Here is a 55,555-nt window from a genome sequence, read left to right on the forward strand (position 1 = left end):
CTGCCGGTTGCGCCGAGAGAACGCGTTCGACCGTGTGAAGCACCTGGTCCATGCGCGACCGGCTCGCCACGGAATGCACGGCCTGATGGTCGAGCGTCGCTTCGCTGACGAAACCGGCATTGAACGAAGCCGCGTCGTCACCTGCAGGTAGGGGAGCAAGCAGCGCGTCGAGACGGCTGAGCGCTTCCGCATAGGCGTTGTTGACGAGCACCGCTTCGACCGCACGGTCGGGGCGGTCGCCATAGAGCTCGCCAAGGATCTCCGGCACGGTCGGAAGCGTGAATTCCCGTGCGACCTTCCAGTTGCCGTTCTGATGTTCGCAAAGACCGGCATCCTCCAGCGTCAGGAGGCAGCTCGTCAGGAAGCACTGGAAAGCGAAGTCCCCGGGCAGCGCGTCGGCTCGCACTGTGGCGGTCCCCTTGCCGAGCTTCAGGGCAATTTCCTGGCAGGCGCGATAGATGGCCGCGTTGAAGAGCAGGGTCGCGTTGTCGACGCCATCGCCGTCTATCGGCTCGGCCAGCGTCGCAGGCATGGCCGTCGCAACTTTCGTGCCGGGCACGGCCGCGTTGGACAGAACTGCCTCATAATGGAAGGACAGGCCTTCAAGCGTCTTGTGCTTGCGCAGATAGGTACGGCGGAAGCGGCAATCCTCGAAATGTGCGATCGCGACGCCGGTCTCGTCGAAGAAATGGAACCGTGCCTTGATCGAGTTGGCGCTGACCCGCTCGATCTCGATCGTCGCGCGAGTGATCGCCCGGCCGGCATTGACCACGCGTACGGAGCCGAAACGGACAGGAATATAGGGGGCGCCGCCCCTGTCGCCGGTGAAACGGTCGAAGAGTGCGACCAGGCCGTGGAAGGTCGCGTCGACCGAGATCGGATGAAGGGCGTAGGTGACGTGGGGGTGCCCCGACGCCTGAGGATGCTTCAACTCGACGTCGATGAGCCGGTCGCCATAGGCCACGGCTTTGGAGAGAAGCTGGAAGTGCGGGCCGTAGTCCAGCCCGAACTGCTTCGCCGTTTCATAGGCCTTGGCCGCCGTCACGGTCGCCGTCTTCGCCAGGCCTTTGGTGGACGGACAGCCGTTGCTCGTCGTCGGCAAGGGTTTGCGGCTTCGCGCGACGGCATGCACCGTCCAGTCGTCCTCCGAGAGACGCTCGCGCGACCGGATCTCGATGTCGCCGGTTTCCGGCGACAGGATGGTCGAGAGTTCCATGATGCGGTTGTCGCTCAGTTCGAGCGGGCGGACGATCTCCAGATTGGTGATCTCGACTTCGTCGCTGCCGTGAAATTGCTGTGCGGCGGAAACGGCGATTTCGATGAAACCGCTGCCCGGGAGGATCGCCTTGCCGTCGACCACGTGTTCGGCGAGATCGGGAAAGAGATGCGCGTCGACGTGGTTTTTCCAGCTTCCCGCATTGGGGTCGCCGCGCCAGCCGTTGAGGCGATAGGGCTTTGCGGAGCGTCCGAAGAGATCCGTCGCATCGGTCGTGACTGCCGGTCGCAGCTCTACCGGCTCGAAAGGCAGCGCGGGCAGTTCGATGAATGCGTCCCGCTTGCCATAGACACGCGACCGGTCGACGGCGGCACCGTGGGCGACGGCGCGCGCCATCGATGCCGAGATCGGATCGTGGCCGTTCTCGCCGGCATCGCGCAGCAATGTCGCCACCACCGAAGCCGGCACCGCCGCCTGCTTGATCGTCTCCTTGACGTAAGATCCGAGGATGGGACGCGGCGAGATCTCGATGAACAGCGTGCAGCCGAGATCGAGCGCGGCCTCGGCAGCGGCCTGGAAACGCACCGGCTCGCGAACGTTCTTCCACCAGTAGTCGGGATCGAGCGCAGTCCCGTCGAGCGCGGCACCCGTGACGGTCGACAGATAGGCCAGCTCCGTCCGGCGGGGGGCGATATCAGGGATGTCGGCGAGAAACGCCTCTTTCGCCCGATCGATGATCGGATGATGGAACGGATAATTGATGTCGAGGATCTGAACCGGGATTTTAGCCTTGCGCGCAGCGTCGCGGAACGCCGAAATCTCGTTCGCCGGGCCGGAAATCGTCACCGAATTGTGAGCGTTGATGGCTGCGACGCAGACATCGTCGAGCCCGCGCTCCGCCGCGAAGGCCTTGGCTGCCTGCTCGCCCAGCATAACGGCAGCCATCGTGCCCTGGCCGGCCAGAAGGTCCTGGTGCAGCGATCGTTTGGCGACGATCGACACGGCGTCGACGAGGGACAGCGCCCCTGCCGCATAAGCGGCAGCGATTTCGCCGACCGAATGACCGAAGACGGCGGTCGGCTTGATGCCCATGGCCACGAGCGAGTCGGAGAGCGCGGCCTGTATCGCGAAAAGCAGCGGCTGGGCCACCTTCGTGTCCGCGAGCTTCCTGTCGAGTCCAGGGTCGGTCAGGAGATCGGTGAGAACGATATCCGAATGGAACCTGAAAAGGGCGCTGACCGAGGTGAACGACTGACGGAAGTGCAGATTCTCGCGGAACGCCTCGACACCCATGCCGGCCCATTGCGAGCCGTTGCCGGAGAAGACGAAGGCGACCTTTGCTTCCTTCGCTGACGCTTCGCCCGTCTCTCCGATATCGGAGCCGGGCTTTTCCAGGTGGTTGGCAATCGCCCGGACGATATCTTCGGGATGATCGCTGCGTGCCGCGAACCGATGGCGCATATGCGTCCGGTTGGCGCCGGAGGCGGCGACGATCGCGCGCGTCTCTTCCTTCGTCGCGCCCGCAAAGGCGGCCTTATAGTCTCTGAGCAGGTTTTCGAGGCTCGACGCGGTATGGGCGCTTGCGAGAAACACGTGGCCCGCCGGAGAGGTCGCAGTCTTTTCCGCCTGTGCCGGATCCGGATCGCTGATGACGACATGGGCGTTGGCGCCGCCGAAGCCGAAGGAATTGATGCCGGCGAGCCGCGCCCGCTTGCCCTTCAGCAGCTCGATCGGATTGGCCGTCACGCGGACATTGAGTCCGTCGAAGTCGATCTGTTCGTTCGGCGTCTCGAAATGCAGCGAGGCCGGCAGATAATTGTTCTCCAGAGCCAGAACCGCTTTCAGCATCCCGAACAGGCCTGAGGCCGGCTCGGTATGGCCGATATTGGACTTTATCGAGCCGATCGGCACCGGAGCCCGGCGCTTCGCGCCGATGACCGTGCCGATGGACCATACCTCAGCCGGGTCGCCGACCTTCGTGCCGGTACCGTGGCCTTCTACGAAGGCGACCTGGTTGGCGTCGATGCCGTTGCCTTCGTAGATCATCCTCAGCAGATTGGCCTGCGCCTCGCGCGAGGGCAGCGAGATGCCGTTGGTGCGGCCGGCCGAATTGACGCCGGTGGCGACGATCCGCGCATAGCTCCGGTCGCGCTCGCGTTGCGCCCGGTCCGTGCGGCGCAGGACGAAGACGACGCCGCCCTCGGCGCGCACATAGCCGGCGCCGTCGTTGTCATAGGCGCGGCAGAGCCCTTCGGGCGAGAGCATGCGCGCCTGGGCGAAGCCGACGAAGGGAAGCGGGTGGGCGAGGATATTGACGCCGCCGACGATGGCCGTGTCGATCTCTCCGGCGTTCAGCGCCCGCATCGCCTGATCGAGGGCCACGAGCGAAGAGGAACAGGCCGTGTCGACGGTCATGCTCGGACCGCTCAGGCCGAAGACGTGGGAAATACGGTTGGAGACGATCGACAGCGTGTTGCCCGTCATGAAATAGGGGCCGGCGGCAGCCGGATCGTCGACCGTGAGATTGGCGTGATCGAGGCTGGAGGCCCCGACATAGACGCCGACGTTTTCACCGTGCAGCGAGGCGACGGAAATATTGGCGTCCTCGAGCGCACGCCAGGCGAGCTGCAACAGAACCCGCTGCTGAGGGTCCATATACATGGCCTCGCGCTGCGACATCCCGAAAACGGCGGAATCGAAATCGTAGATCTGGTCGAGGACGCCGGCGGCAAACGAATAGGTCTTGCCGGGCGTGCCCATGACCGGATGCCAGAATCGCGCAAGGTCCCAGCGGTCCGAAGGGACGCGGGTCACGGTGCACTTGCCCTGACGAAGGATTTTGAACAGCGCCTGCGGAGATTTCGCTCCCGGGGCAAGGCATGCACGCCCTATGATTTCAACCGTCATGTAAGATCGAACGCTCTGAACTGCCGTTAAAATTGTCTTAGCCCATTGCAAGGTCAAACGTAAATTGCAATCGGCGACATTCCTGCTCTGTGGGTATCCCCGGGTTTATCCCCTGCGCTGTATTAGTGAGCTTTTAACTCATAGTGCCTAGCTTTCAACCCCGAAGGGCTAGATATACGTCTCCTGCGATCCGTCCAATACAATTACCGCGACGGTTCGTAACCAAGATCGAGGCGGTATGGCCGGAAGAGCGCAGTCGCGATTATTTTGCCGGCTGTCGCGGCGAGGTGGCTTGTTGTGGGACGGCCTTTGTGCTTTTCAGAGACCGGCGGATTCCCTGCCGGGAAAATGCGGCGCAGATATCTGTATGGAATCATTGCTGCGCCGAACACGGAGTGTCGTAGTGAAACGAGTGACTGCCCTTCTGCTTTGTACCGCGCTTGCGGGATGCCAGGCCGTGCCGGGCGAGGGCCCTCTGACAACCGATATCGTTTCGGATGCCGGCCAGTCCGGCTCGGAGATCGGCAGGAGGAACGCGACGGTATTTGATATTGTAGATGTCGATGGCCAGTCGGCGCGGCTCGTTTCCGAATATGTTTCCACAACCCTCAGCCGCCGCTTCGGCATTGGCGGCGGCGTCGGTCAGGTGGTCATCGGCATTGGCGACCAGTTGAAGGTGACGATCTTCGAGGCGGGCAGCGACGGGCTGTTTTCCACAACTGAATCGAAGCAGACGAGCATCGATCTCGTCGTCCAGCCCGATGGCAAGGCGGCAATTCCTTATGTCGGATCGGTCCGTTTTGCCGGCCTGACGCTCGAGCAGGCGCGCCAGGCGATCCTCGATGCCTTGAAACAGAAGGCCGTCGAGCCGGATGTGATCGTGACGTCGACGTCGACGGCGTCGCGCATCGTCACGGTCTCCGGCGCCGTCGGCCGTCCTTCGGTCGTGCCTCTCAATCTCGTCAGCGAGACGATCAACGAGGTCATCGCGAAGGCGGGCGGCCCATCGGCGCAGCCCTACGAGACCTATGTGACCCTGGTGCGCGGCAAGAAGACCGGCACGGTCCTGCTGAAATCGATCATCGAGAGCCCGTCGGAAAACATTCACGTAAAGCCGGGCGACCAGATCTTCGTGACGCGCGATCCGCGGACCTTCACCGTGCTCGGCCAGGTCCGCGCAAATCAGCGCGTCGAATTCGGCGCCAACGATCTCAACCTGCTCGAGGCCGTGGCGCTCGCGGGCGGCGGCTCGGACCGGACGGTGGATGCCAAGGGTTACTTCGTCTTCCGCTACGAGGAGCCGGACATCGTCATGAGCCTGCTTGGACAGGAGCGGTTTCACAAGCTGTTGAGCAAGGGCATGAAGGCCGACCGCGTCGGGCGCTATCCGGTCGTCTACCGGTTCGATATGACGAAACCGGACAGCCTCATCGTCGGTCAGACCTTCCCGGTCAAGAATCGCGACGTCATCTATGCCTCGCGCCATCCTTCTGTCGACATCACGAAATTCCTCGATTTCGTCGCAAGGCCGATCGGTATCGTCAATTCCGGCGTGAACGTCGCCGACAATCTCAGCGATTTGAACAACTGACCTTGGGGCGCGCGACACCGGGCGTTGGCCGGTGTCGACGCGCCTGCCGCTGAACGCTTTCGGCCGGCATGCATTAAGATCTTATAATCAATCACCTTTATAAGGTTCACCCGTTCGCCGCGAGATTCACGTCACGAGCGCCGAACGTGCTTGCCGCGGTGCGCGTTCTATGGTTGATCTGGTTTAGAGCGGGATGAGGAAAGGTGTATGCGATCTTCCGCCCGCATCCCGCTCTAACTTGGAGCGGGATGAGGAAAAGTGTATGCGGTTTTCCGCCCGCATCCCGCTCTAACTTATTAGAATCGATCACGTTCATCACTTAGGTCGATCCGACCTGAACCATCGTGATCCAGATCGATTTGTTGATGGCCGATGCGGCTCGGCCGGATTGCGAGAGGCAATGCCTGACGACGCCCTGATCGTTATCGACTTGCAGAACGACTTCTGCCCCGGCGGTGCTCTCGCGGTCGAGGGCGGCGATGAGATCGTGCCTGCCGTCAATCGCCTCATCGACGCGTCGCCGCATGTCGTCCTGACCCAGGACTGGCACCCGGCCGACCATTCGAGTTTCGCCTCGACGCATCCGGGCAAGGCTCCGTTTCAGACCGTGGCGATGCCTTATGGAGAGCAGACGCTCTGGCCCGAGCATTGCGTCCAGGGGAGCCTCGGTGCCGATTTTCATCCGTCCCTGCGATGGACCTCGGCGGAACTGGTCATACGCAAGGGCTTCCGCCGCGAGATCGACAGTTATTCCGCCTTTTTCGAAAACGACCACCGGACCCCGACCGGACTTGCCGGTTACCTTCGCGAGCGCGGCATAAAGAGCGTGACGCTTTGCGGCCTGGCTACCGATTTCTGCGTTGGCTTCTCGGCACTCGATGCGGTCGCTCAGGGCTTTTCGACGTCGGTGGTGCTCGGTGCCTGCCGCGGCATCGATCTGAACGGCTCTCTCGCGGCCATGACCCTGCGCATGCGCGATGCCGGCGTCCGGCTGATCTAGGCGCCCCGGGACGGGGAAGCACGGCATCGGCCGCATCCCCGCCCGGACTTAGGATATCGACCACGATCGCCTCGCCACAGAGCGGGTCATGACGGTCCAAGAGGAGCGTATTGCAGATGCCAAAGACCGATATCGCGCGACGGGTCTATAACCATACCTGGAAGCTCGATCCGATCGTCCGCAGCCTGCTGGATACGGATTTCTACAAGCTTTTGATGCTGCAGATGATCTGGCAGCTCTATCCGGGCGTGGACGCGACCTTTTCGCTGATCAACCGCACGAAGACGGTACGCCTTGCCGACGAGATCGACGAGCAGGAACTGCGCGACCAGCTCGACCACGCGCGCGGCCTGCGCTTCACCAAGAAAGAAATGATATGGCTCGCGGGTAACAGCTTCTATGGCCGCACGCAGATCTTCTCGCCGGAATTTCTGGCCTGGCTCGCAAAATTCCGCCTTCCGGAATACGAGTTGTCGCGTCGTGACGGCCAGTTCGAACTGACGTTCCGTGGCCGCTGGGCCGAGACGACGATGTGGGAAATCCCCGCGCTCGCGATCATCAACGAGTTGCGCTCGCGCGCGGCGATGAAAGGGCTCGGCCCGTTCACGCTGGACGTCCTCTATGCCCGCGCCAAGGCCAAGATGTGGTCGAAGGTCGAGCAGCTGCGCGAGCATCCGAACCTGCGCATCTCCGACTTCGGCACGCGCCGGCGGCACAGCTTCCTATGGCAGCGCTGGTGTGTCGAGGCGCTCAAGGAAGGCATCGGCCCGTCCTTCACGGGATCCAGTAACGTGCTGCTGGCAATGGACAACGATCTGGAGGCGGTCGGCACCAATGCGCACGAGCTGCCGATGGTGGCCGCGGCGCTTGCCCGCAACGACCGCGAGCTTGCGGCCGCGCCCTACAAGGTTCTGCAGGACTGGAACCAGCTCTATGGCGGCAACCTCCTGATCGTGCTCCCGGACGCGTTCGGGACGGCCGCGTTTCTCAGGGATGCGCCCGACTGGGTGGCGGACTGGACCGGCTTCCGGCCGGACAGCGCCCCGCCCATCGAGGGAGGCGAGAAGATCATCGCCTGGTGGAAGAAGATGGGCCGAGACCCACGGGAGAAGCTCCTGATCTTCTCCGACGGCCTCGACGTCGACACGATCATCAAGACCTACTGCCACTTCGAAGGGCGCGTGCGCATGAGCTTCGGCTGGGGAACCAACCTCACAAATGATTTCGCCGGCTGCGCTCCGACCGAAATCAAGGGCCTCAACCCGATCTCCATCGTATGCAAGGTCAGTGAGGCCAATGGCCGCCCGGCCGTCAAGCTCTCGGACAACCCGCGCAAGGCGACGGGAGATCCGGCCGAAGTCTCGCGCTATCTGAAATTCTTCGGCAGCGAGGATTTCGTGGAGCAATCCGTACGGGTGTGACGCGGGAAGAAGCCGGCGTCTGCGGCTTCCAATCCCTCAATCATATGACTTATTGCGGTACCTCACTATTTCCTTGAATTTCCCCCCGATTGCCCCATGATGAGGTCGTTGAGGTACACCTTGGGAGGGGTTCGTGCGTCAGGCCTATTCTCCGGATGACGTGGACGTCATGCGCGGAGCGCTCGATATCTGGTGCGCTCTGCACAATGTCGGCAGGGATGGTGTGGAGGCCAACAGGGCCGCCAAGCGCATTCTCGACCTGATGGACACGAAGAAGTGTTCCTGCGACGAACTTCTGGCTCAGCTGGGAGATTTCGGCCCGGAGCAACGTCGCCGCGTTTCATGACGCATGTCCCCAGGCGATCTTTGCGCCTGACAAGGCGGCCGCTTTCATCGTGGTATCGATGAGGTGATTTCGTGCGACACGGCGGCATTCGCCTCCGGGCGATAGCTGGACAGCGCAAAATGCAGGATGCCGCTGACTGTGATGGACAGCGCGAGAACCGCGACAGTGACGCCGAGACCCGATTTGATCATGTCCACCTTCTCCGACCGTTGCTTGGTTGCACGTGCGAAAGACCGCGGAATAGAGTTATTCCTGTGGCGCCGGTCGGACTGTTCCCCGAGGAACGGAGAATATGGTTAACAATCTCCTGACCGTGGCGGGCATGCCACGCCACCTGAGGCTTTCAATTGCTTCTCTTCCCTGAAATTTTTCCGATTGACCTTGCCATCGTTGTAAGCCCTAGAACTTGAAAATCGGGTTGCAGCGGCGAAGTTCGCCCGTTGTGGCCGCGCCACACTCGATGCGCCTTGCGCGTCAACGTGAGCTGAAGATTGAAAATTTTGGGCCCGATGATAGGCATTGAACATGGGCATGCTTCGAATCACGACGCAGAAGCTTTTGATTCTGTTCCGCCTGGTGATTTTCGTGTCACTGGCGGCATATGCATTGCCGAGTTCCTCCGCAGCCATGCACGGCGACTGGTCCCAGTCTGAAATCGCGCAGCCGGGCGATCATTCCGATATGGCGAGCGGCGCGCATTCGCACGGCGATCAGGACTCCTCTGCCGCAGGCGACGAAAAGCCCGCGAAGCAGCAATGCTGTAAAGACGTTTGTGCCGGCATGGCGATTCTGGCGGCGACCGACACTATTGGCAGACCCCGCATATCCCCCGTCCGGGAATTCGTCGACGAGGCCGGGACCACGGGCGCATTGCCGCTGCTGCACCGCCCCCCAAGCGCCTGAATAGGATGCGCCCGTCCGCTTGACGGGTCGAACGCGTGTTCGCGAGCAAGCCTTGCTCTCGAGCGCTGCCGCAATCTCCTATTCGGATAAATCCATGAAACATCTGCTTTTCGTGGCCGTCCTGCCGCTTTTTGCGAGCGGTTGCGCCGCCACCTTGCCTCCCGATGTGATCGCCTCGGGCGAACTCCCGGCCAGCGATACGGGCGTGCGGCCCGCTGCCTATTCGGGTGTGGTCTCGGCTTACACCAACCGGAATCCGGTCGATCCCAAGCCGTGGCGCCAGCTGAACGACGCGCAAGCCCCAAAGGGGGGCGCGTCATGACCATAGTAAAGATGAAGCTGGCGGCGACGCTCTCACTGCCGCTGGTGTTCGGCGGCTGCGTTACGGCTGGCGAGTACGCAGTCAAGAATGCCGGATTTTCCCTCGTCGCGGCGACAACGGCCGAAGCGGCCGGCAAGCAGACCGTGTGGGTGCAGAACCAGGAACAGGCTCGATCCGTCTCCAAGCGGGTGAAGGCGCTGATGGCGAAGAAGTCGATCGACGTCGAGACGGCAGTCCAGGTCGCGCTGCTCAACAACAAGGGGCTGCAGGCGGCCTATGCCGATCTCGGCGATTCGGCGTCCGACGCCTGGCAGGCGACGATGCTCGTCAACCCGACCGTGGGTGTCGGGCTGACGGGCATCGGCACGCCGGGGCTTATGGCATTCCGGACGGTCGAGGGCGCGATCGTCTCCAATATTCTTGCGCTCGTCACGCGCGACAGGAATATCGCGCTCGCCGACACCGAGTTCCGGAAGGCGCAGCTGGATGCCGCTTCGCGCACCTTGCAGCTTGCTTCCGAGACGCGGCGCGCCTGGATCAATGCCGTAGCGGCTTTGGAAACGGTGGGCCAGCTCAACCGGGCGCAGGCGGCGGCCGACGCAGCGTCCGCGCTTGCCGAAAAGCTCGGCGAGAGCGGGGCCATGACAAAGGGGGCGCAGGCCCGCGAGCATGTCTTCTACGCCGAACTGGCGGGAGAGGGGGCCAAGGCGCGGCTCCAGGCGCGTCTGGCCAAGGAGGAACTGACGCGGCTGATGGGCCTCTGGGGTTCGGACGTCAAGTTCCAGGTGCCGAACCGGCTGGCTTCCCTGCCGAAGGGTCGGATGAAGCGCGACCAGGTCGAGGCGGAAGCTCTGCGGCGGCGGGTCGATCTCCAGATTGCGAAGCTCGACCTGGAGGCGACGGCCAGATCCTACAATCTGACCGAGGCCACCCGCTACGTCACCGACCTCAACCTCCTCGCCGGCTTTGAGACCGAGCGGGCAAAGGAGGACGGCGACATCTCGTCGGAGACGACGGGCCGGGCCGATCTCCAATTCGTCATTCCCATCTTCGACAGCGGCAAAGCGCGCATGCGCAAGGCCGAGCTCGCCTATATGCGGGCGGCGAACCTTCTTGCCGAGAAGGCCGTCAATGTCCGCTCGGAAGCACGCTCGGCCTATCAGGCCTACCGCGCCAACTACGACATCGCCCGGCACTACCGCAGCAGCGTCGTGCCGCTGCGCACCGAAATCGAGGAACAGTCACTCCTCACCTACAACGGGATGATCACCAGCCCCTTCGAACTGCTCGCCCACAGCCGCGAGAAGGTCAATGCGATCCTGCTCGCGATCGATGCCAAGCGCGACTTCTGGCTGGCCGAGGCGGATCTGGCTCCGGCGATCTACGGCGGGGGCGCGGCTTCCCGCGAAACCGAGGTCGCGGCGGCCGCCGAAAACGGCGAATGAGAAAGGCACGCAAAATGTTCAACAGACGACAGTTACTCGGCGCGAGCGCCGCACTGGTATCCACCGCCGCCTGGGCGAAAACGTCGAATATGGGCCTGCCGGAGGCGGCATTCATGGAGACGGCGGATACGCAAGGCCCCGTCCGGCCTTCCTCCGGGCCCGACTACAACCCGGTGGTGACCATCAACGGCTGGACCGCACCCCACCGGATGAACAGCGGCGTCAAGGAGTTCCATCTCGTCGCCGAGCCGGTAGAGCGCGAAATGGCGGAGGGCATGACCGCCTATCTCTGGGGCTATAACGGCCAGTCGCCGGGTCCGACGATCGAGGCGGTCGAAGGCGATCGGGTCCGCATCTTCGTCACCAACAAGCTGCCGGAGCCGACGACGATCCACTGGCACGGCATGATCCTGCCATCCGGCATGGACGGCGTCGGCGGGCTGTCGCAGCCGCACATCCCGCCCGGCAAGACTTTCGTCTACGAGTTCGATCTCGTGAAGTCGGGCACCTTCATGTACCACCCGCATTCCGACGAGATGGTGCAGATGGCCATGGGGATGATGGGCTTCTTCGTGATCCACCCCAAGGACCCGAAATTCATGCCGGTCGACCGGGATTTCGTGTTCCTGCTCAACGCCTACGACATCGAGCCGGGCTCCTACGTGCCGCGTGTCATGGAAATGACCGACTTCAATATGTGGTGCTGGAACAGCCGCATCTTCCCGGGCATCAGCCCGCTGGTCGTTTCCAGGAACGACCGCGTGCGCGTGCGGGTCGGCAATCTCACCATGACCAACCACCCGATCCACATGCACGGCTACGACTTCGAGGTCACATGTACCGACGGCGGCTGGGTCCGACCGGAGGCGCGCTGGCCGGAGGTCAGCATCGACATTCCGGTCGGCGCCATGCGCGCCTACGAATTCGACGCCAAATACGCGGGCGATTGGGCGATCCACTGCCACAAGTCGCACCACACGATGAACGCCATGGGACACGACATCCCGACCTTCATCGGCGTCGACAAGAAGGAGGTCGCGGAAAAGATCCGGAAGCTCCACCCGGAATACATGCCGATGGGTACGGCCGGCATGTCCGACATGGGCAAGATGGAAATGGAGCTTCCCGAAAACACCATACCCATGATGACCGGCTGGGGTCCGCACGGGCCGATCGAGATGGGCGGCATGTTCTCCGTCGTCAAGGTGCGCGAGGGCATCTCGGCGGACGATTACTCCGATCCCGGCTGGTACGAAAACCCGCCCGGAACGCAGGCCTGGGAATGGACGGGCGGGCTTCCGGACTGGACCAGGGCCGATGACGCAAAGACCCGGATCACGCCGAAGCACTCCAAACACGGATGATGGCGCATGACGATCTTCAACCAACCGATCCGTCTCGCCCCCGGAAGGTCGGGCGAGATCGTCTGGAAATTCACCAATGCCGGCGCTTTCAAGATCGCGTGCCTGGTGCCGGGTCACTACGACGCGGGCATGCACCGCGACGTGACTGCCGCACGGAAATAAATCCTCAGGAAAGGGTCTCACATGAAAACGACTGTCAAGTTCACGCTCGCCTTCGCCCTCGCTCTCGGCACGGCCTACGGCGCCATCGCCGGCGACTTCACCAAAGGTACCGTCAAGAAGGTCGATGCCAAAGCGAAGAAGGTCACGCTGAAGCATGAGGACCTGAAGGCTCTCGAGATGCCTGCCATGACGATGGTCTTCAGGGTCAAGGACGAAGCCCTGCTGTCGAAGCTGAAGGAAGGCGACCAGATCGAATTCGTTGCCGAACGCGTCGACGGCAAGCTGACCGTCACCGAGGTGAAGTAGCTCCGATGGGGACGCGGCGGGATGCCGCTGCGTTCCCATCCCGGCTTCGCCGGCTAGCCTTAAAGCTCAAAAAAAGAGTGTTTTCCGGGGGAAATGATGGTGCTGCTAGAGAGATTTGAACTCTCGGCCTCTCCCTTACCAAGGGAGTGCTCTACCCCTGAGCTATAGCAGCATCCGGCGGCGCTTCGTGACAAGCCGCATCAGGCGAGGGGCCTATTGCCATAGCTTGAGGGAGAGCGCAAGCCGCATTTCGAAGTTTTTGGGCGGGCTGCGCCGGGAAGGTGGCGGGCTCACGCGGTCCTGGGCGCTCAAGCTCTTCCATTGCGGCCTGTTGCGGCACGGACCGGCTCGGAAGCAGCTTCGCGGTTTTCCCCGATTTCGCTCTCCTCCGGCCGGCTTGCCGCTTCCGAAGGTCCTGGTTTTGCGGTAATGGATGGCCATGCAGAGCGACGATAACAATAAGCATGTGCCGGGGCGGGCAAAGGGCGCAGGGCATTCGAGCGAGGCCGAGGCGAGGCGGCTGCGTCTGGCGAAGAACCTGCGCGACAATCTCCAGCGGCGCAAGCAGCAGATGCGTGCGCGCCGGGCGGGTGCTGCGGACGAGACATCCGGACTGCCTGCCGCAAAAACGGACGAATCGGAAGATTAGGTCCTGCAACCGGCGGCAGGCGGGGCCGTCCGGGTCCACGCTTTCCCTGCACCCCCGCCTTTCAAGGCACTTCTAATTTCACCGCATCTCCACTAAAGAGACGCCCTTCAACAATGCCGGATCGGCATCGATTTTCCAGAAAGGCGGGCAGCGCCCGTTCGAGAGGTCTCATGGATCGCATCAGGATTGTAGGCGGAAACGAACTCCACGGGGTGATCCCCATCTCCGGCGCGAAGAACGCCGCCTTGCCGCTGATGATCGCGTCGCTCCTGACCGACGACACGCTGACGCTCGAAAACGTCCCGCATCTGGCCGATGTCGAGCAATTGATCCGCATCCTGGGCAATCATGGTGCCGACATTTCCGTCAATGGCCGGCGCGAGCGCCAGGGCGAGAGCTATGCCCGCACGGTTCATTTCACCAGCCGCAACATCGTTTCGACGACGGCGCCTTATGAACTCGTCTCGAAAATGCGCGCGAGCTTCTGGGTCATCGGGCCGCTGCTGGCCCGCGAAGGCAAGGCGCGGGTGTCTCTGCCGGGCGGCTGCGCCATCGGAACGCGTCCGGTCGATCTCTTCATCGAGGGGCTGGCAGCACTTGGCGCCAATATCGAGATCGATGGCGGCTACGTCAACGCCACCGCACCGGCAGGCGGGCTCATCGGTGCGCGCTACGTGTTCCCGAAGGTTTCCGTCGGCGCGACGCATGTGCTGATGATGGCGGCAACGCTGGCCAACGGCACGACCGTGCTCGGCAATGCCGCACGCGAGCCCGAAGTCGTCGACCTTGCCAAATGCCTGAACGCCATGGGCGCGAAGATTAGCGGGCAGGGGACGAGCACCGTCACCATCGAGGGCGTGCGCTCGCTCTCGGGCGCCCGTCACCGCGTGCTGCCCGATCGCATCGAGACGGGAACCTATGCCATGGCCGTCGCCATGGCGGGCGGCGACGTCATTCTCGAGGACACCGAGGCGAGCCTCCTGGACACGGCGCTCGAGGCGATCCGTCGCGCCGGCGCCGAGATCAGCGAGACGAACAACGGCATCCGCATCGTCCGCAACGGCGCCGGCATCAAGCCGGTCGACATCGTCACCGATCCGTTCCCCGGCTTCCCCACCGACCTCCAGGCGCAGTTCATGGGACTGATGACCCGGTCGAGCGGCGTTTCCCACATTACCGAGACGATCTTCGAAAACCGTTTCATGCATGTGCAGGAGCTGGCGCGGCTCGGCGCCAAGATCTCGCTCTCCGGCCAGACGGCCAAGGTCGAGGGCGTGTCGCGGCTGAAGGGTGCACCGGTGATGGCGACGGATCTCAGGGCCTCAGTTTCGCTCGTCATCGCGGGCCTGGCGGCCGAGGGCGAGACCATGGTCTCGCGCGTTTACCATCTCGACCGCGGCTTCGAGCGCCTCGAAGAGAAGCTCACGCGCTGCGGCGCCCATGTCGAGCGCGTCAGCGACTGATCCGGCTCGGCGCGTCCGATCAGGTGCGCAAAGCCGCTGTGGCGCTTTCGGTCACTTCCCGCGCTCGAGCCGTTGCGGTTTCGGGCGCAACGTCCTATGTCCTTGACGATCACCCGCTAAAATGCGGGGCATAAAACGGACGGGATGAATCGCATGGATGCTTTGAAACTGCTGGCACTCGACGAGGAAGACCTTGGCGTCGTCTCCGCCCATGTGCAGGACGCAGTCTTCAAGGTCGCGGGCATCGCCTACGACGCCCGGCGCCGGCAGTTCACCCTGGTGGTCAACCGCTTCGCCTGGGAAAAGGCGGAGGGCAAGCGCCGCGGCTTCGAGCGGCGCCGTGCCGTCCTTCTGTTCAAATGCGTCAGTGCCGTGCGGTCGCTCGGCTTCGATCGCACCGACATGGAAGCGGTGCTCGACCTTCTCGCCCTGCGCTTCGACGTCAAGGGGGAGGGGCCGGAAGGCACGATCGAACTCGTGCTCGCGGGCGAGGCGTCGATCGCGCTCGATGTGGAGTGCATCGAGGTGCAGCTTGCCGATACCGGCGGCGCCTGGGAGACGGCGTTCAAGCCGCGCCACCCCGAGGGCGCCTGAGGACGCCGGTTTGAGAACTCCCGCTTGAGCGTCCCCGCCGGCAACCACCAAAAGGATCATCGCATTGGCAATCAGGCTGAACTATCTCGATACGAGCTTCGAGCGCGATTTCGCCGCGTTCCTCACGACGAAACGGGAAGTTTCCGAAGACGTCAACGCCGTCGTGCGCACCATCATCGACGATGTCCGCGCCCGCGGAGATGCGGCGCTCGCCGATTATTCCACGCGTTTTGACGGGATCGACTTCACGGTCACGGGCATGGCGGTGACGTCGGCGGAAATAGATGCGGCGATCCACGCGGTTGCTCCGGAAGTGCTCGGTGCTTTGAAAGTCGCGGCGACCCGCATCGAGGCGCATCACCGGCGGCAATTGCCGAAGGACGACATTTACGAAGACCAGATGGGCGTCGGCCTCGGTTCGCGCTGGACGCCGATCGACGCAGTCGGTCTCTATGTGCCCGGCGGCACGGCGAGCTATCCGAGCTCGGTTCTGATGAACGCTCTGCCGGCCAAGGTCGCAGGCGTGCCGCGCATCGTCATGGTCGTGCCGGCCAGCGGCGGGGCGATCAACCCGGCGGTGCTCGCAGCCGCCCGCCTTGCCGGTGTGGAGGAGATCTACCGCATTGGCGGCGCGCAGGCCGTGGCCGCGCTCGCCTACGGCACCGAGACGATCGAACCGGTTGCGAAGATCGTCGGCCCTGGGAATGCCTATGTTGCGGCCGCCAAGCGGCAGGTTTTCGGCACGGTCGGCATCGACATGATCGCCGGGCCGTCGGAAGTGCTGGTGATCGCGGACCGCGACAACGATCCGGATTGGATCGCCGCGGACCTGCTCGCCCAGGCCGAGCACGACGCCGGCGCGCAGGCGATCCTGATCACCGACGATGCGGCCTTCGGCGATGCGGTCGAAAAGGCGGTGGAGCGTCAGTTGAAGACGCTGCCGCGCGCCGACACGGCGGCAGCCAGCTGGCGCGATTTCGGCGCCGTGATCCTGGTTCCGGATTTCGACAAGGCCGTGCCGCTCGCCAACCGCATCGCCCCGGAGCATCTCGAACTGGCGACGGCCGATCCGGACGCGATGGTTCCCGCGATCCGCAATGCCGGTGCGATCTTCATCGGCAGGCATACGCCCGAAGTCATCGGCGACTATGTGGGCGGTTCCAACCACGTGCTGCCGACGGCGCGTTCGGCGCGGTTCTCCTCGGGCCTCGGCGTGCTCGACTATGTGAAGCGAACCTCGATCCTGCGGCTCGGCCCGGATCAGTTACGCATTCTCGGGCCCGCCGCGATCGCGCTGGCAAGATCGGAAGGCCTCGAGGCCCATGCCCGATCGGTTGCCATCCGCCTCAACCTCGGGGAAGAGGGATGAAGGCCGATCGCAACCTGCGGCTCTGCGATGTCGTGCTGGACGAGACGATCGGCCGCTCGACGCCGGATGTGGAGCATGAGCGCGCGGTTGCGATCTTCGACCTGCTCGAAGACAACCTGTTCGAACCCGTCGGGCATTCCGGCGGCCCCTATCGGCTCAACCTGTCGCTGGTCGACGCGAAGCTGGTCTTCCGGATTTCGACGGATGGCGGTACCGAGGTCGCCACCCACATCCTCTCGCTCACGCCCTTTCGCCGTATCGTGAAGGACTACTTCATGATCTGCGAAAGCTATTACCAGGCGATCCGGTCGGCGACGCCGAGCCAGATCGAGGCGATCGACATGGGGCGGCGCGGCATCCACAACGAGGGTTCTCAGACTCTGATGGACCGGCTGTCGGGCAAGATCAGGCTGGATTTCGATACGGCGCGCCGGCTCTTCACGCTCGTCTGCGTGCTGTACTGGCGCGGCTGACGGGGAGGCGGAGATGATCGCGACCGTCACGCCGCAATCGAAAGCGCCCCGCTCGGTTCTTTTCATGTGCGGCATGAACGCCATCCGTTCGCCGATGGCCGAGGCGCTCGCCCGCGTGGCGCTTCCGAAGGGGACCTACGTCGCCTCCGCCGGCGTCCGGCAGGGCGAGCGGGATCCCTTCGTAGACGTGGTCCTCGAAGAGGTCGGGCTGACGATCGGCCGGCATCAGCCGCGCACGCTCGAAGAGCTCGAAGACGATTACTTCGACCTCATCGTGACGCTGGCGCCCGAAGCCCACCACATGGCCCTTGAATTGACCCGATCCATGGCCGTGGATGTGGTATACTGGCCGACACCCGACCCGACCGTTGCGACCGGCACACGGGAGCAGATCGTGGCCGCCTACCGGGCGGTGCGCGATCATCTGGCGACGCTGATCGCAAGCCGTCTCGCCGTGGAAAGCCCCCAGAAAGGCAGTCCTCCGGCGGCATGATTCCGATCCTCGCGCCGCAATTCGATGCGCGAGGATCGGGTACCCGAAAAAGCCTGATCAAAGCGGTTCACAAAGCCGCGGCGATTGTGTAGTTTCCGGCAACTTTTCGAGGATGCCTGTTGCGTCCGCTATTGAGCACGAGAAAGAACAGTCCTGCATGGCGAAAGAAGAAGTCCTAGAATTTCCGGGCGTGGTCACCGAATTGCTTCCCAACGCGACGTTTCGCGTGAAGCTTGAAAACGAGCACGAGATCATCGCCCACACGGCGGGCCGCATGCGCAAGAACCGTATCCGCGTTCTGGCCGGCGACAAGGTCCTCGTCGAGATGACGCCCTATGACCTGACGAAGGGTCGCATCACCTACCGCTTCAAGTAGGCCCCGGCCGAATGCACGTCGCCCAAAAGTGCTGAGCGATTTTGGGCAGCGACATGCACGAGCATGGCGCAAACTCCGGGAATAACGGCTCGCATCGATGGCAGTGACCAAGAAACTGATACTGGCGTCCGGATCGCCGCGTCGTGTCGAGCTCCTGGCGCAGGCGGGAATCGAGCCCGCGCGCCTCATGCCGATGGACCTGGACGAAACGCCGAAGCGTTCGGAACACCCTCGCTCGCTTGCGCGGCGGCTCTCGGCTGAAAAGGCGAAGGCGGCGCTTTCTGCGATTACCGGCGACGCGGCCTGGGACGGCAGCTACATTCTCGCAGCCGACACCGTCGTTTGCGTCGGCCGCCGTATCCTGCCGAAGCCGGAACTGGTGAGCGAGGCGTCGAGCGCATTGCATCTTCTGTCGGGCCGCAGCCACCGCGTCTATACGGGCATCTGCCTCGTCACGCCCGACCGCACGCTTCGCCAGAAGGTGATCGACACCAAGGTGCGCTTCAAGCGCCTTTCCACGCTCGACATCGAGAGCTATCTCGCTTCCGGCCAGTGGCGCGGCAAGGCCGGCGGATATGGTATCCAGGGAATTGCCGGAGGTTTCGTCGTGAAGCTGGTCGGCTCCTACACCAATGTGGTAGGCTTGCCGCTCTATGAGACCGTCAATCTCCTCGTCGGCGAAGGGTACGACGTGCACGATCGTTGGCTGGAAGGCTGAGAGGATGCGCGGCGAAGGCAAGAAAAACGGGTCGAACGTAGAACCCCTGCGCGCAACGCGTCCCTGCGCGGAGTGCGGACGTCCGTCCGTGCGCGAGCATTATCCCTTCTGTTCCGAGCGGTGCCGTAACGTCGATCTCAATCGCTGGCTGTCCGGTTCCTATGCGATCCCGGTCGCCGACGACGAGTCGAAGGCCGACGACGGCGACGAACGGTAATTCTTCGCTCCACCCGAACATCGGTTATTTCGGAGCGGGCCCCGGGGAATTCGCGGACGCCGGCGATCTCTCTGAATTCCTTCGACTTTCTCCACCTTTCCGCAGCCAGCTAAATTCCTTCGAAAAAGAGTCATTTGGTGCTGGACACGGCCGAACAAGATGTTATAACCCCGCTCGCTTCCGGGGCGAACGACACGCCCCAGCGGTTTCCCGAAGGAGACTGCCGCCGTCAAGGCAGGATGCCCGGATAGCTCAGTTGGTAGAGCAGCGGATTGAAAATCCGCGTGTCGGTGGTTCAAATCCGCCTCCGGGCACCATTTTTCTCTTAAAATCATTGAGTTTTTAAAAGCTCTTTGAGCCTTCTTGCGCCGCCGGTTGCGGGACGGACAGCGCGGAGGTTCTGGCAGCGCTCTTTGCGCCGGCGGAAGAGCTGGCTCACATGAACGCCCGCCGAGTGCGCGATCTCCGAAACGCTTGCGCCTGACTCAAGCGCCGCGACCAGCCGCTCCTCCTCCCGAGACCAGCGCCGACGCCGCTCGACCGACATAATCACCTCAATCTGATGCTTCGTCACAGGACTAATCCGAGTGTTACGTGAAGCTATTCAGCAGCCTCAGCAGCCGTGTTTCCGCGCACTTGCGGCTTGATATCAATCATAAATGTAGTTACATTAATTCATGAGAATTGTATGGGACGAGCCCAAACGGCAAGCCAACCTTGAAAAGCATGGTTTCGATTTTGCCGATGTAAGCGACATCGATTGGGCGAGTGCCATCATTGAGGACAGTAAGCCAGATGCTTCGGGCGGAAAGCGCTTGAAGGCTATCGGTTATTTTCGTGATGGGACAGCAGCGGTCATTTTCGCGACACTCGGAACGGAAGCTATATCGATCATCGGTTTTCGTCCTGCTAGCGACAGAGAAAGAAGGAGGCTTCCATGGCCACCAAGACCCAAAAGCTGAAAATGTTTGAGCCAGGTCACGGTTACACGAAAGAAGACTGGGACGCTGTCGATTTTCCCGAGTTGACCGACGAAGAGCTTGCCAACATGCGCCCGGCAAAAGAGGTGCTACCGCCTGAGTTTTTCAGAGCTATCGAAGAGCATCGCAGATCGCGTGGGCGCCCACCGCTGGAGCATCCGAAAAAGCAAATCACCCTCCGGTTGGACGAAGATGTGATTGCTAAGTTTCGAGCAAGCGGCAAAGGCTGGCAGGGCCGGATGAATGAGGCGTTACGAAAAGCTGCAGGCATATAGCCGGCGCGAAAATTCACGCATTTCCAGCACATGCGCATAGAGGCGGCCTATAAACCGCCAGCTTAGCGGATCTTTCGGCCAGTTGAAAATCCGCGTGTCGCCAGGTGTCCGGCTTCCATCGAGATATTGGCCTTTACCGGGCGACGACTCGACGATGGCGGGAACGACAACGAAGGCCGCACCATCCGCGAGCTGTTCGGCGACCTCGGATACTGACGCAGTTCGTCAATGTTTCGCGGCTCCGGGACCTCGCCGTCATCGTTCCGCGGCCGCATCAGCGCGCAATACCTCATCACAGTCTGGCCCATCGCAGTCGCGCCGGGTGCAGCAGGAAGGCGACACCGTAAGCCCCATCGTGTTCGTCGCCGCCGATATTGTGCCAGCATCACCTCCAAGCGGGCCACGGCACTCATCCGCGGCCTTAACTCGAGCTGCTTATTTTCGCTGCCGAACGATGTATCTTTAGCAGTATCCCATTGAATCCTCTGCCGTGGACGCCGCGTCGGGGCTGGCGGGATTGCGAATTTTCGACCACAAATACGAAAACATGCCGAGGCACGCGGCAGCGCGAGGGGGTTGGAATGAAATTCCGCGTCTCCGACGGGGCACGATTTTTTCTGCTCGGACAGCGCAAGACGATTTTCGTCGAAGCGTCGCAGCAGATTTTTGAGGTTGACGACCTTACCGCGTATCTCACCTGCCTTCTCGCCGAACCCATGTCGCAGCGCCGGCTGGAGGCCGATCTCGTGGCACGCGGCGCCGGCCGGGCCGAAGCGCGCAAATCGGTGCGGGATTATCTTCTTTATATGTCCCGCGAGGGTCTGCTGGAGATTGCCTTCGACGCCGAGGACGGGGCGCCGATACACACGCATGTGCTGGATTTGCATGGAGCCGCCGTCTCGATAGCATATCACGATAGAGGCCTCCTCGATCTCATCCTGCCCGTATTCGATCATCAGGCGTCAGAGGGCCTGAAGCCGTCGGTCTCCTATGCGGTGGCGAAGTTCGGCAAGCGCGTGTGCGTCAGCCGCAACCGTTCCCCCGGCATGATCGTCGCGGTCAACGAAGCGGTGCCGGCGCTGAAAGCGTTGCTGACGGAGGATGTGCTTGCAAGCCTCGGTACCAAGGTCGCGCTTCATGCCGCGCTCCTGGTGAAGAACGGGAAGGGGCTTCTGATTTGCGGCGCGCCGGGCGCGGGCAAGTCGACACTCGCGCTCGCGCTCCTCGAAGCAGGCTTTGCCTGCGGCGGCGACGATATCGCGCTGATGACGCCGGACGGTCTGCTGCGGGGCGTTCCCTTCGCCCCTGCTCTGAAGCGCGGCTCATGGGGTCTCCTCGAAAGCATGCGCGGCACGATCGAAGCGGCGCCGGTTCATCGCCGCCTCGACAATCGATATGTCCGCTACCTGGCGTCGATCCCCTTTGCGTCCGACGATGCAGTGCCGCTTGGCACCATCGTGCTGCTGCGCCGGCGCAAAGGCCGGACGGAGCTTGCCGCGGTCGAACCGGCGCGGGTTTTGTCGGAACTCTTTCTCGGCGCCTTTACGCCGACACGGCGCCTCGATCTGTCGCAGTTCGACGCCCTGCTGAACGCCATTCGCGGCGCCAGTGCCGTCGAGCTTTCCTATATGCGGCTGGACGAGGCCGTAGAAATGCTGAGCAGGCACCATGACGGGACGTAGCTACCGAAACCTTCTCGCGCTCACATCCTGCCTCAACGGCAACCCTCCGGCTGACGTGGACTGGGAGCACGTCATCGCGCTTGCGAATGATAGCCTAACGGTATCCTCGCTCGCTCTCGCGGCGAGGAAATATGCGGTTGACGTGCCCGAGGATGTCCGTCGCTACCTCTCTCTGATTTACGACAGGAACGCGGAGCGCAACAGGAGACTGTTGGCGCAACTGACCGAGGCGGTCCAATGCCTCGCCCGCATCGGCGTGGAGCCGGTCCTCATGAAGGGTGCGGCAATCCTGGTTGCACAGAAGCCGGACGAGATCGGCGCGCGGATGCTGACCGACCTCGACATTCTCGTCCGCCCCGCCGACATGGCTTCATCGATTGCAGCACTGCAGGACATCGGTTACGAGATCCGCCTTGCCGCCGGCAGCGGCTCATGGCCGGGAAACCCCAAATTCCATCTGCCCGCAGTCCTGGAGCGGCCGACGGATGCAGGGAGCATCGATCTTCAATGCCGGCCTAAAGGGCCGGCCTCCTTCAGCGACATCGAATGGCTGTATGGGCACAGCCGCAGGATCGCCCTCGATGGGGGAGACGTTCGCATTCCGTCGCCCTTTGCCCAGATCGTCTTCCTGATCTTGCATGATCAGTTCCAGGATGGCGACTACTGGCGCGGCCTGATCGATCTACGGCACCTTCTCGATCTGTCGAAGCTCGCAACCTCGGACAGCGTCGACTGGGCGCAGCTGATGTCGCTTTTCGCCAGGGGGTACGAAAGACATGCGGTCGAGACGCAGATTCTGACAGCCGACATGCTGTTCGGGATAGGTGGGGCGTCCGGTTTGTCCGCCGGGAAGCTGCCGCGGCTTCAATTGCAACGCAGACGCGTCCAGCTTGGAAGGGATTATCTCTTCGTCCCCTTCACCGTTTTCACGCTCCTGACCGAGATCGCCCACTACCCGTCCTGGGACCGGTACGGCGGTGAGTCATACCCGTCGCGGCGCCAGGAGGCCGAGCGGAAAATCCGCGAGCTCCGACGTATCTTTCGGTCGAGACCGCCGGGAAAGATCTAGAGTAGATATTGATGACTGAAGGGTGCCGATTTCCTGTAACGTTATTGAGTGTATACCAAAATAAATGTTTGTAGCTATTTATGGCTAATTATAATTGATTATATAGTATTCTATATGGCGGAAAGCACCCAAATGTAACACTATTTTCCAGCGCAATTTTACTGTAAATTCGGCGAAATAGTCAACGCACAGGGGGAGGCGTCCATGAGTTCCGAAATGCCAAACGGACTGCCGTCGCGCAGCGACGAAGACCGGCGTGAATTTCTGAAGAATTGTGGGCGCTTCGCGGTGGTGACGCCCCCCGCCGTCACCATGCTGCTTTCGACCAGCCTTACATCGAATGCAATTGCCAAGTCGGGTGGTGGCGGCGGCGGTGGCGGCCCGAAGGGCAACAATGGCTACGGCAACGGTCCGGACGGAACAAATCCCGGTAGCGCGCATGGCGGCGGCGTGTCGCAGGGCGGCCCGGGAGCCGGGCAGTCGCAGGGCGGTTCGAAGTCAGGCGGGGTCTTGCGGTAATCGCTCGCCAATGCGGGTCGTGGGCCGGAGCAAGCCGGATCACGCCAATGAAGGTGATTTGTTAACCAATTTCTTACAAAATTCTTGACGCCGATGATCACGGGCCGGCTGGCCCGTCGATCCGGCGCAGGTGCGGCATTCGTCTTCCTGAGGAGCTGGGTAGGATGTACGAAATGACGGAACACATGATGAAAGTGCTGATGAGCATCATCGCCGCACTGTCGCTCGGGTCCCTGGTGTTCCTGATGGCGATCGTCTAGATCCCGATGACTGTGCGGCTCTCCTAGGGATAAAGATAGAGCTGGTCCCAGTTCTCCCGCGGCACACGTTCTCCGATCTTGTATTCGAAGGACAGCACCTCAAGGTGCTCGGAATCCGTTTTGCACCTGAATGCCAGTTTGTACCAGTCGCCCTTGCTTCGGAATACCGCGCCCGTCGCCTTCATCCTGTCGCCTTTCATGACGGGATCGGCGAAGGTATAGGCGATGACCTTGTCCGGTTTGAACCGGTTCTTGTCGGCGCCGATCCGCTCCATCGCTTCCGTATCGCAACGCTGCTCCAGCCGCGTCTGGGGATCGAGCTTCTCGAATTGCCGGACGAGGGACCGGTCCATCGCTTGCGTTGGGCATGCCGCCAATGTGGCGAGGGCGAGGGCGCATGCGCGTGATTTCATTCTCCGTACCGCTCCAGATCTACAGCGCGGTGCATTCCGACTCATCGGCCTGCTTCGCGGGGTGGGGGAGTTATCAGCATTCAGTTAAACTATGTGGCCATTCCAAGGCCGCTGCCCAAGACCACTGCGTGCCGCGGCATGTAGACGCTACACCGCCGAGACGTCGATCCATTTCGCACCGGTCAGCTCGGCCATCCGCTCCGGGCTGATATGGACGGCGGCGTTGGTCGCACCAGCTGCGGGCACGACCACGTCGAAAGCCTTGAGAGACTCGTCACAATAGATGCTGTGGGGCTTGGGGAGCCCGAAGGGGCAGACCCCGCCGACCGGATGGCCCGTTTCCGCCTCGACCTCGTCGAAGCCGAGCATGCGCGCCTTGGTTCCAAACCGCGCCTTGTATTTCTTGTTGTCGAGGCGCGCATCGCCGCGCGTGACGATCAGGATGATTTCGTCGCCGACCCGGAGCGCGAGCGTCTTGGCTATCTGCGCCGGTTCGACGCCATGGCCTTCTGCCGCGAGCGCCACGGTGGCGGTGCTCTGCTCCAGCTCGATGACGTCGATGTCCGGTGCGTGCCGGGAAAAGAACTGTTTGACGGAAGCGAGGCTCATTTCGGCAATCTGTAGTTTGGATCAAATTTGCGTCGACGCGGCACAGGGCTAAAAACCGCCGTTCAGGCGCGGCACAATTCAGTCGTCGTTCGAAGCATCGAGATCTTCGGGACGCATCCCTTCCTGCTGCGACGGCAGGTAGCCGTTGCTGGCGAACCAGGTTTCGAGGATGGTGGAGATCGCCTGCTCGCGCGTCAGGGTACCGGGGTGGTCCGCGATGTAGGACTTGAGCGCGTCCTCGATCTTTTCCGCGTAGAGTTCGGTCATTTTCGCCTCCGCTCGTTGGCTTGCGATGGCCGGTCCGCGTTTGGCGCGGACCGTATGGGGGTAACGCGGATCAGGCCTGTTTGACGACGCGAATCAGCACCAAAAGGATCACGGCCCCGATCGTCGAGTGAATAATGGCAGAAAAGATGCCGGTGCCGATGCTGATCCCGATGGCCGGGAAGAGAAGGCCGGCGATGAAGGCGCCGACGATGCCGATCACGATATTCCCGAGCAGACCGAAGCCGCCTCCGCTGACGATCAAACCGGCAAGCCAGCCTGCAACCGCGCCGACGATCAGGAATACCAGAATGCTTTCAATGCCCATGAATCACCCTCTCGTTGTATCTGAGGAGAGGATAAACCATGTTTTCGAATGCGATAGAAGTCGCGCGTCGTATTTTTGACGGCGGGGAATGCCTTCTTCGCCGCCGCCGCGACTTTCTCCCCTTCTGGCAGGAAGAAGTCGCTGCCGGCGCGGTTCAGACGATGCCGCCGCCGCCGCCGGCGACTGCAGGACGCTCGGCTGCCACCCTGGCGCGGTAGCCGCTTGCCCGGTAGGCGGAAACCGGCGCAATGGCGCCGCCATTTTCCAGACGGGCCATGGCGAGGATGGGCTCGACGTCGGTCCGGAAGGCAGTCTTCAGTGTTTCTGATGCCATCAGCGCATCGTTCTCCTCCTGATAGCCTGCAAGTGCGTTACGATCGACGATCAGCGCCTGGGCATAGGCACGGCCGACCTCCATGGCGCTCGTCATCAGGCTTTCGATCGGATCCGTCACGTTATGGCTCTGGTCGAGCATATGGGCCGGATCGAAACCGTCCGCGGCGCGTGTCTCCGCATCGACGAGCTCGTTGAAAACGAGGAACAGGCGGTAGGGGTCGATCGATCCGGTGTCGAGATCGTCGTCGCCGTATTTCGAATCGTTGAAATGGAAGCCCCCGAGCTTCTTGAACTGGATCAGCCGGGCGACGATCATCTCGATGTTGACGTTCGGTGCGTGGTGCCCGAGGTCGACGAGGCAGAAGGCCTTGGGCCCGAGCTCCTGTGCGATCAGGTAGTTCGTGCCCCAATCCTGCACGACGGTCGAATAGAAGGCCGGTTCGAACATCTTGTGCTCGGTGAAGATGCGCCAATCATCCGGAAGCGCCGCGTAAACCGTCTTCATCGAGTCGAGATAGCGTTCGAACGCCCGGGTGAAATTGCTCTGGCCGGGGAAGTTGGAGCCGTCGCCGATCCAGACGGTCAGTGCCTTGGAGTCGAGCGCCTTGCCGATCTCGACGCATTCGAGATTATGCTCGATCGCCTGGCGTCGTGTCGCGGGATCGGTGTGGGAGAGGGAGCCGAACTTGTAGGAATGCGCCTGGCCGGGCGCGTCCGAGAAGGTGTTCGAGTTCATCGCGTCGAAGCTCAAGCCGAGCGCCGTGCCCTTCTCCTTCAAGGCCCCAAGATCGGAGACCTTGTCCCAGGGGATATGGAGCGACACGGCCGGCGTCGCCCGCGTCAATTGCTGGATGACGGCGCAGTCTTCAAGCTTGTCGAAGATATTGCGCGGCTCGCCGGGGCCCGGGAAGCGGGCAAAGCGCGTCCCGCCGGTGCCGACGCCCCAGGAGGGGACGGCAACGCCGTAGGCCGCGACCTTGGCCTTCACCACATCGATATCGATGCCGCGGCGGGCGAGCCGCTCGCCCAGGCTTTCGTAGTCGCGCGTGAGAGCGTCCCGGCGGCCTGCATTCTCTAAATCGAGGACGGATGGGCTGATCATCAGGGTCATCGGAGCCTCCCGGTCAGCGGGTGAAGGACTGGGCATTGCCCGCGTCGACATTGACGATATTGCCGGTGGATTTCGCCGACATGTCGGAAGCCAGGAAGTAGATCGCCTCGGCGATATCTTCCGGGAAGACGCTGAGCTTCAGCATCGAGCGTTCGCGGTAATGCGCCTCCAGCTCGTCGACGTCCATCTTGTAGGCAGCTGCGCGCTGCTCCTTCCATTCGCCGGTCCAGATCTTGGAGCCGCGCAGAACCGCGTCGGGATTGACCACGTTCACGCGGATCTGCGCCGACGCTCCCTCGAGCGCCAGGCAGCGGGCGAGATGGATCTCGGCCGCCTTGGCCGTGCAATAGGCCGACGCCCCGGGCGAGGCCGCAAGCCCGTTCTTGGAGGCGACGAAAACGACATTGCCGCCGGCCTTCTGGTTGCGGAAGATGCGGAAAGCCTCGCGCGAGACCAGGAAGTAGCCGGTCGTGAGAATGTCCATGTTCTTGTTCCAGAGCGCCAGCGTCGTGTCCTCCACCGCCGCCGAAGTGGCGAGGCCGGCATTGGAAACGAGAATATCGAGGCCGCCGAAGGCGAGGAGCGCGTCGCCGAAGCCCGATTCGACGGCCGCCTCGCTCGTGACGTTCATGTTGACGGAGCGGACGAAGTCCTTGCCGTAGCGGGTGGAAAGCTCGGTCTGAGCCGCTTCGAGCGCCGTCTCGTCGATATCGGCAAGCACCACGCAGGCGCCCTCCTGCATCAGCCGGTTGGCCGTCGCCTTGCCGATGCCGCCGGCGCCTCCGGTGACGAGCGCGATGCGCCCGGCCAGGCTCTTCGGCTTCGGCATGCGCTGCAGCTTGGCTTCTTCGAGCAGCCAGTATTCGATATCGAAAGCTTCCTGCTCCGGCAGCCCGACATAGGTCGACACGCCGGACGCGCCGCGCATCACATTGATCGCATTGACGTAAAACTCGGCCGAGATGCGCGCCGTCGCCTTGTCCTTGGCGAAGGTGATCATGCCGACGCCGGGCACCAGATAGACGACCGCATTCGGATCGCGCATGGCCGGGCTGTCGGCGCGCTTGCAGCGCTCGTAATAGGCTGCGTAGTCGGCGCGATAGGTGGCGATCGCCTCGGGCAGGCCCGCAAGGGTTTTTCCGGCATCCGGCTGCGTCGGGTCGAAATCGACGACCAGCGGTCGGATCTTGGTGCGAAGAAAGTGGTCGGGGCAGCTTGTGCCAAGCGCCGCCAGCGGCTCGAGGCTGGTCGAGGTCACGAAATCGAGCACCGCCTGACTGTCGTCGAAATGACCGACCTTGCTTTCCCCCGCGCTGATGAGACCGCGGATCACCGGCATCAGCTTCTTGGCGATCGCGGCGCGATCGGCGGCGGCGAGCACCGGTTTGGACTGACCGCCGAAGGCGGGACCCGTGTTCTCGGTCTCGAACCAGGCGATGGCGCGGTTGATGATCTCGATCGTCGTCTCGTAGGCCTCCTTCGCCGTGTCGCCCCAGGTGAAGAGGCCGTGGCTTTCGAGCACGACGCCGCGCGCATCCGGGTTTTCCTGGCAGAACTTTTCAAGCCAGAGCCCGAGCTCGTAGCCGGGCCGTTTCCACGGCAGCCAGCCGATCTCGTCGCCGAAGATCCTGCTCGTCAGTTCCCTGCTGTTCTTCGAGGCGGCGATGGCGATGATCGCATCCGGATGCATGTGATCGACATGCGGCTTCGGAACATAGGCGTGCAGCGGCGTGTCGATCGAGGCGGCGCGGGGGTTGAGGTTGAAAGTGCAGTGCGGCAGGTAGCCGACCATCTCGTCTTCGAATTCGACGCCGCGATAAATGCCCTTCAGCGCGCGGAGCTTGTCCATGTAGAGGGTGGAGAAGCCGTCCATCTTGATCGTGCCGACGTCGCCGCCGGAGCCCTTGACCCAGAGGACCTCGACCATTTCGCCGGTCAGCGGGTCTTTTTCCATGACCTTGGCGGAGGTATTGCCGCCGCCGTAATTGGTGATCCGCTTGTCCGATCCGAGGAGGTTCGAGCGGTAGAGGAGCTTTTCCGGCTCGGTCATTCCTGCCGCCTTGCCCTCGTCCCAAAGATTGGCAAGGCGCGCGCCCTGGTGCTTGTCGAGCATGTCGAACTCCTCCCGCTGATCTGGCTGCCGCAACGTGGAACCGCGGCCCTATGATTGGCACCAGATCACACGGTGATTACCCCGGTGTCAATCAAAAACGATCAAAAACTTTCATGATGCGCCGCACAATGAAAAAACATGATTGATTGTGATTGACAATGCTCGGAAGGGATGGAAGCATGCGGAGCATCGGAGGAGCGCATGCACGAGAAAGAGAGACACAGGATCATCCTGTCGGCGGTGCAGGAAAAGCCGGTCGCAACCGTGCCTGAACTGGTCGATCTCACCGGCAGTTCGGAGGCGACGATCCGCCGCGACATCGCGGCACTGCATGTGCAAAAGCGGCTGCGCCGTGTCAGGGGCGGTGCCGAAGCGATCAACCCTCCGCAGTTCGTAGGCCTTGCCGGCCGCCCCTTCCGGGTGAACGAAGGCCTGCATGCGCGGGAGAAGCAGGCGATCGCCCGGGAAGCGGTGGCGCTCTGTCAGGACGGCGAACCGATCATCATCAATGGCGGCACCACGACCTTTCAGATGGTGCATTTCCTCGCCAATCGCCGAATGCAGGTCTTCACCAATTCCTTCCCGATCGCCGAGCACCTGCTCAAGCATTCCAAGAACACCGTCATGCTGTCGGGCGGGACGATCTATCGCGAGCAGAACATCATATTGAGCCCCTTCGAGAACGACGTGACGCGCAACTTCTATGCGCGGCGCATGTTCATGGGGGCGCAGGGGCTGGGGCCTCTCGGGCTGATGGAGGCCGATCCGCTGCTGATCCAGGCTGAGCAGAAGCTGATCGACCAGGCCGACGACCTCGTCGTGCTCGTCGATTCCTCGAAATTTCACAGGCGCTCGAGTCTCATTCTGTGCGGTCTCAAGCGCATCGCCACCGTCATTACCGATTCGGGTATCGAGGACAGACATGCCTCGATGCTTGAAAATGCCGGCGTCAGCCTGATCGTCGCCGCTCAGAGCGCCAAGGCCGACGCCGAAAAGGCTTCGACACCCGCATGAAGCATGGGGAGAGGAGCTGATGTCCCGAGCTTCCGGGTGAAGATCGGGAAACAATTGTTCGGGCAGGAAGACGCAGCCACTCCGGATGCGGGCCCATGGGAGGAGAGAAAAACGATGAAAGTCCTAAAATCATTGATGGTGACGGCCGCCGTCGCCGTGGCGCTGATGGCAAATGCCGCTCATGCGGAGAACAAGAAGATCGCCCTTGTCGTCAAGGCGTTGGGCATCGGCTTCTTCGAAGCGGCCAACAAGGGCGCTCAGGAAGCGGCCAAGGAACTCGGCGACGTCGAGATCATCTATACCGGCCCGACCTCGACGACGGCCGAAGGCCAGATCGAAGTGATCAACTCGCTGATCGCCCAGAAAGTCGATGCGATCGCGGTTTCTGCCAACGACACGGACGCGCTCGTCCCTGCGCTGAAGAAGGCGATGGACCGCGGCATCAAAGTCATCTCCTGGGATTCGGGTGTGGCCAAGGAAGGCCGCCTGATGCATCTCAACCCGTCCTCGAGCCCGCTGATCGGCAACATGATCATCAAGCTCGCCGCCGACAACCTGCCCGAAGGCGGCGACGTCGCAGTGCTCTCGGCCTCCGCAACGGCGACCAACCAGAATACGTGGATCGCCGAAATGAAGAAGGTCCAGGGCAACTACAAGGGCATCAATGTGGTCGCCACCGTCTATGGCGACGACCTGGCCGACAAGTCCTATCGCGAGACGCAAGGGCTCATCCAGTCCCATCCGAACCTGAAGGCCATCATAGCGCCGACCTCCGTCGGCATCGTCGCCGCGGCGCAGGCCGTGACCGACGCCGGCAAGATCGGCCAGATCAACGTCACCGGTCTGGGCCTTCCCTCCGAAATGGCCGGACACGTGAAGTCCGGCGCCTCGAAGTCCTTCGCCATCTGGAACCCGATCGACCTCGGCTATTCGGCAACGATGATCGCCTACGACCTCATCAACGGTGCCGAAGCCAAGCCCGGCGCGGAACTCAAGATGGGCCGCATGGGCACGGTCAAGCTCGACGAGAACAACGAAGGCGCCATGGCCGACCCGTTCGTCTATGATGCCTCGAATGTCGAGGAATTCGCGAAGATCTTCTGATCGTCACGAGTAGGCGGCGTCCGCCCCTCATCCGGCCTGCCGGCCACCTTCTCCCCGTTCTGACGGGGAGAAGCGACGTGCGGCGATCTTCTCCTATCCCTCTCCGAACGGGGAGAGGGATAGGGACAGGATGAGGGGCAGCCTCATGCGATCGAGGACCTGGCCGCCATCCAATTGAAACGACCGAACTGGTGGATCCACTCTTGTTGCAGGACACAACCACATCGCGGATGAAGCCCGCCATTGCGCTTGAGGGCATATCGAAGTCCTTTCCGGGCGTGCGCGCTCTTTCCGATGTATCGCTCGCTCTCTATCCCGGTTCGGTGACGGCGCTGGTCGGCGAGAACGGCGCCGGCAAGTCGACGCTCGTCAAGATACTGACCGGCATCTATCAGCCCGATGCGGGCAGCATCCGGCTCGGCGATACGGAGACCACCTTTCCGACCGCCCTTGCGGCGTCCCGCGCCGGGGTCACGGCGATTCATCAGGAGACGGTGCTCTTCGACGAGCTCTCCGTCGCGGAAAACATCTTTCTCGGCCACGCTCCACGCAACCGGTTCGGTCTCATCGACTGGAAGAAGCTCAACGCCGACGCTCAGGCCCTGTTGCGCCGCGCGGGCGCCGATTTCGACCCGACCATCCGCCTGCGCGATCTCGGCATCGCCAAGAAGCATCTGGTCGCGATCGCCCGGGCGCTCTCGGTCGATGCGCGCGTCGTCATCATGGACGAGCCGACGGCCGCACTGTCGCACAAGGAAATTCACGAGCTCTACGAACTGATCGAGCGGCTCAAGGCCGACGGCAAGGCCATCCTGTTCATCAGCCACAAATTCGATGAGATATTCCGCATCGCCGACCGCTACACCGTCTTTCGCGACGGAGCGATGATCGGCGAAGGGCTGATCGCCGACGTCAGCCAGGACGATCTCGTCCGCATGATGGTCGGCCGCGCCGTCGGCTCCGTCTATCCGAAGAAGGAGGTGACGATCGGTCAGCCGGTGCTTACCGTTTCCGGTTATCGCCACCCGACCGAATTCGAGGACATCAACTTCGAACTCAGGCGCGGCGAGATCCTCGGTTTCTATGGCCTTGTCGGCGCCGGGCGTTCGGAATTCATGCAGTCGCTGATCGGCATCACCCGCCCGTCCGCCGGTGCCGTGAAACTTGACGGCGAGGTGCTGGTCATCCGCAGCCCGGCGGAGGCGATCCGCGCCGGCATCGTCTATGTACCGGAAGAGCGCGGACGGCAGGGAGCGATCATCGGCATGCCGATCTTCCAGAACGTCACGCTGCCCTCGCTTTCACAGACCTCGCGCTCGGGCTTCCTGCGGCTTGCCGAGGAATTCGCGCTGGCGCGCGAATACACCTCCCGCCTCGATCTGCGGGCCGCCGCGCTCGATCAGGACGTCGGCACGCTTTCCGGCGGCAACCAGCAGAAGGTGGTCATCGCCAAGTGGCTCGCCACCCGGCCGAAGGTCATCGTCCTCGACGAGCCGACCAAGGGCATCGATATCGGCTCCAAGGCCGCCGTTCATGCCTTCATGAGCGAGCTTGCGGCGCAAGGCTTGAGCGTCATCATGGTTTCCTCTGAAATTCCCGAGATCATGGAGATGTCGGACCGCGTCATCGTCATGCGCGAGGGGCGCGTCGTCGGAAGATACGAGCGGTCGGAACTGACCGCCGAGAAGCTGGTGCGCGCCGCAGCCGGCATAGAAACGCAAGCCGATGGGAGGGCCGCATGATGGCCAGGCTCCTCAAGAACCGAGAAATCCTGCTCGTGGTCGCGATTGCGGTACTGCTTGCCCTGATCGCCTTGCGCTTTCCGGCTTTCGTGGCTCCTTCCAATCTTGCGCGCGTCTATGGCGACACCTCTATCCTCGTCATTCTGGCGCTGGGGCAGATGGCCGTCATTCTCACCCGCTGCATCGATTTGTCGATGGCGGCCAACCTGGCGCTCTGCGGCATGGTCGCGGCCATGTTGAACAACGCCTTTCCCGACCTGCCGATACCGCTCATCCTTGTTGCCGTCATGGTGCTGGGCGGCTTTCTCGGGGCGATCAACGGCGCGTTGGTCTGGAAGCTCGATATTCCCCCGATCGTCGTCACGCTCGGGACGCTGACGATCTATCGCGGCCTGATCTTCGTGCTGACGAACGGCAAGTGGATCAATGCCCATGAGATGAGCGACGCCTTCAAGGCGCTGCCGCGGCTGGATGTGGCCGGCATGCCGGTGCTTTCCTGGCTCTCGCTCGTCATGGTCGCGCTGATGTTCCTCGTCATGGGTCGCACGCCGCTCGGACGCGCCTTCTACGCCGTCGGCGGCAATCCGCACGCAGCCGTCTATACCGGCATCGATGTCGGACGCACGCGTTTCTTCGCCTATTGCCTCTCGGGCGCGCTTGCGGGCCTGTCGGGCTACCTCTGGGTATCGCGCTATGCGGTCGCCTATGTGGACATCGCGGCCGGCTTCGAGCTCGACATCATCGCGGCCTGTGTCATCGGCGGCATTTCGATCGCCGGCGGCATCGGCTCTGTGGCGGGCGCCGTCCTCGGAGCGCTCTTCCTCGGCGTGATCAAGAACGCCCTGCCGGTCATCAATATCTCGCCCTTCGCACAGCTGGCGATATCCGGAACGGTCATCATCATCGCGGTTGCCGTCAACGCCCGCGCCGAGCGGCGCAAGGGCAGGGTCATTCTCAAGAAAGCGGAGGCGGTCTGATGGCGGACGCGCAAATTTCTTCCCGCCACATTCCCGATCGCCTGCAAGGAGGCGGCGCTCGCCTTCTGAAGAGCTGGGAAGCGCTGCTCTTCGTGGTCGCCGCCGTGATCTTCCTCGGCAATTCGCTGGCGTCACCCTACTTCCTCGATCCGTGGAACCTCTCCGACGCCACGTTCAACTTCACCGAAAAGGCGATGATCGCCTTCGCCATGGCGCTGGTGATCATCTCCGGCGAGATCGACCTCTCGGTCGCTTCCATCATCGCCCTTGCCTCGACAGCCATGGGCTATGCGGTGCAACTCGGGTTCGGCACACCCGCGCTCGTCGCGACCGGCCTTGGCGTCGGTCTCCTCTGCGGTCTCGTCAACGGGCTCCTGATCACAGGCCTGGGTCTGCCGTCGATCGTGGTGACGATCGGCACCATGAGCCTGTTTCGCGGCCTGTCCTTCATCGTGCTCGGCGACCAGGCCTTTACCGGCTATCCCGAGAGCTTCGCCTGGTTCGGCCAAGGTTATGTCTGGTGGGTTTTCTCCTTCGAGTTCACGCTCTTCGTCGTGCTCGCCGTCATTTACGCAGTCCTGCTGCACAGGACGAATTTCGGCCGTGCCGTCTATGCCATCGGCAACAACCAGACGGCGGCACTCTTTTCCGGTGTGCGAGTCGGGCGCGTCAAGTTCACGCTCTTCCTGCTGACCGGCCTTATGGCCGGGCTCGCCTCCGTCTGCCTCACCTCGCGGCTCGGCTCCACACGGCCCTCGATCGCGCTCGGCTGGGAGCTCGAGGTCGTGACCATGGTGGTGCTCGGCGGCGTCAACATTCTTGGCGGCTCCGGCACGATACCCGGGGTCGTGCTGGCGGCGCTGATCATGGGCATGGTCACTTTCGGCTTCGGCCTCCTGAACGTGCCCGGCATCGTCATGTCGATCTTCATCGGCCTGCTCCTGATTTCGGTGATCGCGTTGCCGATTCTCTGGCAGCGCGCCCGCCGCCGTTCCGTTCGTTGAGATGCAAGTCATGGAAAAATACGCATTCCGCATGCGACTCCATCCCGGCAAGGCCGCCGAATACCAGGCGCGTCACGACGCGATCTGGCCGGAGTTGGTCACGCTCCTGAAGGACGCCGGTGTCTCCGATTATTCGATCCACCTCGATGAGGAGAACGGCCTGCTCTTCGGCGTCCTCTGGCGTTCGGACGATCACAGGATGGCCGATCTGCCGTCGCACCCGGTGATGCGGAAATGGTGGGCCCATATGGCCGATATCATGGAGACCCGCGCCGACAACGAGCCGGTCGCCGTGCCGCTCAAAACCGTCTTCCATCTCAAATGATGATGAAAACCGTCGCCGTCATCGATATCGGCAAGACAAACGCCAAGGTCGCACTGGTCGATCTCGAGCGCTTCGAGGAAATCGCCGTGCGCAAAGCCGGCAATGGTGTCAGCGCTGACGGGCTTTACCCGCATTTCGACACCGAGCGCCTCTGGCGTTTCATTCTCGACAGTCTGGCCGCGCTTCACGGCGAGCACCCGGTGGATGCGATTTCGGTGACCACGCATGGCGCGACCGCCGTGCTCCTCGATGAGGCGGGCGAGCTCGCCTTGCCGGTTCTGGATTATGAATTCGCCGGTCCGGATGCGCTCGCGGAGGAATACGAGAAGGCGCGCCCTCCTTTCACGCAGACCGGTTCGGCGCGGCTGCCGATGGGGCTCAATGTCGGCGCTCAGCTCTTCTGGCAGCAGCGCATGTTTCCGGAGCATTTCGCCCGCGTCGCGACGATCCTCACCTATGCGCAATATTGGTCCTACCGGCTGACGGGGGTCAGGACGAGCGAGTTGACCTCGCTCGGCTGCCACACCGATCTCTGGAATCCGAAGGCGGCAACCTTCTCGTCGATGGTCGATGAGCAGGGTTGGCGCTCTCTCTTCGCGCCGGTGCGAAGGGCGGGCGACGTGCTTGGTCCCCTGCTTCGGCAGGTTGCCGATGAGACGGGCCTGCCGCCGGAAACGCCGGTCCACTGCGGCATTCACGATTCGAACGCCTCGCTGCTGCCGCATCTCATTACGCGCCAGGCGCCGTTCTCCGTAATCTCGACCGGAACCTGGGTGGTGATGCTCGCCGTCGGCGCCGAGCCCGTGAAACTCGACGAGCGGCGCGACACGCTCATCAACGTCAACGCACTCGGTGATCCGGTGCCTTCGGCCCGCTTCATGGGCGGGCGCGCCTATTCCCTGCTGATCGGCGACGATCCGCCGCCGGCCTCGCCCGAGGCCGAAGCCAGTGTCCTGGAACAAGGGCATATGCTGCTGCCGTCGCTGCCGGGTGGTTCGGGGCCGTTTCCGGCTGCGCGCTCATGCTGGACGACGGACGAAGGCAAGCTCGCTCCCGCCGAACGGCTCGCGGTCGTCTCCTTTTATCTTGCACTGATGACGGCGACCTGCCTCGATCTGATCGGGGCAAGGGGCGAGATCCTGGTCGAGGGGCCGTTTGCCTTAAACGACGCCTATCTGAGGATGCTTGCCGCCGCCACCGGCCGGCCGGTGCTTGCCAACAGGCTGAACAGTACGGGAACGAGCCTCGGCGCCGCCTGCCTCGTTGCGGGCGCCCGCGTCAGGACGGGGACCGAGCCGATACGGGCCGCAAAGCCGGACGCCTGTGCGGCTTATGCCGAGACATGGCGCCGGCGCACTGCTGCGCATGTCCGGAGTGATCCGTAAAGGAATCTCAGAAGACGGACGTTCTGCTCGCTGCGCGGCCATGCTCAAGGTTGACGACGATCGATATCGCCGCCATTGCGAGCGTTGCGGTGATGATGGCGCCTATTCCAAGAACAATCATTGTTCACGTCCCGTGGCGCACCGTCATGATGCCGCCCATTGCCTGAAGATGCTACTCAACGCGTAGTTCGCGCCATCATACCTGCATGTTCTGAATCGCAGCCGACACAAGGAACATGCAGCACTTCAAATGCTATAGCGACCTCTGCCCGTCCGATGGGAGACGCATGACGCTGTATGCTTCGATACTCAACGGCAAGCAGATCCGCAATTCTAAACTCTCATCATTGAAAACCTGTGGCTGCGTTCAAAGAAAACGTTGCATCGCTAGCGGACGGCAAAGCTCCGGTTGAATTTTAGCGATTCCGGTTAGGAGGCATGAGGCATTAACTTTCAAGCAAGGAATTAACCATAAACATGGTCCAACACGTCGGAATAGGAAGTCTCTACTTCTCCTCAAGGCATGATGCCGCACCGCCGTACCGGTTTCGGTCCGGTATCCACTTTCATTGAAATCACTGTGGGACGGACGATGGCGGGCGCTTCCGGGCGCGCTGCTCTATCGGGTGGGCGTGATCGGCCGCCGGCGGCGACCCTCCCCAGCAGATTTCGAATGCGGGACGCATCAGCAGCCGGGGACCAGGGTGAAACAGGAAGCGTCAGAACAGGCGAGAAAGGGCCAGGCGGGCAGCCTGCTGGAACGCCTGCGCTTTGCCGGTCTCGACGAGGATGCCTCCGCGCTGCTGCGCGATCGCCGCCAGGCTCTTTCGCCACGCATCGAGCTTGCGCTCCGTGATTTTTCGCACCGTCTGCAGAGCAATCCCAATGCGGCGCGCCGCTTCGACAGCGATCGCCAGATCGATCGGCTTCACGACCTGCAGTCGTCACACTGGAACGTGCTCACGGATGCGCGTTTCGACGGGCTTTATGCGGAGCGCGTAAAGGTCCTCGCCGATACCGAAAGCCGCATGGGTCTCGACCCGCGCTGGCAGATCGCAAGTCATGCGATCGTGCTCGAGCACCTTATTCTCGGTGCGATCGAGGATGCCTGGCCGAAATCGATCCTCTCCCTCGGCAAGGCACGCAGGCAAGAACTCCGCGATCTCGTCGCCGCTCTCGTGCGCACTGCCTTCGTCGATACGGAGATTGCAGTCTCGCTGCGTTTCAACGCGCTGCGCCAGCAGCACCAGCGGCAGCTTTCGGAGCAGCGTCGGGACGACGAAAGCGAGTTGAAGACACTCTTCTCGGATTTTCTTCGGGCTCTCGGGGAGGGCGACCTGACTGCGCGTCTTCCGGAAGATGCGCCGGATACCTACCAGCCGATCGTGGCAGGCCTCAACACGGCATTGGACCAGATCAGGGATGCGCTGCTTGCGGCCGATAAACGCGCCACGGCGGCCGAGGCCATCGTCTCGGAGCTGCGCGGCAGTGCCGCCGAATTCTCGGGCAATGCCGGCGCAGAAGCGAAAGCCATCGACCAGCATCTCGTGAGCCTCGGCACCGTAACCGAGCGGATTCGCACCGGATCGATCCGGATCGCCGAGACCGAGGCCAAGGCAGGCGAGACGCGGATCGCCGTGGAACGCAGCGGCGAGATCGCCGGTCAGGCGATCTCTGCCATGGCGGACATCGAGGCTTCCGCCGAGAAGATCGGTCAGATCATCGGCGTGATCGACGAGATCGCCTTCCAGACCAATCTCCTGGCCCTCAACGCAGGTATCGAGGCCGCACGGGCGGGCGAAAGCGGCCGCGGTTTCGCGGTCGTCGCACAGGAGGTGCGTGCGCTCGCGCAACGCTCCGGCGAAGCGGCGCGCGAGATCAAGCAACTCGTGACCGGAACCAAGGGCCAGGTCGTGGCCGGCGTCGAGATCGTCGGCCGGACACAGCACGCGATCAGCAGCATCGCCGAACAGGTAATCTCCATAAACGAGGCCGTCACCGGCATTGCCCGCGAGGCGGAATGTCAGGTGAGCGATCTTGCCTCCGCAACCTCGGAGATCGGCGGGATCGCGCGGGCGATGAACCGAAGCGCCGCACTCGGGGGCGCGGCACTCGCGTCGGCCGACGATCTTCACGGTGTCATCGTGGAGCTGGGCGAGACCGTCCGTCGCTTTCATCTCGACCGTCAGGCGAGATCGGCCGCGAGCTTCGCCCCGCGGATGAGGATAGAAGCGCCGGGAGACGAGACCACGAGCCCGTTCGTCGAAGTCACTTCCGAACGTCATCTGGCCGGATGGCGGCGTTAGCAGGGCATGTCAAGCGAGGGAAAAATGGCCAGCAGAAACTCCGCACGAAACACGCTGAAGCTCGCTCCGGTATTGGACCTGAACGAGGCAACGGTGCTGCATGAAAGGCTCCTGGCACTGAAAGGCGGCGCCGTGGCGATCGACGCGTCCGCCGTCGAGCGCGTCGGGGCGCTTTGTGTCCAGGTGCTCATGGCCGCCGCGAGAAGCTGGGAAGCGGATCGCCTGTCTTTCACCTTTGCCGAGGTGTCCGACGCTTTCATCAAGACGACACAGCTCATCGGGGCGGACATCGGTCCCCTGATGGCAAAGGAGATTTGAGCAATGAAGAAGAGAGTCCTGACTGTCGACGATTCCCGGACGATCCGGAACATGCTTCTCGTCACCCTCAACAATGCCGGATTCGAAACGATCCAGGCGGAGGATGGCGTCGAGGGCCTCGAGAAGCTCGACACGGCCAACCCCGACGTCATCGTAACGGACATCAACATGCCGCGCCTCGACGGCTTCGGCTTCATCGAGGGTGTGCGCAAGAACGATCGCTACCGTGCGGTGCCGATCCTCGTGCTGACCACCGAGAGCGATGCGGACAAGAAGAACCGTGCGCGGCAGGCGGGCGCCACCGGCTGGATCGTCAAACCGTTCGACCCGACCAAGCTGATCGATGCCATCGAGCGCGTAACGGCCTGAATTCCGGGGACAGCCATCCAATGGACATGAACGAAATCAAAGAGATTTTCTTCCAGGAATGCGAGGAGCAACTCGCGGAACTGGAATCGGGTCTCCTCAAGCTCAATGACGGCGATCGCGATCCGGAAACGGTGAATGCCGTTTTCCGTGCGGTCCATTCCATCAAGGGCGGCGCCGGCGCCTTCGGGCTCGACGATCTCGTCTCCTTCGCGCATGTGTTCGAGACGACGCTCGATTGCGTTCGATCCAACAGGCTGGAACCCAATCAGGACGTATTGAAAGTCATGCTGAGATCGGCGGACGTGCTTGCCGATCTCACCAACGCCGCCCGTGACGGCGGCGGCGTCGACGAGGCGCGCAGCCGGCAACTGATCAAGGAACTCGAAGCGCTCGCCAACGGCGAATTGCCGCAAGCCGCCGCCGAATCCGCGCCGAAGGCGGCGCCGGCCGCCATTGCCCCGGCTGCTCCGGCCGTCAACGAGGAAGGCTTCCAGCCGGTTGCCTTCTCCTTCGACGATTTCGAGACAGGCGACGAGCCGACGATCGAACCGTCCACCTATGAGATCGTCTTCAAGCCCAAGTCGGATCTTTATTCCAAGGGCAACGACGCCACGCTGCTCCTGCGCGATCTCTCGCGCCTCGGCGAAATGAGCATCCATTGCGACATGGACACTCTGCCGCCGCTGGACCGGATGAATCCGGAGGAGGCCTATTTCTCCTGGAAGGTTTCGCTGAAGACCGACCAGGGCGAAGAGGCGATCCGCTCCGTGTTCGAATTCGCAGAGTGGGATTGCGACCTCGACGTCGCGCTCGCCGGCGGTACGGTCGGGATGGACGAGGACCTGCCGATGCAGCCCGTCCCCTTCGACCTTTCGATCCTCGAGGAGGAAGCCCAGGCGCCTGCCGGGCAAGAGGACCGGGCCGCCACCAGCGAGGGCGACCCCCGGAATGCGGCCGTCGCGGCGGCGCAGACGGCGAGCAACGTCCTGCAAATGGCGCAGTCCACGGCGCGCGTCTCCCCGGAGAATGCCCGCACTTCCCAATCGGCATCGGCGGCACAGGCTGCCGCCCAGCAGGCCGCTTCCGCCGCAACCCCGACCATTCGCGTCGATCTCGATCGGGTCGACCGCCTGATCAATCTCGTCGGCGAACTCGTCATCAACCAGGCGATGCTGTCGCAGAGCGTGATCGAAAACGACACCAACGGCACGTCGTCGATCAATATGGGCCTGGAGGAACTGCAGCAGCTTACGCGCGAAATCCAGGATAGCGTCATGGCGATCCGCGCGCAGCCGGTCAAGCCGGTCTTCCAGCGCATGTCCCGCATCGTTCGCGAAATCGCCGACATGACCGGCAAGTCCGTCCGTCTCATCACCGAGGGTGAAAATACGGAAGTCGACAAGACGGTCATCGACAAGCTCGCCGAGCCGCTCACGCACATGATCCGCAACGCGGTCGATCACGGTCTCGAGACGCCGGAAAAACGGGTTGCCGCGGGCAAGAACCCAGAAGGAACGGTGCGGCTCACGGCCAAGCACCGTTCCGGCCGCATCGTCATCGAGCTTGCAGACGACGGCGCCGGCATCAATCGCGAGAAGGTGCGCCAGAAGGCGATCGACAACGATCTCATTGCCGCGGACGCAAACCTTTCGGACGAGGAGGTCGACAACCTGATCTTCCACGCGGGTTTCTCCACGGCCGACAAGATCTCCGACATTTCCGGCCGCGGTGTCGGCATGGATGTCGTCAAGCGCTCCATCCAGGCACTCGGTGGCCGCATCAACATCTCTTCGAAGCCGGGCCAGGGCTCGATCTTCACCATGAGCCTGCCGCTGACGCTCGCCGTCCTCGATGGCATGGTGGTGACTGTCGCCAACCAGACGCTCGTCGTGCCGCTGACGGCAATCGTCGAGACGCTGCAGCCGGAGGCCTCCGCGATCCACAGCTTCGGTTCCAGCCAGCGGCTGATCTCGATCCGCGACTCCTTCTGCCCGCTGGTGGATGTGGGCCGCATCCTGAACTTTCGCGGGGCCCAGGCCAACCCGGTCGAAGGTGTGGCGCTTCTCGTCGAATCCGAAGGCGGCGGCCAGCGCGCCCTGATGGTCGATGCCATCCAGGGCCAGCGCCAGGTGGTGATCAAGAGCCTCGAAGCCAACTACACGCATGTGCCCGGCATCGCCGCGGCGACCATTCTCGGCGACGGGCGCGTGGCACTCATCCTCGATGTCGACGCCATCGTTGCTGCGTCGCGCGGGCAATCCCTGAAACCCGAAATGTCGCTTGCTGCCGCCGGATAATCCCCATGACCAATGCCGCAAAACATCTGACCAGTGGGGGACGGGAGCTGATCGCCTTCCGCGTCGGCGACCAGGAATTCTGCGTCAACATCATGTCGGTGCGCGAAATTCGCGGATGGACGCCGGCGACCCCCATGCCGCATGCGCCCCCCTGCGTGCTCGGCGTCATCAATCTGCGCGGCGCCGTGCTGCCGATCGTCGATTTCTCCGCCCGGCTAGGCATGAAGGCGGCCGAGCCGACGGTTCGGCACGTGATCATCGTCGCGCAGGTCAAGAGCAGGGTGGTCGGCCTGCTGGTCGACGCCGTTTCCGACATTCTCACCGTCTCCGACCGCGATATTCAGCCGACACCGGACATCGCGTCCGATTTCGAGCGGAGTTTCGCACGCGGCGTGTTGGCGATAGAGGGGCGCATGATCTGCCTCGTAGAGCTCGACTCGGTCTTCCCGAGCGAGGAAAGGGAGGCGGCATGAGCGTGCGGGCCAACATCGATCAGAGTCCGTATCCGGACGAATGTCTCGCGAGCGGAGAATATCCGCTGACCCGCCGCGATCTTACCGAGATCGCCGCCATGATCTACGCGGATGCCGGCATCTATCTCAACGAATCGAAGGCATCGCTCGTCTATTCGCGGCTTTCGAAGCATATTCGCAATCTCGGACTGAAGGGGTTCCGCGAGTACTGCCAGCTCGTCGCTTCGCCTGCCGGCGCGGCGGCACGCCGCGACATGCTTTCGCATCTCACGACGAATTTCACCCGCTTTTTCCGCGAAAACCATCATTTCGAGCACCTGAAAACAGACGTTTTGCCGGGTCTCATCGCCCGCGCGAAGAACGGCGGCCGCGTTCGCATCTGGTCTGCGGCGTGTTCGGATGGCCAGGAGCCCTATTCGATGGCGCTGACGGTGTTGTCGCTGCTGCCCAATGCCGCGGACTACGACTTTCGCATCCTCGCGACCGATATCGATCCGAAGATCCTGGCGCTGGCGCGGGCCGGCGCCTACGACGCGACGGCGATCGAGACGGTGAACCCTGCCATGCGCAAGCAATGGTTCAGCGAGGTTGAAATCGGCGGTCGCCGCAAATGGCAGGTCGACGATCGCGTCAAGCGGCTGATCACCTTCAACGAACTCAACCTGATGGCGCAGTGGCCAATCAAGGGGCCGTTCGACGTGATCTTCTGCCGCAATGTCGTGATCTATTTCGACGAGCCGACGCAGATGAAGATCTGGTCGCGCTTCGCCGGCGTGCTGGACAATGGCGGGCACCTTTATATCGGCCACTCGGAACGCGTGTCGGGGGATGCAAAGGCGCTCTTCGACAATATCGGCATCACGACCTATCGCCACACCGGCAAGTTCCACGGAGGTCGGGCATGAGCACTCCCGCACGTGTTCTCGTCGTCGACGACTCGGCCACCATGCGCGGCCTCATCTCCGCCGTGCTCAATGCCGATCCGGACATTACGGTCGTCGGTCAGGCTGCCGACGCGCTCGAGGCGCGCCAGGCGATCAAGCAGCTCGACCCCGATGTCGTGACCCTCGACATCGAGATGCCGAATATGAACGGCCTCGAATTCCTCGACAAGATCATGCGGCTGAGGCCCATGCCGGTGATCATGGTCTCGACGCTGACGCATAGGGGCGCGGAAGCGACGATCGCCGCGCTCGAGATCGGCGCCTTCGACTGCGTCGGCAAGCCGCAGCAAGGGGATCCGCATCCGTTCCGCGATCTCGCCGACAAGGTCAAGGCGGCCGCGCGTTCGCAGCGCAAGTCCATGATCACCAGCAACAGGGCGGCTGCGCCGGCGGTGGCAGCCGTTTCCGACTACAGGGCAGGGCGCAAGATCGTCGCGATGGGAGCTTCGACCGGCGGGGTCGAGGCTCTGATCACGGTCCTGCAGAAGTTCCCGGCGAATTGCCCGCCGACGGTGATCACGCAACACATGCCGCACACCTTCACGAAGAGCTTTGCCGAACGGCTGAACCGGCTTTGCGCCCCGACGGTCCAGGAGGCGACGGATGGCGCGCGGCTCGAGGTCGGAAAGGTCTACCTGGCGCCCGGCGGCGAACGGCATCTTGAGGTGCATAATGCCGCCGCGCCCTGCTGCCGACTGGTGGATCAGCCGGCGGTCAACGGACATCGACCCTCGGTCGACGTGCTGTTCGGTTCCGTCGCCGAACTGGCGGGCCGCAACGCCATCGGGGTGATTCTTACCGGAATGGGCCGCGATGGCGCCGCCGGTCTTCTGAAATTGCGGCATGCCGGGGCACGCACCTTCGGTCAGAACGAAAAGACCTGTGTCGTCTACGGCATGCCGCGCGTCGCCTATGAATTGGGCGCGGTCGAAACGCAGCTCCCTCTCGGATCAATCGGGGAGGAGATTTTGAAGACGGCGGCAGCCCGAAAAGAAGGAATCGAATAATGTCTCTCGCCGAAAAGATAAAAGTTCTGATCGTCGACGATCAGGTCACGAGTCGTCTGCTCTTGGGCGACGCACTGCAGCAGCTCGGCTTCAAGCAGATCACCGCAGCCGGTGACGGGGAACAGGGCATGAAGATCATGGCTCAGAATCCCCATCATCTGGTCATCTCCGATTTCAACATGCCGAAAATGGATGGGCTCGGCCTGCTCCAGGCGGTGCGTGCGAACCCGGCCACGAAGAAGGCGGCCTTCATCATCCTCACGGCACAGGGCGACCGCGCGCTGGTGCAGAAGGCGGCTGCGCTCGGCGCCAACAACGTGCTGGCCAAGCCGTTCACGATCGAAAAGATGAAAGCCGCGATCGAGGCCGTGTTCGGGGCGCTGAAATGAACACCGAGGCTGCCGGCAGGCGCGTTCATGTCATTCAGGGCGAGTTCAAGGTCGTCAACGATCCGGATATCGTGCTTTCGACCATTCTCGGCTCCTGCGTGGCCGCCTGCATGCGCGATCCGGTGGCCGGCGTCGGCGGCATGAATCACTTCCTGCTGCCGGGATCGGCGACCTCGCCGAGTTCCGGCGCGGACGCCACGCGCTACGGCGTGCACCTGATGGAGCTTCTCATCAACGGCCTCCTGAAGCAGGGCGCGCGCCGCGACCGGCTGGAGGCGAAGATCTTCGGCGGAGCCAGGACGATTGCGCGTTTCTCGAATGTCGGCGAGCAGAATGCCGCCTTCGCGCGCCAGTTCCTCATGGACGAGGGTATCCGCATCGTCGGCGAAAGCACCGGCGGCGACCACGGGCGTAAGCTCGAATACTGGCCGTCGTCAGGGCGCGCGCGGCAATATGCGCTGACCGGCGTGGAGGCACAGCGGGCGCTTCAGATGGACCAGCGGCCCGCCGTGCCGAAGCCGGCCGAAAGCTCCATCGAATTCTTCTGATCATACCGGCCGAGGCCACGTGAGGAAACAATGCAGAAAGACCACAACCAGCCTCACGCGGAAGAATCTCTGCCGGACGTGCTGATGCGCGTCGTCACGGAACTCCACGATGTCGCTTATCTGATCGAGCGCATAGAGCCTCAACTCATGAGCGATGCCGGCGCCGGCGCGGACAGGATCATGGTGCTGCAGGGCATCGACCTTGCGGTGCAGAAGACGCGCGGGCTCGCCGAGTTCATCGATACCATCACCGCCTCCATTCCCGACACCTGCCTGGTCGACGTCACCACCGCAGTCAGCCTCGTCAAGCTGGCCGACATGAAGAAGGCGCTCGGCAGCGGCATTCTCCGGCATGGGCATTCGCAGCCGCTGACCAAGGCGGCCGGCGACTTCGAGGCCTTCTGAGGGGCGTCGTCGCAGAGGAGTGCCCCTTCCTTCGGGTCGCACCCGGTTTAACCCGAGGGCTAACCCTCTCCCAACTGGCGGACGAGGGCCGCCGCGCGATCGGGACGGTGCGCTGCGCGACAGTTCGCCGATACCTGACCTTTCGCCAAGTTCGCGCAAGTTTCGTGTCCTAGCTTCGCTTCCGGGGCTGGTAGATTCGCGGCTAATGCAGAACGGCTGAGCGCAAGCCGTTTTCCAGCAAACCCGAATGTTGGATCTGCGCAGGGTACCGACCGGATAATCGGAGCGGGTGCCTTGCGATACTGGGTGCGGAAACAGAATGAATCTGTTCGATCAATTCTCGATGTTCACGAAAAATCTGAGCGATCTCGGACAAGGAAAGCTCATCGCGCTTGCCGTGGCCGGCGTCGTGGCGATCGGCTTCATCCTCGGTGCCGGTATCTATGTGAACCGGCCGTCCTTCGAGACGCTCTATGTCGGTCTCGAACGCAGCGACGTCACCCAGATCAGCATTGCGCTTGCAGAGGCCAACGTCGACTTCGAAGTCGGCACCGACGGCGGCAGCATCCAGGTGCCCGTGGGCATGACCGGCAAGGCCCGTCTGCTGCTTGCCGAGCGCGGCCTGCCGAGCAGCGCCAATGCCGGTTACGAGCTCTTCGACAATGTCGGTTCGCTCGGGCTCACGTCCTTCATGCAGGAAGTGACCCGCGTTCGGGCGCTCGAGGGCGAAATCGCCCGCACGATCCAGCAGATCTCCGGCATCGCCGCCGCACGCGTCCACATCGTCATGCCGGAGCGCGGCAGCTTCCGCAAGGCCGAGCAGACGCCGACGGCCTCGGTCATGATACGGGCAAGCGCCACGGTCGGCCGCGGCGCCGCGTCCTCCATCCGGCATCTGGTCGCGTCGTCCGTGCCGGGCCTCGATGTCGACGACGTCACCGTTCTCGATTCGACCGGCCAACTGCTCGCATCCGGCGACGACCCGTCGAACAGCGCGCTCAATCAGTCACTCGGCGTCGTCCAGAACGTTCAGTCCGATCTCGAAAAGAAGATCGACAATGCGCTGGCGCCATTCCTCGGGATGGACAATTTCCGCACCAGTGTCACCGCCAGGCTCAACACCGATGCGCAGCAGATTCAGGAGACGGTCTTCGATCCGGAATCGCGCGTCGAGCGCTCGACGCGCGTGATCAAGGAAGAGCAGAAGTCCAGCCAGCAGCAGCCGGACAATGCCGCGACGGTCCAGCAGAACGTCCCCCAGGCCGCCCCGCGCGGCGGAGCCGGTCAGCAGTCGAGCGACGAGGCGGCGAAGAAGGAAGAGCAGACGAATTACGAGATCAACAGCAAGACGATCGCCACCGTCAAGAACAGCTATTCGATCGAGCGGCTGTCGATCGCGGTCGTCGTCAATCGCGGGCGCCTCGCGGCCATGGCTGGCGAACCCGCGGATCAGGCGAAGATCGATGCCTATCTGCAGGAGATGCAGAAGATCGTTTCCTCTGCCGCCGGGATAGATCCGGGCCGCGGCGACGTCGTGACGTTGAACGCCATGGATTTCGTGGAGACACAGCTCCTCGACCAGGCGGTGCCGGGTCCGGGGATCATGGAAATGCTGACGCGCAACCTCGGCGGCATCATCAACGCGCTCGCCTTCGTCGCAGTCGCTTTCCTGGTCGTGTGGTTCGGGATGCGGCCGCTTGCGCGCCAGCTGGGCTTCGGCGGCCAGGCGGGCAAGCTTGAAGGCGAAGCCGCCGGGCTCGAACTGCCGGACTTCTCGCCGGCCGGCGCCGGCGCAGGGGGGGCCCTCATGGAGGGGTTCGGCTCCGATTTCGGCTTCGACGGCGGCGACGATCTGCTCAATCTCGGCGACGAGGCGGGCTTCAACCGCCGCGTCAAGGAAGGGCCGGAGCGGCGTCTCGCCCGGATGGTCGAGATCAGCGAAGAGCGGGCGGCGAAGATCCTGCGAAAATGGGCGGTCGATCGGGCGGCGTGAAAAATGCCGGCGGAAACCTGAACTGGAACAAAGTCCCGCCCAACAGGCGGGACTTTGCCTATTGCGCGCGCCTCAATCCGGCCCGCGCCGGCGCAAGGGCCTTCCGAGAGTATTGGCGAGTCTAGCTCCGGCTGGCGACGACACGGGGGAGTCCGGCCAAAGAATCCGCCCCTCGTCATGGACTCCGTCAGATGGCCGTCGGCAAATTTAAACCAATTTTTAATTAATTTAGATTCGCACGCCGCTCTCCGTGCTGCGGCTCGCACAAACAGTTACTCCGCGTTGTTTGCGGGCTCCGGAGGAGTATTGAAATATATATTCGAAAAGGCGGAATATAATTTCAAGCACAGACTTTCCGCATTCCCGGCGTTGCTGTCAATGAGCCCGCCAGGATTTGATGCATTTCGGCAACATTCCCCGGCTTAAAGTAAGTCTTGGATGAACAGTTGAGGCGTCCCGAAAGCAACCGATCTGCAACGAAAGGGCGAGCTCCCGTCCTATGTCACGGATTTTCAACCGCGCAGCCACAAACAACGATCGCAGGATGACGTTTATTATCAACATCTTGATTAGAGAAGCGGTCGGAGTGGAAGCGTGACCGGCCGCCCACCGGCTCACGCATACGTGAATGGCTCAAGGCAAGGTTGGCAAGTAATCGCGCAACAGGACGCCCTGTCTTTTTGGGGGCAGCGATGTACAGTTTAGCAATTGATTCGCGTCCTGATGCTCGCTTGGTGGCAAGAATACCGGCGAAGCCGGCTGTCGGGGACGACAGGGCAAGCGTGACATTCCAGGGCGTCGAATCCGGCACGGGGGCTGAGTGTTATGGAAATGTCGCGGTCGGACGCAGTCTGGTCTTCGGAGACCGCTGCTCCGCGGGTTTGTGGACGCAAAATATCAAGGGAGCAACTGATCCGAAGGCTTGGGGAAGTGGCCTCGGGCACGGGACTCGGCAACGGATTGGCGGCGCTGACGGAATATGTCGGCGCAACCCATTACCTTCTCGCCCGGCAGGATGTTTCGCAGGACGGCGGGCTTGATTTTGTCGTCTGTTCCGACTGGCCGTTCGACATCGTTCGGCGTCTTTCGGGCATTGTCGCCGGGCTCCATGCGAAGAGCACCGAACTGGAAAAGTGCCTCGCCCAACTGCAGCCGGCCTTCCATACGATGCCCGACGATATCGGTTTGCCGCGCGGGGTAAGCCGGAGCTATTGCGCCGTGACCTTCAGCGTAGGGCGCACGCGGTTCTCCTTGATGCTGCTCTTCCCGGAGGACGTGATCCTCTCCCAGGAGGCGCTGCGCGACATCGCGGTGCTTGCCGGCTATGTCGCCAGTCACAAGATCAAGGCCGATGTGCGCCACGACCGGGAATGCGAACTGACCGAGCGCGAGCTCGAATGTCTGTTCTGGATTGCCGAAGGCAAGACGAGCGATGAGATCGCCGTCATACTCGGGATCTCCCGCAACACGATCAACAACTACATCACCAGTGTAATGCGCAAGACGGCGACGCGAACGCGGTCGGAAGCGATCGCCCACGCCGTGCGCAACAATCTGGTTTAGGAGCGGTGACGATGGCTTATCTCGTGACGCAGGATCGCGACGACGCCGGCCGGTCGGGTCGCAACGTCCGCGCGGCGCGGGCGGCGACGCTGGTGACGCGCTTGCAGGCCATGCAACGGCAGATCAACGCCAAGAATTTCGCCGTTCTGCGAACGAATGGCAGGGGCGTCCCCGGAACGCGTAAGCTCACCTGCGTCCTCCACAACTGGGGAGCTGCTTGCGAAGAAAACGCGCGTGATCTGATTATTCTCTACGGCGACGAGTTGCTCCAGCATCTCGATCTTTCCCTGCTGCCGGTGCTCTGGAACGGTCAGGGCGAGCATCAGACCGCCGAAGCCTCGGATTTCGGCCCGTTCACGCGCCGGCTGAGAGAGCGCAAGCTTTCCTATTCGGGCATCGCCTTTCCGATAAGGCTCGGCGCGCAGGGCAACGGCTACGTGATTTTCGCCGGCAGCTACCTCGATGTTTCGGGCGAACAGATCGTCGAGCTGCACGGCCGCAGCGCGCAGATCATGACAGACCTCCTGGCCGCCGACGAGAAGCGCCTGTTCAAGACCGAAGCTTTGAGCGATCGCGAGATCGCCTGCCTGCAAATGGCCGGCGACGGACATATCAGCGAGGAGATCGCCGACAAGATGGGCCTCTCGATACATACGGTGAATGCCTATCTCGGGGCCGCGACGACGAAGCTCGACTCCGTCAACCGGATCCAGGCGATAGCCAAGGCGATCCGCCTTGGCTATATCAGCTAGCCATCGCTAAGGCCTGTCGAGATCCGGAATTCCCGCGGCGGCCTGTTCGATTTCCTCAACTCGCCAGCGGCAGCGGATAGGTTTTGACGAACTTCGCCTCTGCCAGGCTCTTGGCGAGAAAGGCCGTGTTCTCGTCCGGATTGCCGGAGGACTGTTGAAAGTTGATGTGGCTGATCTCGATGCCGGCCGTATCGCCCGCGAGCACGAGTCGCGCATAGACCGTCACGCCGCGGGGCTTCAGTTCGAGGTCGAGGATAACCTCCGGGCGACTGTCCCAGTCGAGATTATAGTTGCCGCCGAGGCCGAAGTTCACAGTACCGGGCAGGAAATAGAGCTCTGCCGCCGATTCCACCAAATCGGCGATACTCGCATAGGACTCGAAGCGCAGGAGCGCGATGAAATCCGCAGCATCGATGAGGCGCAATTCGGTCGCAACCGGACGGATCGCCTCCGCAACTATCTGTTCTCGTTCTTCGGAGAATTGGCACTTTTTCAAGATCATGTCACCCGTCTTTGTTGCGGCTGAGCTGCATAAACCCGGTGAATCAGTTCGGCGACTGCCTTGTAAAACACCGGTGGAATGACACTATCCACCGAGACTTGTGCAAACATGGAGCGTGCAAGCGGCGGATCCTCGAAGACGGGAATGCCGTTCTTCTCCGCAATTTCGCGAATCTTCAGGGCCACCAGGTCCTTTCCCATGGCCACGACGACCGGCGCGTCACTCTCCTCGCGCACATAGCGCAGTGCTACGGCATAGTGGGTCGGATTGGCGATGATCAGGGTTGCGCGCGGAACCGAGGAGATCATCCTCTTGCGGGCGCGGTCGCGCTGCATCGATCTGAGCCGCGATTTGACGATCGGGTCGCCCTGCGATTGCTTCAGCTCGTCCTTGACCTCCTGCTTCGTCATCCTGAGCTCCGTGTACCAGTGATGGCGCGTCCAGAAGAGATCGACGATGGCGAGCGTCGCGGTGGCGAAGAGAACGACGATGATGATCTGCTTGAGGTCGGAGATCATCGTCGTGAAGATCGTCACCGGATCGGAGAACATCATGTCGAGCGTGGCGAAATAATCGTTCCAGAGCACGAGGACGACGACGATCGAAACGACGATGATCTTGAACAGCGACTTGCCGAACTCCACCAGCCCCTGAACGCCGTAGATCCGTTTGAAACCGGCCACGGGCGATACCCGGTTCCATTTCGGCTGGATGCGGTCGAGGACCGGCCGCGGCAGGTTCTGGAAGATCGACGACCCGACGCCGAAGAGGATGAGCAGGATGAAAACCGGCAGAACCAGCGCGGCGCATTTCAGAACGACATGCGAAATCAGGGCGACGGCGTCGGTTGCGGTGTCGAGGCGCCAGGCTTCCGGCTGCTCGAAAATGTCCTTCAGCGCCTCGGCCATGTTTGCCGCGCCGTCCGAAAGAAAAAAGACGACGAAAATGTAGATCGCCAGCGTCGAGGCGAAAGCGGTCACCTCACGCGAGAAAGGGACGTTGCCTTTCTCGGTCGCGTCGGAAATCTTCTTTTCCGACGGCGCTTCTGTTTTACTGTCCTTGTCCTGCTCTTCCGCCATGAAACAGCAAGCTCCTCAGCAGGCGACGATCCGAACGACGCTTCCGGTTACCCCTCGACCTGAATTCGCGAGGGAATCGTGGCAGCAGACGCAAGCGCTCGCTGTTGTGGTGAACCCGGACAGGCCCCTGCGCAAGTGCGGGTGTGCGGCAGCCCGCGCGGGTCAACAGAAATCGGAAACGAAACGCGATATATCGGCAGGCCGGAGGCGTCAGGCGGCCTCCGCTTCCTTTTCCTTGAGCTCGAGTTGCCCGCTTGCGGAGAGGCGAATCGCCTCCTGCGTGATCGAGCGCCTCGCGATCGCGATATCGCGGGGATTGATGCCGGCATCGCCGGCGGCGAGGTCCGATTCGATCATGCGCCGCTGGCGGGCGCCGATGGAGGCGAGAATGGACTCGCGCAACTCCGCAGCAGAACCTCTGAGCGCCATGGTGATGACGTCGGTGGAGACGTCGTTGAAGAGCTGCACGCGGCTGCGCTGCGGCATGAAAAGGATGTCGTCGAAGAGGAATATCTTCGGCCGGACCTTCTTGACCGAATCGGTGCTGATCGTTTCGAGCGAGGCGAGCAGCGTGTCCACCTGCGGCTTATCGAGCTCGTTCATCACTTCGGCGATCTTCGCCGGGCCGGGCGAGTTGCGCTCGGCCTCCATCTCTTCGATGATTTCGATCACCCGCGCCTCGATGATTGCCGCCGCCTTCGGGTTGACGTTCTTGATGTTGACGGCGCGGTTGAGAATCTCGGGCCGCTGCTTGTCGGACAGCTGCAGCAGCACCTTGGCGCCGAAGCTCGACGGCATCATCGACAGAACATAGGCGATCGTCTGCGGATGTTCCCGGGCGAGCAATTGCGCGATGATCGCAGGATCGCAATCCATCAGCCGGTCCCAGATGCTCGCCTCGTAGGACTGGAAGGTGGCGCGGCGGCCGAGGAGGCCGTCCACCTCGTCGGGCGTCAGGCCCTCTTCCAGAATGCTCTCAATGGCCTTGGCATTGTCCATGAGGCCTGCACCTTCGGTGAAGAGATCCTCGAACTCGTTGACGAGCGCTTCCAGTTCGTGCGGCGGCACGGCTCTGAGCGATTGTGCCGCGGCGATGATGGCCTGCAGCTCGCTCTGGGTGAAGAATTTCAGCAGATTCCCGGCAATCGACTTGCCCATTGCGAGCAGCACCGCCGCCGCCTTTTCCGTCTGGCTCAGCGGTTGTGCGAGCGCCTGAGCCTGTGCCTCGAAACTTCCGAAATCCGTCATGGATTCATCCCCGCCCGATCATCGGGCTCCTAGTGAGTTGAAACGGAATGCGGGCGGAAAACCGCTTACACCTTTCCTCATCCCGCTCTATTTCCTGCTGCCTTTGATCTCCAGGAGCTTGACGCCGAAGCGGGTCACATCGCCCTCGAGAACGGTGATTTCTCCGCGGCCGATCACCCGGCCGTTGACCATGATCTCCACGGGTTCGCCGATCTTGCGGTCGAGCGCGATCGTTGCGCCCTCGGTGAGCGCCATGAGGCCGGAGACCTGCATGCGGCTGGTCCCGAGTACGATCTGGACATCGATCGGGATGTCCATGATCAGGTCCATATTCGCGGTCATTCCGCTGCCGGGCGCTGTTTCATCGGCGGCCGGCGCCGCATCGAAATCCCCGCCGGCAACCGCGGAGTCCGCGCTGAAGCCCGATTCCGCGAAGTCGCCGCCGAAATCCCCGCCGAATCCAGCGCTGTCGGCGGAACCAAAGTCGCTGCCGAAATCCATGGGCTGTTCGAGCGGCCCGGCGGCGGCGAAATCGGCGCCGAAGTCAGCCTCGCCGTCCTTCTTGAGAACGCCGCGCAGGTCGTCGATCGCCTGGTCGAGCTCGGCGTCTGCCGCGAATGCGGCCGGTTCTGCGATGGGTGCTGCTTTCTTGGGTGCCATGTGCCGAATATTCCAGTTGAAGCTTGCCTCAGGCATTCTGCCAGGCGAGGGAGGATTAACTCATGATGTGGCGAAGGATGTCCTGCTCGGAGCCGTGGGTATCCTTGACCCGGACCGTATATCGCGAACCCGAACGGCCGAACTCGCAGACATAGAGGTCGCGCCCGTTGGCGCTCACCTCCACGCGGACATCCTGCCCGTCGTGAAAAGGGATGACATCCCCGGGCTGCAGGCGGCTGAGAGTGTCGAGCGTCAGGCTTTCCAACCGGATGCGTGCCTCGAGCGCGACGGCCGATCGGCGGACCTGCTCCTCCAGCTGTTCCGTCCATTCGGTTTTCGCGTTCCGGTCCTCGCCGGCACCCTTCCGAGAGATGATGCGGGTCTTGAGGAGCGTGCTTTGCGGGACGATGACCGAGAAAGTGGAGAGCACCGGCCCGAGGCCTATGGTCATGTCGATCGAGGCTGCGAAGACGTCTTCAAGCACTGGATCGGGCTTTGGCCGTTCCGCGCTGTTGTAAGGACGGCCGACAACGGGCTCGAACCCGCCGGGCGCGTTCACTGCAGTGCGCAGGACCTCGGCGATGCCATGAAACACCGGCAAGGCGACATCGATCTCGATCTTCGACAGAGAGCGTGGGGCCGGCTCCTCGATGCTCGTCGGTTCGGCCCCGAGCAGAGCCTCGACAAGTGCGATCAGAACCGGACTGTCGCAGCCGACCTGGAAGTCCGCGCACCAGTTTCGCAGGGAGAGATCGCCGAGCAGGACCCCGTCTCCGAGAGCAGCGATGAGCTCGTTGCGGAGCCCCGTCCGGAAGCCCGCATAGGCGATCGTGACGTCGCATCCGGTCTCCGATTGCAGGACACCGGGCAGGAGTTCGTCGAACACCTGGGCAAGCTCGAGTGCGGTTCGGCCGATGGCCTTGTCGTCGCCGAGCGCGCCGGTCATGCGCGCGATCAGCCTTCTGTCGAATGCATGGACGTTCGATGCGGTGCTCGTGCTCATGTCAGGCCGCCTTGCTTTCGCTGCCGCCGCCGGGATTCATCATTTCCTGTTCGACCGCATCGATGGACGGCCGTTCATAGGCGGAGATGGTCTTGCGGCCGTATTCGAGTGCGACCTGCGGAACCGAACCGTTCATGTAGGCAAGCAGCGTCTGCTTGACGATGACATAGAGCCGGTTCTGCTTTTCCCGTACGGACTTGATGTTTGCGACGAGGGGGCCGACGATCGAATAGGAAAGGAACACGCCGAGCAACGTTCCGACGAGTGCGGCGGCGATCTTGGCGCCCAGCACTTCCGGTGCTTCGCTGATCGCGCCCATCGCCTTGATGACGCCGAGAACCGCCGCGACGATGCCGATCGCCGGCAGCGCATCGCCCATGCTCGTCAGCGCGTGGTAGCACTTCATCTTGTCGTGGGTGATCGTCTGGATTTCCTCGTCCATCAGCGCCTCGATCTCATGCGAGCGGGCGTTGCCGATGATGATCAGCCGCACATAGTCGCAGATGAAGGCGGTCAGCTCTTTGTTCTGCAGGACGGTGGGTGCGGACTGGAAGATCGAGGATTCTTCCGGATTGTCGATGTGGCTCTCGATCTCGTTGCGCGACTTCGTCCGCAGGTCGCGCATCAGGCTGTAGAGGACGCCGAGCGTGTCGAGGTATTGACGTTCCTTCGGCACCTTGTGCCTGAAGGCCTCGCCGAGCGCCTTGCCGGTGTCTTTGACCACCTTCATCGAGTTGGCCATGATGAAGCCGCCGATGCCCGCTCCCCCGATGATCATCAGCTCGAAAGGCTGGTTGAGGACTTCCAGGTGGCCTCCCATCGCCATGTAACCGCCGAGGATACAGCCGAAAGTC

Annotated in this window: 58 protein-coding genes, 2 tRNA genes and 1 pseudogene (2 of these 61 cut by a window edge); 45 read left to right on the top strand and 16 right to left on the bottom strand. The window is 62.5% G+C overall.

Translation table 11 applies throughout. The features are described from left to right. Positions 1–4,123, bottom strand: partial view of a type I polyketide synthase gene (locus CN933_RS06140; protein WP_102761359.1) — the 5' portion only. It extends 3,386 nt beyond the left edge of the window; only the first 4,123 of its 7,509 coding nucleotides appear in the window; its start codon is at positions 4,121–4,123; the stop codon falls past the left edge of the window. A 403-nt stretch (positions 4,124–4,526) separates the two neighbouring features. Between CN933_RS06140 and CN933_RS06145 the strand changes: the two genes are divergently transcribed. From CN933_RS06145 to CN933_RS06165, 4 genes are all read left to right on the top strand, one after another. Further along, positions 4,527–5,714, top strand: coding sequence for a polysaccharide biosynthesis/export family protein (locus CN933_RS06145; protein ID WP_018094165.1), 1,188 nt, complete (start codon positions 4,527–4,529; stop codon positions 5,712–5,714). Positions 5,715–6,114: 400 nt separating this feature from the next. Beyond that, complete coding sequence (pncA, locus tag CN933_RS06155) at positions 6,115–6,714, top strand: bifunctional nicotinamidase/pyrazinamidase (protein WP_018094166.1); 600 nt, start codon at positions 6,115–6,117, stop codon at positions 6,712–6,714. A 116-nt stretch (positions 6,715–6,830) separates the two neighbouring features. Continuing rightward, a complete protein-coding gene (gene pncB / locus CN933_RS06160) occupies positions 6,831–8,135 on the top strand; it encodes a nicotinate phosphoribosyltransferase (RefSeq protein WP_018094167.1) in 1,305 nt (434 codons plus the stop codon). A 133-nt stretch (positions 8,136–8,268) separates the two neighbouring features. Then, the gene (locus CN933_RS06165; protein ID WP_004435886.1) at positions 8,269–8,481 is read left to right on the top strand and encodes a hypothetical protein; all 213 of its coding nucleotides are present in this window, start codon (positions 8,269–8,271) and stop codon (positions 8,479–8,481) included. Between the two features lie 44 nt (positions 8,482–8,525). Here CN933_RS06165 and CN933_RS06170 read toward each other — a convergent pair whose 3' ends face one another. After that, a complete protein-coding gene (locus CN933_RS06170) occupies positions 8,526–8,672 on the bottom strand; it encodes a hypothetical protein (protein WP_013843957.1) in 147 nt (48 codons plus the stop codon). A gap of 334 nt (positions 8,673–9,006) precedes the next feature. Between CN933_RS06170 and CN933_RS06175 the strand changes: the two genes are divergently transcribed. The 6 genes and pseudogenes from CN933_RS06175 to CN933_RS06200 all read left to right on the top strand — a co-directional run bounded on the left by CN933_RS06175 (position 9,007) and on the right by CN933_RS06200 (position 12,983). Beyond that, complete coding sequence (locus CN933_RS06175) at positions 9,007–9,384, top strand: hypothetical protein (protein ID WP_018094168.1); 378 nt, start codon at positions 9,007–9,009, stop codon at positions 9,382–9,384. A gap of 94 nt (positions 9,385–9,478) precedes the next feature. Beyond that, positions 9,479–9,706: a hypothetical protein gene (locus CN933_RS06180; protein WP_026168529.1), complete on the top strand. Its 228-nt coding sequence runs from the start codon at positions 9,479–9,481 to the stop codon at positions 9,704–9,706. Continuing rightward, positions 9,703–11,151 carry a TolC family protein gene (locus CN933_RS06185; RefSeq protein ID WP_102761361.1) on the top strand — a complete coding sequence of 483 codons (1,449 nt, stop codon included), beginning with the start codon at positions 9,703–9,705 and terminating at the stop codon, positions 11,149–11,151. Before CN933_RS06180 ends, CN933_RS06185 begins: the two co-directional genes overlap by 4 nt. Before the next feature lie 14 nt (positions 11,152–11,165). After that, entirely contained in the window at positions 11,166–12,515 is a 1,350-nt protein-coding gene (locus CN933_RS06190; protein WP_026168530.1) for a multicopper oxidase family protein, read from the top strand. A 27-nt stretch (positions 12,516–12,542) separates the two neighbouring features. Then, a pseudogene (locus tag CN933_RS06195) lies at positions 12,543–12,677 on the top strand (cupredoxin domain-containing protein); the annotation flags it as partial. 21 nt (positions 12,678–12,698) lie between these two features. After that, positions 12,699–12,983, top strand: coding sequence for a copper-binding protein (locus tag CN933_RS06200; protein WP_018094173.1), 285 nt, complete (start codon positions 12,699–12,701; stop codon positions 12,981–12,983). A gap of 97 nt (positions 12,984–13,080) precedes the next feature. On the opposite strand, the gene CN933_RS06205 is transcribed toward CN933_RS06200, so the two are convergent. Then, positions 13,081–13,155, bottom strand: a tRNA-Thr gene (locus CN933_RS06205). A 261-nt stretch (positions 13,156–13,416) separates the two neighbouring features. Between CN933_RS06205 and CN933_RS06210 the strand changes: the two genes are divergently transcribed. From CN933_RS06210 to CN933_RS06255, 10 genes are all read left to right on the top strand, one after another. Next, complete coding sequence (locus tag CN933_RS06210) at positions 13,417–13,632, top strand: hypothetical protein (RefSeq protein ID WP_018094174.1); 216 nt, start codon at positions 13,417–13,419, stop codon at positions 13,630–13,632. Positions 13,633–13,802: 170 nt separating this feature from the next. After that, on the top strand, positions 13,803–15,095 hold the full coding sequence (murA, locus tag CN933_RS06215; protein WP_018094175.1) for a UDP-N-acetylglucosamine 1-carboxyvinyltransferase: 1,293 nt from the start codon (positions 13,803–13,805) through the stop codon (positions 15,093–15,095). Between the two features lie 153 nt (positions 15,096–15,248). Further along, positions 15,249–15,689, top strand: a complete 441-nt coding sequence (locus CN933_RS06220) for a DUF2948 family protein (RefSeq protein WP_018094176.1) — start codon at positions 15,249–15,251, stop codon at positions 15,687–15,689. A 64-nt stretch (positions 15,690–15,753) separates the two neighbouring features. Next, complete coding sequence (gene hisD / locus CN933_RS06225; protein ID WP_018094177.1) at positions 15,754–17,058, top strand: histidinol dehydrogenase; 1,305 nt, start codon at positions 15,754–15,756, stop codon at positions 17,056–17,058. Beyond that, entirely contained in the window at positions 17,055–17,531 is a 477-nt protein-coding gene (locus CN933_RS06230) for a UPF0262 family protein (RefSeq protein WP_018094178.1), read from the top strand. The genes hisD and CN933_RS06230 overlap by 4 nt, the downstream gene beginning before the upstream one ends. A gap of 13 nt (positions 17,532–17,544) precedes the next feature. Continuing rightward, the gene (locus tag CN933_RS06235) at positions 17,545–18,024 is read left to right on the top strand and encodes an arsenate-mycothiol transferase ArsC (protein WP_018094179.1); all 480 of its coding nucleotides are present in this window, start codon (positions 17,545–17,547) and stop codon (positions 18,022–18,024) included. A gap of 157 nt (positions 18,025–18,181) precedes the next feature. After that, a complete protein-coding gene (infA, locus tag CN933_RS06240; RefSeq protein WP_004435948.1) occupies positions 18,182–18,400 on the top strand; it encodes a translation initiation factor IF-1 in 219 nt (72 codons plus the stop codon). Positions 18,401–18,497: 97 nt separating this feature from the next. Next, positions 18,498–19,118 carry a Maf-like protein gene (locus tag CN933_RS06245; RefSeq protein ID WP_018094181.1) on the top strand — a complete coding sequence of 207 codons (621 nt, stop codon included), beginning with the start codon at positions 18,498–18,500 and terminating at the stop codon, positions 19,116–19,118. 4 nt (positions 19,119–19,122) lie between these two features. After that, complete coding sequence (yacG, locus tag CN933_RS06250; RefSeq protein ID WP_018094182.1) at positions 19,123–19,335, top strand: DNA gyrase inhibitor YacG; 213 nt, start codon at positions 19,123–19,125, stop codon at positions 19,333–19,335. 241 nt (positions 19,336–19,576) lie between these two features. Next, positions 19,577–19,652: transfer RNA gene (locus CN933_RS06255), tRNA-Phe, on the top strand. 14 nt (positions 19,653–19,666) lie between these two features. Here the strand turns inward: CN933_RS06255 and CN933_RS06260 are convergent. Continuing rightward, positions 19,667–19,909 (bottom strand): transposase, encoded by a 243-nt coding sequence (locus tag CN933_RS06260; protein ID WP_127710837.1) that lies wholly within the window; start codon positions 19,907–19,909, stop codon positions 19,667–19,669. 103 nt (positions 19,910–20,012) lie between these two features. On the opposite strand from CN933_RS06260, the gene CN933_RS06265 reads away from it, so the two are divergent. From CN933_RS06265 to CN933_RS06290, 5 genes are all read left to right on the top strand, one after another. Next, positions 20,013–20,297, top strand: coding sequence for a BrnT family toxin (locus CN933_RS06265; RefSeq protein ID WP_018094183.1), 285 nt, complete (start codon positions 20,013–20,015; stop codon positions 20,295–20,297). After that, a complete protein-coding gene (locus CN933_RS06270) occupies positions 20,273–20,590 on the top strand; it encodes a BrnA antitoxin family protein (protein WP_018094184.1) in 318 nt (105 codons plus the stop codon). The genes CN933_RS06265 and CN933_RS06270 overlap by 25 nt, the downstream gene beginning before the upstream one ends. A 581-nt stretch (positions 20,591–21,171) precedes the next feature. After that, positions 21,172–22,272 carry an HPr kinase gene (locus CN933_RS06280; protein WP_018094185.1) on the top strand — a complete coding sequence of 367 codons (1,101 nt, stop codon included), beginning with the start codon at positions 21,172–21,174 and terminating at the stop codon, positions 22,270–22,272. After that, entirely contained in the window at positions 22,259–23,341 is a 1,083-nt protein-coding gene (locus tag CN933_RS06285; RefSeq protein ID WP_018094186.1) for a nucleotidyltransferase family protein, read from the top strand. The genes CN933_RS06280 and CN933_RS06285 overlap by 14 nt, the downstream gene beginning before the upstream one ends. A 204-nt stretch (positions 23,342–23,545) precedes the next feature. Continuing rightward, positions 23,546–23,860 carry a hypothetical protein gene (locus CN933_RS06290; RefSeq protein ID WP_018094187.1) on the top strand — a complete coding sequence of 105 codons (315 nt, stop codon included), beginning with the start codon at positions 23,546–23,548 and terminating at the stop codon, positions 23,858–23,860. Positions 23,861–24,143: 283 nt separating this feature from the next. Here CN933_RS06290 and CN933_RS06295 read toward each other — a convergent pair whose 3' ends face one another. The 6 genes from CN933_RS06295 to CN933_RS06320 form a co-directional block, all read right to left on the bottom strand. Continuing rightward, on the bottom strand, positions 24,144–24,533 hold the full coding sequence (locus CN933_RS06295; RefSeq protein WP_018094189.1) for a DUF930 domain-containing protein: 390 nt from the start codon (positions 24,531–24,533) through the stop codon (positions 24,144–24,146). 147 nt (positions 24,534–24,680) lie between these two features. Beyond that, entirely contained in the window at positions 24,681–25,142 is a 462-nt protein-coding gene (locus CN933_RS06300; RefSeq protein WP_018094190.1) for a YbaK/EbsC family protein, read from the bottom strand. Positions 25,143–25,220: 78 nt separating this feature from the next. Then, positions 25,221–25,409, bottom strand: a complete 189-nt coding sequence (locus tag CN933_RS06305) for a hypothetical protein (protein WP_018094191.1) — start codon at positions 25,407–25,409, stop codon at positions 25,221–25,223. Positions 25,410–25,479: 70 nt separating this feature from the next. Next, positions 25,480–25,734, bottom strand: coding sequence for a GlsB/YeaQ/YmgE family stress response membrane protein (locus CN933_RS06310; RefSeq protein WP_004435988.1), 255 nt, complete (start codon positions 25,732–25,734; stop codon positions 25,480–25,482). A gap of 154 nt (positions 25,735–25,888) precedes the next feature. Beyond that, the gene (rhaI, locus tag CN933_RS06315; RefSeq protein ID WP_018094192.1) at positions 25,889–27,181 is read right to left on the bottom strand and encodes an L-rhamnose catabolism isomerase; all 1,293 of its coding nucleotides are present in this window, start codon (positions 27,179–27,181) and stop codon (positions 25,889–25,891) included. A gap of 13 nt (positions 27,182–27,194) precedes the next feature. After that, positions 27,195–29,294: a bifunctional rhamnulose-1-phosphate aldolase/short-chain dehydrogenase gene (locus CN933_RS06320; protein ID WP_018094193.1), complete on the bottom strand. Its 2,100-nt coding sequence runs from the start codon at positions 29,292–29,294 to the stop codon at positions 27,195–27,197. Positions 29,295–29,495: 201 nt separating this feature from the next. Here CN933_RS06320 and CN933_RS06325 point away from each other — a divergent pair, with 201 nt between their 5' ends. The 20 genes from CN933_RS06325 to visR all read left to right on the top strand — a co-directional run bounded on the left by CN933_RS06325 (position 29,496) and on the right by visR (position 50,209). Next, positions 29,496–30,308 (top strand): DeoR/GlpR family DNA-binding transcription regulator, encoded by an 813-nt coding sequence (locus CN933_RS06325; protein ID WP_018094194.1) that lies wholly within the window; start codon positions 29,496–29,498, stop codon positions 30,306–30,308. A gap of 114 nt (positions 30,309–30,422) precedes the next feature. Beyond that, a complete protein-coding gene (gene rhaS, locus CN933_RS06330) occupies positions 30,423–31,412 on the top strand; it encodes a rhamnose ABC transporter substrate-binding protein (RefSeq protein WP_004436001.1) in 990 nt (329 codons plus the stop codon). Positions 31,413–31,642: 230 nt separating this feature from the next. Further along, positions 31,643–33,154: a sugar ABC transporter ATP-binding protein gene (locus CN933_RS06335; protein WP_018094195.1), complete on the top strand. Its 1,512-nt coding sequence runs from the start codon at positions 31,643–31,645 to the stop codon at positions 33,152–33,154. Further along, complete coding sequence (locus CN933_RS06340; protein WP_018094196.1) at positions 33,151–34,131, top strand: ABC transporter permease; 981 nt, start codon at positions 33,151–33,153, stop codon at positions 34,129–34,131. The genes CN933_RS06335 and CN933_RS06340 overlap by 4 nt, the downstream gene beginning before the upstream one ends. Beyond that, positions 34,131–35,135 (top strand): ABC transporter permease, encoded by a 1,005-nt coding sequence (locus tag CN933_RS06345; RefSeq protein ID WP_018094197.1) that lies wholly within the window; start codon positions 34,131–34,133, stop codon positions 35,133–35,135. Before CN933_RS06340 ends, CN933_RS06345 begins: the two co-directional genes overlap by 1 nt. A 10-nt stretch (positions 35,136–35,145) precedes the next feature. After that, positions 35,146–35,460 (top strand): L-rhamnose mutarotase, encoded by a 315-nt coding sequence (rhaM, locus tag CN933_RS06350; protein ID WP_018094198.1) that lies wholly within the window; start codon positions 35,146–35,148, stop codon positions 35,458–35,460. Then, positions 35,457–36,845, top strand: a complete 1,389-nt coding sequence (locus CN933_RS06355; protein WP_018094199.1) for an FGGY-family carbohydrate kinase — start codon at positions 35,457–35,459, stop codon at positions 36,843–36,845. Before rhaM ends, CN933_RS06355 begins: the two co-directional genes overlap by 4 nt. A gap of 704 nt (positions 36,846–37,549) precedes the next feature. Next, positions 37,550–39,151 (top strand): globin-coupled sensor protein, encoded by a 1,602-nt coding sequence (locus tag CN933_RS06360; protein WP_018094201.1) that lies wholly within the window; start codon positions 37,550–37,552, stop codon positions 39,149–39,151. A gap of 24 nt (positions 39,152–39,175) precedes the next feature. Beyond that, entirely contained in the window at positions 39,176–39,469 is a 294-nt protein-coding gene (locus CN933_RS06365) for an STAS domain-containing protein (protein WP_018094202.1), read from the top strand. 3 nt (positions 39,470–39,472) lie between these two features. Further along, on the top strand, positions 39,473–39,838 hold the full coding sequence (locus CN933_RS06370; RefSeq protein ID WP_018094203.1) for a response regulator: 366 nt from the start codon (positions 39,473–39,475) through the stop codon (positions 39,836–39,838). A gap of 20 nt (positions 39,839–39,858) precedes the next feature. Continuing rightward, positions 39,859–42,135 (top strand): chemotaxis protein CheA, encoded by a 2,277-nt coding sequence (locus tag CN933_RS06375; RefSeq protein ID WP_018094204.1) that lies wholly within the window; start codon positions 39,859–39,861, stop codon positions 42,133–42,135. A gap of 5 nt (positions 42,136–42,140) precedes the next feature. Continuing rightward, the gene (locus tag CN933_RS06380) at positions 42,141–42,608 is read left to right on the top strand and encodes a chemotaxis protein CheW (RefSeq protein ID WP_018094205.1); all 468 of its coding nucleotides are present in this window, start codon (positions 42,141–42,143) and stop codon (positions 42,606–42,608) included. Next, complete coding sequence (cheR, locus tag CN933_RS06385; RefSeq protein ID WP_018094206.1) at positions 42,605–43,513, top strand: protein-glutamate O-methyltransferase CheR; 909 nt, start codon at positions 42,605–42,607, stop codon at positions 43,511–43,513. Before CN933_RS06380 ends, cheR begins: the two co-directional genes overlap by 4 nt. Continuing rightward, positions 43,510–44,559: a protein-glutamate methylesterase/protein-glutamine glutaminase gene (locus tag CN933_RS06390; RefSeq protein ID WP_018094207.1), complete on the top strand. Its 1,050-nt coding sequence runs from the start codon at positions 43,510–43,512 to the stop codon at positions 44,557–44,559. Before cheR ends, CN933_RS06390 begins: the two co-directional genes overlap by 4 nt. Beyond that, entirely contained in the window at positions 44,559–44,948 is a 390-nt protein-coding gene (locus tag CN933_RS06395; protein ID WP_003529938.1) for a response regulator, read from the top strand. The genes CN933_RS06390 and CN933_RS06395 overlap by 1 nt, the downstream gene beginning before the upstream one ends. After that, positions 44,945–45,496, top strand: coding sequence for a chemoreceptor glutamine deamidase CheD (cheD, locus tag CN933_RS06400; protein WP_018094208.1), 552 nt, complete (start codon positions 44,945–44,947; stop codon positions 45,494–45,496). Before CN933_RS06395 ends, cheD begins: the two co-directional genes overlap by 4 nt. A 30-nt stretch (positions 45,497–45,526) precedes the next feature. Beyond that, on the top strand, positions 45,527–45,901 hold the full coding sequence (gene cheT, locus CN933_RS06405) for a chemotaxis protein CheT (RefSeq protein WP_018094209.1): 375 nt from the start codon (positions 45,527–45,529) through the stop codon (positions 45,899–45,901). A gap of 319 nt (positions 45,902–46,220) precedes the next feature. Then, positions 46,221–47,894: a flagellar basal-body MS-ring/collar protein FliF gene (gene fliF / locus CN933_RS06410; protein ID WP_018094210.1), complete on the top strand. Its 1,674-nt coding sequence runs from the start codon at positions 46,221–46,223 to the stop codon at positions 47,892–47,894. An 825-nt stretch (positions 47,895–48,719) separates the two neighbouring features. Continuing rightward, positions 48,720–49,457, top strand: a complete 738-nt coding sequence (gene visN / locus CN933_RS06415; protein WP_102761363.1) for a transcriptional regulator VisN — start codon at positions 48,720–48,722, stop codon at positions 49,455–49,457. Between the two features lie 11 nt (positions 49,458–49,468). Next, positions 49,469–50,209 carry a transcriptional regulator VisR gene (gene visR / locus CN933_RS06420; protein WP_018094213.1) on the top strand — a complete coding sequence of 247 codons (741 nt, stop codon included), beginning with the start codon at positions 49,469–49,471 and terminating at the stop codon, positions 50,207–50,209. 55 nt (positions 50,210–50,264) lie between these two features. Here visR and CN933_RS06425 read toward each other — a convergent pair whose 3' ends face one another. The 6 genes from CN933_RS06425 to motA all read right to left on the bottom strand — a co-directional run. Continuing rightward, on the bottom strand, positions 50,265–50,705 hold the full coding sequence (locus CN933_RS06425) for a BspJ family T4SS effector nucleomodulin (protein ID WP_033047238.1): 441 nt from the start codon (positions 50,703–50,705) through the stop codon (positions 50,265–50,267). 2 nt (positions 50,706–50,707) lie between these two features. Further along, entirely contained in the window at positions 50,708–51,790 is a 1,083-nt protein-coding gene (gene flhB, locus CN933_RS06430; RefSeq protein ID WP_018094215.1) for a flagellar biosynthesis protein FlhB, read from the bottom strand. Between the two features lie 210 nt (positions 51,791–52,000). Next, on the bottom strand, positions 52,001–53,038 hold the full coding sequence (gene fliG, locus CN933_RS06435; RefSeq protein WP_018094216.1) for a flagellar motor switch protein FliG: 1,038 nt from the start codon (positions 53,036–53,038) through the stop codon (positions 52,001–52,003). A gap of 87 nt (positions 53,039–53,125) precedes the next feature. Then, positions 53,126–53,698: a flagellar motor switch protein FliN gene (gene fliN, locus CN933_RS06440; protein ID WP_018094217.1), complete on the bottom strand. Its 573-nt coding sequence runs from the start codon at positions 53,696–53,698 to the stop codon at positions 53,126–53,128. 55 nt (positions 53,699–53,753) lie between these two features. After that, entirely contained in the window at positions 53,754–54,701 is a 948-nt protein-coding gene (locus CN933_RS06445; RefSeq protein ID WP_018094218.1) for a FliM/FliN family flagellar motor switch protein, read from the bottom strand. Position 54,702: 1 nt separating this feature from the next. Next, positions 54,703–55,555 carry the 3' portion of a flagellar motor stator protein MotA gene (motA, locus tag CN933_RS06450; protein WP_018094219.1) on the bottom strand. Its footprint extends 26 nt past the window's final position, so the window shows 853 of its 879 coding nt (coding positions 27–879); its start codon lies off the right edge, out of view; the stop codon is at positions 54,703–54,705.

Source organism: Sinorhizobium sp. M4_45, from assembly GCF_002885915.1.
Classification (GTDB): Bacteria; Pseudomonadota; Alphaproteobacteria; order Rhizobiales; family Rhizobiaceae; genus Sinorhizobium; species Sinorhizobium meliloti_A.

What these genes read in the sequence shown, in the direction of transcription:
- pncA (WP_018094166.1), top strand. Translation starts at nt 6,115, where the DNA reads ATGCCTGACGACGCCCTGATCGTTATCGACTTGCAGAACGACTTCTGC.
- pncB (WP_018094167.1), top strand. Translation starts at nt 6,831, where the DNA reads ATGCCAAAGACCGATATCGCGCGACGGGTCTATAACCATACCTGGAAG.
- CN933_RS06170 (WP_013843957.1), bottom strand. Translation starts at nt 8,672, where the DNA reads ATGATCAAATCGGGTCTCGGCGTCACTGTCGCGGTTCTCGCGCTGTCC.
- CN933_RS06175 (WP_018094168.1), top strand. Translation starts at nt 9,007, where the DNA reads ATGGGCATGCTTCGAATCACGACGCAGAAGCTTTTGATTCTGTTCCGC.
- CN933_RS06180 (WP_026168529.1), top strand. Translation starts at nt 9,479, where the DNA reads ATGAAACATCTGCTTTTCGTGGCCGTCCTGCCGCTTTTTGCGAGCGGT.
- CN933_RS06185 (WP_102761361.1), top strand. Translation starts at nt 9,703, where the DNA reads ATGACCATAGTAAAGATGAAGCTGGCGGCGACGCTCTCACTGCCGCTG.
- CN933_RS06190 (WP_026168530.1), top strand. Translation starts at nt 11,166, where the DNA reads ATGTTCAACAGACGACAGTTACTCGGCGCGAGCGCCGCACTGGTATCC.
- CN933_RS06200 (WP_018094173.1), top strand. Translation starts at nt 12,699, where the DNA reads ATGAAAACGACTGTCAAGTTCACGCTCGCCTTCGCCCTCGCTCTCGGC.
- CN933_RS06210 (WP_018094174.1), top strand. Translation starts at nt 13,417, where the DNA reads ATGGCCATGCAGAGCGACGATAACAATAAGCATGTGCCGGGGCGGGCA.
- murA (WP_018094175.1), top strand. Translation starts at nt 13,803, where the DNA reads ATGGATCGCATCAGGATTGTAGGCGGAAACGAACTCCACGGGGTGATC.
- CN933_RS06220 (WP_018094176.1), top strand. Translation starts at nt 15,249, where the DNA reads ATGGATGCTTTGAAACTGCTGGCACTCGACGAGGAAGACCTTGGCGTC.
- CN933_RS06230 (WP_018094178.1), top strand. Translation starts at nt 17,055, where the DNA reads ATGAAGGCCGATCGCAACCTGCGGCTCTGCGATGTCGTGCTGGACGAG.
- CN933_RS06235 (WP_018094179.1), top strand. Translation starts at nt 17,545, where the DNA reads ATGATCGCGACCGTCACGCCGCAATCGAAAGCGCCCCGCTCGGTTCTT.
- infA (WP_004435948.1), top strand. Translation starts at nt 18,182, where the DNA reads ATGGCGAAAGAAGAAGTCCTAGAATTTCCGGGCGTGGTCACCGAATTG.
- CN933_RS06245 (WP_018094181.1), top strand. Translation starts at nt 18,498, where the DNA reads ATGGCAGTGACCAAGAAACTGATACTGGCGTCCGGATCGCCGCGTCGT.
- yacG (WP_018094182.1), top strand. Translation starts at nt 19,123, where the DNA reads ATGCGCGGCGAAGGCAAGAAAAACGGGTCGAACGTAGAACCCCTGCGC.
- CN933_RS06265 (WP_018094183.1), top strand. Translation starts at nt 20,013, where the DNA reads ATGAGAATTGTATGGGACGAGCCCAAACGGCAAGCCAACCTTGAAAAG.
- CN933_RS06270 (WP_018094184.1), top strand. Translation starts at nt 20,273, where the DNA reads ATGGCCACCAAGACCCAAAAGCTGAAAATGTTTGAGCCAGGTCACGGT.
- CN933_RS06280 (WP_018094185.1), top strand. Translation starts at nt 21,172, where the DNA reads ATGAAATTCCGCGTCTCCGACGGGGCACGATTTTTTCTGCTCGGACAG.
- CN933_RS06285 (WP_018094186.1), top strand. Translation starts at nt 22,259, where the DNA reads ATGACGGGACGTAGCTACCGAAACCTTCTCGCGCTCACATCCTGCCTC.
- CN933_RS06290 (WP_018094187.1), top strand. Translation starts at nt 23,546, where the DNA reads ATGAGTTCCGAAATGCCAAACGGACTGCCGTCGCGCAGCGACGAAGAC.
- CN933_RS06295 (WP_018094189.1), bottom strand. Translation starts at nt 24,533, where the DNA reads ATGAAATCACGCGCATGCGCCCTCGCCCTCGCCACATTGGCGGCATGC.
- CN933_RS06300 (WP_018094190.1), bottom strand. Translation starts at nt 25,142, where the DNA reads ATGAGCCTCGCTTCCGTCAAACAGTTCTTTTCCCGGCACGCACCGGAC.
- CN933_RS06305 (WP_018094191.1), bottom strand. Translation starts at nt 25,409, where the DNA reads ATGACCGAACTCTACGCGGAAAAGATCGAGGACGCGCTCAAGTCCTAC.
- CN933_RS06310 (WP_004435988.1), bottom strand. Translation starts at nt 25,734, where the DNA reads ATGGGCATTGAAAGCATTCTGGTATTCCTGATCGTCGGCGCGGTTGCA.
- rhaI (WP_018094192.1), bottom strand. Translation starts at nt 27,181, where the DNA reads ATGACCCTGATGATCAGCCCATCCGTCCTCGATTTAGAGAATGCAGGC.
- CN933_RS06320 (WP_018094193.1), bottom strand. Translation starts at nt 29,294, where the DNA reads ATGCTCGACAAGCACCAGGGCGCGCGCCTTGCCAATCTTTGGGACGAG.
- CN933_RS06325 (WP_018094194.1), top strand. Translation starts at nt 29,496, where the DNA reads ATGCACGAGAAAGAGAGACACAGGATCATCCTGTCGGCGGTGCAGGAA.
- rhaS (WP_004436001.1), top strand. Translation starts at nt 30,423, where the DNA reads ATGAAAGTCCTAAAATCATTGATGGTGACGGCCGCCGTCGCCGTGGCG.
- CN933_RS06335 (WP_018094195.1), top strand. Translation starts at nt 31,643, where the DNA reads ATGAAGCCCGCCATTGCGCTTGAGGGCATATCGAAGTCCTTTCCGGGC.
- CN933_RS06340 (WP_018094196.1), top strand. Translation starts at nt 33,151, where the DNA reads ATGATGGCCAGGCTCCTCAAGAACCGAGAAATCCTGCTCGTGGTCGCG.
- CN933_RS06345 (WP_018094197.1), top strand. Translation starts at nt 34,131, where the DNA reads ATGGCGGACGCGCAAATTTCTTCCCGCCACATTCCCGATCGCCTGCAA.
- rhaM (WP_018094198.1), top strand. Translation starts at nt 35,146, where the DNA reads ATGGAAAAATACGCATTCCGCATGCGACTCCATCCCGGCAAGGCCGCC.
- CN933_RS06355 (WP_018094199.1), top strand. Translation starts at nt 35,457, where the DNA reads ATGATGATGAAAACCGTCGCCGTCATCGATATCGGCAAGACAAACGCC.
- CN933_RS06365 (WP_018094202.1), top strand. Translation starts at nt 39,176, where the DNA reads ATGGCCAGCAGAAACTCCGCACGAAACACGCTGAAGCTCGCTCCGGTA.
- CN933_RS06370 (WP_018094203.1), top strand. Translation starts at nt 39,473, where the DNA reads ATGAAGAAGAGAGTCCTGACTGTCGACGATTCCCGGACGATCCGGAAC.
- CN933_RS06375 (WP_018094204.1), top strand. Translation starts at nt 39,859, where the DNA reads ATGGACATGAACGAAATCAAAGAGATTTTCTTCCAGGAATGCGAGGAG.
- CN933_RS06380 (WP_018094205.1), top strand. Translation starts at nt 42,141, where the DNA reads ATGACCAATGCCGCAAAACATCTGACCAGTGGGGGACGGGAGCTGATC.
- cheR (WP_018094206.1), top strand. Translation starts at nt 42,605, where the DNA reads ATGAGCGTGCGGGCCAACATCGATCAGAGTCCGTATCCGGACGAATGT.
- CN933_RS06390 (WP_018094207.1), top strand. Translation starts at nt 43,510, where the DNA reads ATGAGCACTCCCGCACGTGTTCTCGTCGTCGACGACTCGGCCACCATG.
- CN933_RS06395 (WP_003529938.1), top strand. Translation starts at nt 44,559, where the DNA reads ATGTCTCTCGCCGAAAAGATAAAAGTTCTGATCGTCGACGATCAGGTC.
- cheD (WP_018094208.1), top strand. Translation starts at nt 44,945, where the DNA reads ATGAACACCGAGGCTGCCGGCAGGCGCGTTCATGTCATTCAGGGCGAG.
- cheT (WP_018094209.1), top strand. Translation starts at nt 45,527, where the DNA reads ATGCAGAAAGACCACAACCAGCCTCACGCGGAAGAATCTCTGCCGGAC.
- fliF (WP_018094210.1), top strand. Translation starts at nt 46,221, where the DNA reads ATGAATCTGTTCGATCAATTCTCGATGTTCACGAAAAATCTGAGCGAT.
- visN (WP_102761363.1), top strand. Translation starts at nt 48,720, where the DNA reads ATGGAAATGTCGCGGTCGGACGCAGTCTGGTCTTCGGAGACCGCTGCT.
- visR (WP_018094213.1), top strand. Translation starts at nt 49,469, where the DNA reads ATGGCTTATCTCGTGACGCAGGATCGCGACGACGCCGGCCGGTCGGGT.
- flhB (WP_018094215.1), bottom strand. Translation starts at nt 51,790, where the DNA reads ATGGCGGAAGAGCAGGACAAGGACAGTAAAACAGAAGCGCCGTCGGAA.
- fliG (WP_018094216.1), bottom strand. Translation starts at nt 53,038, where the DNA reads ATGACGGATTTCGGAAGTTTCGAGGCACAGGCTCAGGCGCTCGCACAA.
- fliN (WP_018094217.1), bottom strand. Translation starts at nt 53,698, where the DNA reads ATGGCACCCAAGAAAGCAGCACCCATCGCAGAACCGGCCGCATTCGCG.
- CN933_RS06445 (WP_018094218.1), bottom strand. Translation starts at nt 54,701, where the DNA reads ATGAGCACGAGCACCGCATCGAACGTCCATGCATTCGACAGAAGGCTG.